Source organism: Arenimonas oryziterrae DSM 21050 = YC6267 (genome assembly GCF_000420545.1).
GTDB classification, from domain to species: Bacteria; Pseudomonadota; Gammaproteobacteria; order Xanthomonadales; family Xanthomonadaceae; genus Arenimonas; species Arenimonas oryziterrae.
Genome location: NZ_ATVD01000001.1, coordinates 229,033 through 284,129 on the forward strand (window position 1 = coordinate 229,033; position 55,097 = coordinate 284,129).

Annotated in this window: 59 protein-coding genes (2 of these 59 only partly in view); 23 read left to right on the plus strand and 36 right to left on the minus strand. The window is 66.5% G+C overall.

The window, feature by feature from the left end:
- The 4 genes from ppk1 to G467_RS0101070 form a co-directional block, all read left to right on the plus strand.
- Positions 1–1,352: the 3' portion of a polyphosphate kinase 1 gene (ppk1, locus tag G467_RS0101055; RefSeq protein WP_022967883.1), read on the plus strand. It extends 724 nt beyond the left edge of the window; 1,352 of the gene's 2,076 nt are visible here — the last part of the coding sequence; its start codon lies off the left edge, out of view; it ends in the stop codon at positions 1,350–1,352.
- 3 nt (positions 1,353–1,355) lie between these two features.
- Entirely contained in the window at positions 1,356–2,873 is a 1,518-nt protein-coding gene (gene ppx / locus G467_RS0101060; protein ID WP_026802237.1) for an exopolyphosphatase, read from the plus strand.
- A gap of 96 nt (positions 2,874–2,969) precedes the next feature.
- Entirely contained in the window at positions 2,970–4,100 is a 1,131-nt protein-coding gene (locus tag G467_RS0101065) for a glycosyltransferase family 4 protein (protein WP_155844828.1), read from the plus strand.
- Positions 4,097–4,642 carry a phosphatase PAP2 family protein gene (locus G467_RS0101070; RefSeq protein WP_022967885.1) on the plus strand — a complete coding sequence of 182 codons (546 nt, stop codon included), beginning with the start codon at positions 4,097–4,099 and terminating at the stop codon, positions 4,640–4,642. The genes G467_RS0101065 and G467_RS0101070 overlap by 4 nt, the downstream gene beginning before the upstream one ends.
- Before the next feature lie 376 nt (positions 4,643–5,018).
- Here the strand turns inward: G467_RS0101070 and G467_RS0101075 are convergent, their stop codons facing one another.
- The 7 genes from G467_RS0101075 to G467_RS0101105 form a co-directional block, all read right to left on the minus strand.
- Positions 5,019–5,360 (minus strand): hypothetical protein, encoded by a 342-nt coding sequence (locus G467_RS0101075; protein ID WP_022967886.1) that lies wholly within the window; start codon positions 5,358–5,360, stop codon positions 5,019–5,021.
- On the minus strand, positions 5,357–6,718 hold the full coding sequence (gene creD, locus G467_RS14935; RefSeq protein WP_022967887.1) for a cell envelope integrity protein CreD: 1,362 nt from the start codon (positions 6,716–6,718) through the stop codon (positions 5,357–5,359). The genes G467_RS0101075 and creD overlap by 4 nt, the downstream gene beginning before the upstream one ends.
- A 241-nt stretch (positions 6,719–6,959) precedes the next feature.
- On the minus strand, positions 6,960–8,384 hold the full coding sequence (gene creC, locus G467_RS0101085; protein ID WP_022967888.1) for a two-component system sensor histidine kinase CreC: 1,425 nt from the start codon (positions 8,382–8,384) through the stop codon (positions 6,960–6,962).
- Positions 8,385–8,388: 4 nt separating this feature from the next.
- On the minus strand, positions 8,389–9,069 hold the full coding sequence (gene creB, locus G467_RS0101090; protein ID WP_022967889.1) for a two-component system response regulator CreB: 681 nt from the start codon (positions 9,067–9,069) through the stop codon (positions 8,389–8,391).
- Positions 9,070–9,073: 4 nt separating this feature from the next.
- Positions 9,074–9,958: a carbon-nitrogen hydrolase family protein gene (locus G467_RS0101095; protein WP_022967890.1), complete on the minus strand. Its 885-nt coding sequence runs from the start codon at positions 9,956–9,958 to the stop codon at positions 9,074–9,076.
- The gene (locus G467_RS0101100; protein WP_022967891.1) at positions 9,958–10,569 is read right to left on the minus strand and encodes a GNAT family N-acetyltransferase; all 612 of its coding nucleotides are present in this window, start codon (positions 10,567–10,569) and stop codon (positions 9,958–9,960) included. The genes G467_RS0101095 and G467_RS0101100 overlap by 1 nt, the downstream gene beginning before the upstream one ends.
- A gap of 10 nt (positions 10,570–10,579) precedes the next feature.
- A complete protein-coding gene (locus G467_RS0101105; RefSeq protein WP_022967892.1) occupies positions 10,580–10,984 on the minus strand; it encodes a ketosteroid isomerase-related protein in 405 nt (134 codons plus the stop codon).
- Positions 10,985–11,062: 78 nt separating this feature from the next.
- On the opposite strand from G467_RS0101105, the gene G467_RS0101110 reads away from it, so the two are divergent.
- Positions 11,063–11,908, plus strand: a complete 846-nt coding sequence (locus G467_RS0101110; protein WP_022967893.1) for a 23S rRNA (adenine(2030)-N(6))-methyltransferase RlmJ — start codon at positions 11,063–11,065, stop codon at positions 11,906–11,908.
- A gap of 3 nt (positions 11,909–11,911) precedes the next feature.
- Positions 11,912–12,310 (plus strand): VOC family protein, encoded by a 399-nt coding sequence (locus G467_RS0101115; RefSeq protein ID WP_022967894.1) that lies wholly within the window; start codon positions 11,912–11,914, stop codon positions 12,308–12,310.
- Between the two features lie 62 nt (positions 12,311–12,372).
- Here G467_RS0101115 and G467_RS0101120 read toward each other — a convergent pair whose 3' ends face one another.
- Positions 12,373–13,104, minus strand: coding sequence for a hypothetical protein (locus G467_RS0101120; protein WP_022967895.1), 732 nt, complete (start codon positions 13,102–13,104; stop codon positions 12,373–12,375).
- 218 nt (positions 13,105–13,322) lie between these two features.
- Between G467_RS0101120 and G467_RS0101125 the strand changes: the two genes are divergently transcribed.
- Together G467_RS0101125 and G467_RS14940 are read left to right on the plus strand one after the other, a co-directional pair.
- On the plus strand, positions 13,323–14,381 hold the full coding sequence (locus G467_RS0101125; protein WP_022967896.1) for a polysaccharide deacetylase family protein: 1,059 nt from the start codon (positions 13,323–13,325) through the stop codon (positions 14,379–14,381).
- 65 nt (positions 14,382–14,446) lie between these two features.
- Positions 14,447–15,382, plus strand: a complete 936-nt coding sequence (locus G467_RS14940; RefSeq protein WP_022967897.1) for an alpha/beta hydrolase fold domain-containing protein — start codon at positions 14,447–14,449, stop codon at positions 15,380–15,382.
- Between the two features lie 6 nt (positions 15,383–15,388).
- Here the strand turns inward: G467_RS14940 and G467_RS0101135 are convergent, their stop codons facing one another.
- Both G467_RS0101135 and G467_RS0101140 read right to left on the minus strand, forming a co-directional pair.
- The gene (locus G467_RS0101135) at positions 15,389–16,573 is read right to left on the minus strand and encodes a benzoate/H(+) symporter BenE family transporter (protein WP_022967898.1); all 1,185 of its coding nucleotides are present in this window, start codon (positions 16,571–16,573) and stop codon (positions 15,389–15,391) included.
- 11 nt (positions 16,574–16,584) lie between these two features.
- Positions 16,585–18,096, minus strand: a complete 1,512-nt coding sequence (locus G467_RS0101140; protein WP_022967899.1) for a M14 family metallopeptidase — start codon at positions 18,094–18,096, stop codon at positions 16,585–16,587.
- A gap of 103 nt (positions 18,097–18,199) precedes the next feature.
- On the opposite strand from G467_RS0101140, the gene G467_RS0101145 reads away from it, so the two are divergent.
- Positions 18,200–18,919 (plus strand): 2OG-Fe dioxygenase family protein, encoded by a 720-nt coding sequence (locus G467_RS0101145; RefSeq protein ID WP_022967900.1) that lies wholly within the window; start codon positions 18,200–18,202, stop codon positions 18,917–18,919.
- Here the strand turns inward: G467_RS0101145 and fdhD are convergent.
- The 6 genes from fdhD to G467_RS0101170 form a co-directional block, all read right to left on the minus strand.
- Positions 18,916–19,707 carry a formate dehydrogenase accessory sulfurtransferase FdhD gene (fdhD, locus tag G467_RS0101150; protein ID WP_022967901.1) on the minus strand — a complete coding sequence of 264 codons (792 nt, stop codon included), beginning with the start codon at positions 19,705–19,707 and terminating at the stop codon, positions 18,916–18,918. The genes G467_RS0101145 and fdhD overlap by 4 nt on opposite strands.
- Positions 19,704–19,943: a hypothetical protein gene (locus G467_RS14945; protein ID WP_022967902.1), complete on the minus strand. Its 240-nt coding sequence runs from the start codon at positions 19,941–19,943 to the stop codon at positions 19,704–19,706. The genes fdhD and G467_RS14945 overlap by 4 nt, the downstream gene beginning before the upstream one ends.
- Positions 19,940–22,198 (minus strand): FdhF/YdeP family oxidoreductase, encoded by a 2,259-nt coding sequence (locus G467_RS0101155; RefSeq protein ID WP_022967903.1) that lies wholly within the window; start codon positions 22,196–22,198, stop codon positions 19,940–19,942. Before G467_RS0101155 ends, G467_RS14945 begins: the two co-directional genes overlap by 4 nt.
- An 82-nt stretch (positions 22,199–22,280) precedes the next feature.
- Positions 22,281–23,927, minus strand: a complete 1,647-nt coding sequence (locus G467_RS0101160; protein WP_022967904.1) for an isovaleryl-CoA dehydrogenase — start codon at positions 23,925–23,927, stop codon at positions 22,281–22,283.
- Between the two features lie 37 nt (positions 23,928–23,964).
- Positions 23,965–26,517, minus strand: a complete 2,553-nt coding sequence (locus tag G467_RS17250) for a diguanylate cyclase domain-containing protein (RefSeq protein WP_022967905.1) — start codon at positions 26,515–26,517, stop codon at positions 23,965–23,967.
- Positions 26,518–26,601: 84 nt separating this feature from the next.
- Complete coding sequence (locus G467_RS0101170; protein WP_022967906.1) at positions 26,602–27,513, minus strand: cation diffusion facilitator family transporter; 912 nt, start codon at positions 27,511–27,513, stop codon at positions 26,602–26,604.
- Between the two features lie 83 nt (positions 27,514–27,596).
- On the opposite strand from G467_RS0101170, the gene G467_RS0101175 reads away from it, so the two are divergent.
- The 5 genes from G467_RS0101175 (at position 27,597) to G467_RS0101195 (ending at position 33,693) form a co-directional block, all read left to right on the plus strand.
- Positions 27,597–27,998, plus strand: coding sequence for a VOC family protein (locus G467_RS0101175; RefSeq protein ID WP_022967907.1), 402 nt, complete (start codon positions 27,597–27,599; stop codon positions 27,996–27,998).
- A 70-nt stretch (positions 27,999–28,068) separates the two neighbouring features.
- A complete protein-coding gene (locus G467_RS0101180) occupies positions 28,069–28,632 on the plus strand; it encodes a GNAT family N-acetyltransferase (RefSeq protein WP_022967908.1) in 564 nt (187 codons plus the stop codon).
- Positions 28,633–28,675: 43 nt separating this feature from the next.
- Positions 28,676–32,179 carry a transcription-repair coupling factor gene (gene mfd, locus G467_RS0101185; RefSeq protein WP_022967909.1) on the plus strand — a complete coding sequence of 1,168 codons (3,504 nt, stop codon included), beginning with the start codon at positions 28,676–28,678 and terminating at the stop codon, positions 32,177–32,179.
- A 36-nt stretch (positions 32,180–32,215) separates the two neighbouring features.
- Positions 32,216–32,731: a histidine phosphatase family protein gene (locus tag G467_RS14955; protein ID WP_022967910.1), complete on the plus strand. Its 516-nt coding sequence runs from the start codon at positions 32,216–32,218 to the stop codon at positions 32,729–32,731.
- 101 nt (positions 32,732–32,832) lie between these two features.
- Complete coding sequence (locus G467_RS0101195; protein WP_022967911.1) at positions 32,833–33,693, plus strand: pirin family protein; 861 nt, start codon at positions 32,833–32,835, stop codon at positions 33,691–33,693.
- Between the two features lie 10 nt (positions 33,694–33,703).
- Here the strand turns inward: G467_RS0101195 and G467_RS0101200 are convergent, their stop codons facing one another.
- Positions 33,704–34,105: an OsmC family protein gene (locus tag G467_RS0101200; protein WP_022967912.1), complete on the minus strand. Its 402-nt coding sequence runs from the start codon at positions 34,103–34,105 to the stop codon at positions 33,704–33,706.
- 59 nt (positions 34,106–34,164) lie between these two features.
- On the minus strand, positions 34,165–35,007 hold the full coding sequence (locus G467_RS0101205) for a pirin family protein (protein ID WP_022967913.1): 843 nt from the start codon (positions 35,005–35,007) through the stop codon (positions 34,165–34,167).
- 163 nt (positions 35,008–35,170) lie between these two features.
- Here G467_RS0101205 and G467_RS0101210 point away from each other — a divergent pair, with 163 nt between their 5' ends.
- Entirely contained in the window at positions 35,171–35,782 is a 612-nt protein-coding gene (locus G467_RS0101210) for a GNAT family N-acetyltransferase (RefSeq protein WP_022967914.1), read from the plus strand.
- Between the two features lie 3 nt (positions 35,783–35,785).
- On the opposite strand, the gene G467_RS14960 is transcribed toward G467_RS0101210, so the two are convergent.
- Positions 35,786–36,421, minus strand: a complete 636-nt coding sequence (locus tag G467_RS14960; protein ID WP_022967915.1) for a class I SAM-dependent methyltransferase — start codon at positions 36,419–36,421, stop codon at positions 35,786–35,788.
- Positions 36,422–36,511: 90 nt separating this feature from the next.
- On the opposite strand from G467_RS14960, the gene G467_RS0101220 reads away from it, so the two are divergent.
- A complete protein-coding gene (locus G467_RS0101220) occupies positions 36,512–36,946 on the plus strand; it encodes a DUF6491 family protein (protein WP_022967916.1) in 435 nt (144 codons plus the stop codon).
- Here the strand turns inward: G467_RS0101220 and rlmKL are convergent.
- Genes rlmKL through G467_RS0101235 form a run of 3 tightly spaced genes read right to left on the minus strand, consistent with a single transcriptional unit; the run spans position 36,929 to position 40,103 of the window.
- The gene (gene rlmKL / locus G467_RS0101225; protein ID WP_022967917.1) at positions 36,929–39,067 is read right to left on the minus strand and encodes a bifunctional 23S rRNA (guanine(2069)-N(7))-methyltransferase RlmK/23S rRNA (guanine(2445)-N(2))-methyltransferase RlmL; all 2,139 of its coding nucleotides are present in this window, start codon (positions 39,065–39,067) and stop codon (positions 36,929–36,931) included. The genes G467_RS0101220 and rlmKL overlap by 18 nt on opposite strands.
- The gene (locus tag G467_RS0101230) at positions 39,064–39,588 is read right to left on the minus strand and encodes an alpha/beta hydrolase (RefSeq protein ID WP_022967918.1); all 525 of its coding nucleotides are present in this window, start codon (positions 39,586–39,588) and stop codon (positions 39,064–39,066) included. Before G467_RS0101230 ends, rlmKL begins: the two co-directional genes overlap by 4 nt.
- Complete coding sequence (locus G467_RS0101235) at positions 39,585–40,103, minus strand: MOSC domain-containing protein (RefSeq protein WP_022967919.1); 519 nt, start codon at positions 40,101–40,103, stop codon at positions 39,585–39,587. The genes G467_RS0101230 and G467_RS0101235 overlap by 4 nt, the downstream gene beginning before the upstream one ends.
- 37 nt (positions 40,104–40,140) lie before the next feature.
- Between G467_RS0101235 and G467_RS0101240 the strand changes: the two genes are divergently transcribed.
- From G467_RS0101240 to G467_RS14970, 5 genes are all read left to right on the plus strand, one after another.
- A complete protein-coding gene (locus G467_RS0101240) occupies positions 40,141–40,716 on the plus strand; it encodes an N-acetylmuramoyl-L-alanine amidase (protein ID WP_022967920.1) in 576 nt (191 codons plus the stop codon).
- Between the two features lie 68 nt (positions 40,717–40,784).
- Positions 40,785–41,666 carry an acyl-CoA thioesterase II gene (gene tesB, locus G467_RS0101245; RefSeq protein ID WP_022967921.1) on the plus strand — a complete coding sequence of 294 codons (882 nt, stop codon included), beginning with the start codon at positions 40,785–40,787 and terminating at the stop codon, positions 41,664–41,666.
- The gene (locus G467_RS14965; RefSeq protein WP_022967922.1) at positions 41,666–42,070 is read left to right on the plus strand and encodes a pathogenicity-like protein; all 405 of its coding nucleotides are present in this window, start codon (positions 41,666–41,668) and stop codon (positions 42,068–42,070) included. The genes tesB and G467_RS14965 overlap by 1 nt, the downstream gene beginning before the upstream one ends.
- A 70-nt stretch (positions 42,071–42,140) precedes the next feature.
- Positions 42,141–42,356: a hypothetical protein gene (locus G467_RS0101255; RefSeq protein WP_022967923.1), complete on the plus strand. Its 216-nt coding sequence runs from the start codon at positions 42,141–42,143 to the stop codon at positions 42,354–42,356.
- The gene (locus tag G467_RS14970) at positions 42,353–43,492 is read left to right on the plus strand and encodes an RNA polymerase sigma factor (protein WP_022967924.1); all 1,140 of its coding nucleotides are present in this window, start codon (positions 42,353–42,355) and stop codon (positions 43,490–43,492) included. The genes G467_RS0101255 and G467_RS14970 overlap by 4 nt, the downstream gene beginning before the upstream one ends.
- A 14-nt stretch (positions 43,493–43,506) precedes the next feature.
- Here the strand turns inward: G467_RS14970 and G467_RS0101265 are convergent, their stop codons facing one another.
- The 14 genes from G467_RS0101265 to G467_RS0101330 form a co-directional block, all read right to left on the minus strand.
- Entirely contained in the window at positions 43,507–43,845 is a 339-nt protein-coding gene (locus G467_RS0101265) for a hypothetical protein (protein ID WP_022967925.1), read from the minus strand.
- Positions 43,845–44,201, minus strand: a complete 357-nt coding sequence (locus tag G467_RS0101270) for a PilZ domain-containing protein (protein WP_022967926.1) — start codon at positions 44,199–44,201, stop codon at positions 43,845–43,847. Before G467_RS0101270 ends, G467_RS0101265 begins: the two co-directional genes overlap by 1 nt.
- Before the next feature lie 37 nt (positions 44,202–44,238).
- Positions 44,239–45,210, minus strand: a complete 972-nt coding sequence (gene holB / locus G467_RS0101275; protein ID WP_022967927.1) for a DNA polymerase III subunit delta' — start codon at positions 45,208–45,210, stop codon at positions 44,239–44,241.
- Positions 45,207–45,830 (minus strand): dTMP kinase, encoded by a 624-nt coding sequence (tmk, locus tag G467_RS0101280; RefSeq protein ID WP_022967928.1) that lies wholly within the window; start codon positions 45,828–45,830, stop codon positions 45,207–45,209. Before tmk ends, holB begins: the two co-directional genes overlap by 4 nt.
- A complete protein-coding gene (gene mltG, locus G467_RS0101285) occupies positions 45,830–46,852 on the minus strand; it encodes an endolytic transglycosylase MltG (protein WP_022967929.1) in 1,023 nt (340 codons plus the stop codon). Before mltG ends, tmk begins: the two co-directional genes overlap by 1 nt.
- Positions 46,853–46,855: 3 nt before the next feature.
- Positions 46,856–47,671, minus strand: coding sequence for an aminodeoxychorismate lyase (gene pabC, locus G467_RS0101290; protein ID WP_022967930.1), 816 nt, complete (start codon positions 47,669–47,671; stop codon positions 46,856–46,858).
- Positions 47,668–49,023 (minus strand): aminodeoxychorismate synthase component I, encoded by a 1,356-nt coding sequence (locus tag G467_RS0101295; RefSeq protein WP_022967931.1) that lies wholly within the window; start codon positions 49,021–49,023, stop codon positions 47,668–47,670. Before G467_RS0101295 ends, pabC begins: the two co-directional genes overlap by 4 nt.
- Positions 49,024–49,048: 25 nt before the next feature.
- Positions 49,049–50,287, minus strand: coding sequence for a beta-ketoacyl-ACP synthase II (fabF, locus tag G467_RS0101300; protein WP_022967932.1), 1,239 nt, complete (start codon positions 50,285–50,287; stop codon positions 49,049–49,051).
- A 163-nt stretch (positions 50,288–50,450) separates the two neighbouring features.
- Positions 50,451–50,690 (minus strand): acyl carrier protein, encoded by a 240-nt coding sequence (gene acpP / locus G467_RS0101305; protein ID WP_022967933.1) that lies wholly within the window; start codon positions 50,688–50,690, stop codon positions 50,451–50,453.
- Between the two features lie 132 nt (positions 50,691–50,822).
- Positions 50,823–51,566 (minus strand): 3-oxoacyl-ACP reductase FabG, encoded by a 744-nt coding sequence (gene fabG, locus G467_RS0101310; RefSeq protein WP_022967934.1) that lies wholly within the window; start codon positions 51,564–51,566, stop codon positions 50,823–50,825.
- A gap of 54 nt (positions 51,567–51,620) precedes the next feature.
- A complete protein-coding gene (gene fabD, locus G467_RS0101315) occupies positions 51,621–52,565 on the minus strand; it encodes an ACP S-malonyltransferase (RefSeq protein WP_022967935.1) in 945 nt (314 codons plus the stop codon).
- A gap of 94 nt (positions 52,566–52,659) precedes the next feature.
- Positions 52,660–53,640, minus strand: coding sequence for a beta-ketoacyl-ACP synthase III (locus G467_RS0101320; RefSeq protein WP_155844805.1), 981 nt, complete (start codon positions 53,638–53,640; stop codon positions 52,660–52,662).
- Between the two features lie 103 nt (positions 53,641–53,743).
- On the minus strand, positions 53,744–53,938 hold the full coding sequence (gene rpmF / locus G467_RS0101325) for a 50S ribosomal protein L32 (RefSeq protein ID WP_022967937.1): 195 nt from the start codon (positions 53,936–53,938) through the stop codon (positions 53,744–53,746).
- A 13-nt stretch (positions 53,939–53,951) separates the two neighbouring features.
- Positions 53,952–54,467, minus strand: coding sequence for a YceD family protein (locus G467_RS0101330; protein WP_026802252.1), 516 nt, complete (start codon positions 54,465–54,467; stop codon positions 53,952–53,954).
- Between the two features lie 131 nt (positions 54,468–54,598).
- On the opposite strand from G467_RS0101330, the gene G467_RS0101335 reads away from it, so the two are divergent.
- On the plus strand, positions 54,599–55,081 hold the full coding sequence (locus G467_RS0101335) for a hypothetical protein (protein ID WP_022967939.1): 483 nt from the start codon (positions 54,599–54,601) through the stop codon (positions 55,079–55,081).
- Positions 55,082–55,097: the 5' end (the start) of a Maf family protein gene (locus tag G467_RS0101340; protein WP_022967940.1), read on the plus strand. It continues 557 nt past the right edge of the window; 16 of the gene's 573 nt are visible here — the first part of the coding sequence; it begins with the start codon at positions 55,082–55,084; its stop codon lies beyond the right edge, outside the window. It begins immediately after the preceding gene.

The window sequence follows — 55,097 nt, forward strand, 5'->3', positions numbered from 1 at the left end:
AGCTGTTCGTCGACGAGGAAGAAGTGGAGAACCTCGCCAGCGCGCTCAAGGACGAACTGGTGAGCCGCGGCTTCCGGCCCGCCGTGCGCCTGGAAATCGCCGAGGACTGCCCGCCGGCGATCCTCAAGACCTTGCTGGCGAACTTCGATCTCGGAGAAAACGCCGTCTATCGCATCAATGGTCCGGTCAATCTCAGCCGCGTGCAGCAGGTCTATGACCTCGCCAACCGTCCAGAGCTGAAATTCCCGCCGTTCAAGTCGCGCAAGGGCCAGCTCGACGAGGATTCGCCGTTCGACACGATCCGCGAAGGCGATGTGCTGCTGCACCATCCCTACGAAAGCTTCTCGCCCGTGCTCGACCTGCTCGCGTTCGCCGCAAGCGATCCCAACGTGCTGGCGATCAAGCAGACGGTGTACCGCACCGGCAAGGACTCGAAGATCATCGAGCACCTGGTCACTGCCGCGCGCAACGGCAAGGACGTCACCGTCGTCGTCGAGTTGCGTGCGCGTTTCGACGAGGAAGCCAATCTCAAGCTCGCCGACCGTCTGCAGGAGGCCGGCGTGCAGGTCATGTACGGCGTGGTCGGTTACAAGACGCACGCGAAGATGCAGCTGATCGTTCGCCGCGAAGGCAAGGTGTTGCGCCGCTACGTGCACCTGGGCACCGGCAATTACCATTCGGGCACGGCGCGCACCTACACCGACATCGGCCTGATGACCTGCAATCCGGAGATCGCCGCGGACGTGCACGGCATGTTCCAGCAACTGTCGGGACTGGCGCCGGCGATCAAGCTCAAGCGGCTGCTCGCGTCGCCGTTCACCCTGCACAAGAACATCCTGAAAAAGATCGAACGCGAGATCAAGCACGCGCGCGCCGGTCGCCCGGGTCACATCATCGCCAAGATGAATGCGATCAACGAGGCGACCGTGATCCGTGCGCTTTACGAGGCCTCGCAGGCCGGCGTGAAGATCGAACTGATCGTGCGCGGCGCCTGCTGCCTGCGCCCGGGCGTGCCGGGCATCTCGGAGAACATCACGGTGCGCTCGGTGGTCGGCCGCTTCCTGGAACACAGCCGCGTGTACTGGTTCGGCAACGACGGCGAGCCGGAAATCTTCTGCTCGAGCGCAGACTGGATGGAGCGCAACCTGCTGCGCCGCGTCGAAACCTGCTTCCCGATCCTGGACCCCGCGCTGGCCAAGCGCGTGTTCGACGAGGAACTCGCTAACTACCTCACCGACAATACGCAAGCCTGGCAGCTCGATGCCAAGGGCAATTACACTCGCGTGCCGCCGCAGCCCGAGGTGGCGCCGTACTCGGCCCAAGGCGCCCTGCTCGCCCGACTTTGTGGATGATCGATGACGCCTGTTGCCACCCAGCCGCTGCAAGACGGTGACCTGCTCGCCGCCGTCGACCTGGGTTCGAACAGTTTCCACATGGTGGTGGCGCGTTACGTGCTGGGACAGCTGCGCATCGTCGATCGCATCAAGGAACACGTGCGACTGGCCGAAGGCCTCGACGGCCACGGCGGGCTGAGCGACGACGCGCTGATGCGCGCGCTCGACTGCCTGTCGCGTTTCGGCCAGCGGCTGGCGACGATTCCGTCGCAGCACGTGCGCGCGATCGCGACCAATACCGTGCGCCAGCTGCGCGCGCCGCACAACTTCCTCATGCCGGCCGAATCCGCGCTCGGCCATGACATCGAGATCGTCGCCGGTCGCGAGGAAGCGCGCCTGATCTACCTCGGCGTCGCCCACGGACATCCGCCACGCGGCAAGCGTCGCCTGGTCATGGATATCGGCGGCGGCTCCACGGAATTCATCATCGGCGAAGGCTTCGAGGCGATAGAGCGCGAAAGCCTGCAGATGGGCTGCATCGCGACCACGCGACGCTTTTTCGCCGACGGCAAGCTGTCGCGCAAACGCTGGAAAGAGGCGCAGACGGAAATCACCGCCGAGTTCCAGCAGTTCGCCGCGACCTACCGCAGCCTTGGCTGGCAGGAAATCTTCGGATCCTCCGGCACGATCAAGGCTATCGGCGAGATGGCGACCAGCATGAAACTCACGCGTGGCGCGATCACCGACGGCGCGCTCGCCACGATTCGCGACAAGCTGCTCGACTTCGATCGCATCGAAGACATCCGCTTGCCCGGTCTGCCCGGCGACCGACGCCCGGTCATCGCCGGCGGCCTGCTGATCCTCGACGCCGCCTTCGCCGAACTCGGACTCAAGCGCATGCTGGTCAGCGAAAACGCCCTGCGCGAAGGTGTGCTGTACGACATCGTCGGCCGCGGCGGCGAACGCGATCCGCGCGATGCCTCCATCCTGGCCCTGTGCGAACGCTACGGCGTGGACCGGGAGCAGTCCGCACGCGTCGAGCACACCGTGCTGGAATTGTTCGACCAGGTCGCCGAACACTGGCAGCTCGATGCCGAAGATCGCCGCCTGCTCGCCTGGGCCGCGCGCATCCATGAGATCGGCCTGGTCATCGCGCACAGCCAGTACCACCAGCATGGCGCTTATCTCGTCGAGCACTCGGACATCGCCGGTTTCTCCAAGACCGAGCAGCAGTTCATCGCCGCTCTCGTGCGCAACCAGCGGCGCGGCCTGCATCTGCCCAGCGTCGAATCCCTGCCCGACCGCCTGGCCAAGGCGGCCCTGCGCTGCGCCTTGCTGCTGCGCCTGTCGGTGCTGCTGCATCGTAGCCATGGCCGCGAAGAAATCCCCCTGCACGCGCTCAGCGCGCGCTCCAGCGGCCTGGCCCTGCGCCTGTCGCCGCAATGGCTCGCCCAGCATCCGCTGACCGAAGCCGATCTCGACAGCGAACGCGACTACCTCAAGGATATCGGCCACAGCCTCGAGGTCGAAGCCGGCTGAGCTTCGTCACCGGCTGACCGATGGTCATGCCCGCGTCATCGCAACGTCATCGCCCGTGCATACCGCCGCGCCAAGCTGCGCGGCATGAACGCCAAACTGCACATCGAACTGGTCACCGAAACCTACCCGCCGGAAATCAATGGCGTGGCCTTGACGGTGCAATCGCTGGAACAGGGCCTGCGCGGCCTGGGCCATCGCGTCGCACTGATCCGCACCGAACAGGCGGAAGAAAGCACGCAATCGCTGCCGGACCTGATGCTGGTCGACGGCGCGCCGATTCCGCGCTATCCCGGACTGCGTTTCGGCCTGCCGGCCGGCCGGCGACTGCAATCGCGCTGGAACGCGCAACGGCCTGACGCGATCTACATCGCAACTGAAGGCCCGCTGGGCTGGTCGGCGCTGCGCGCGGCGCGGCGACTGGGCATTCCGGTGGCGACCGGCTTCCACACCCGCTTTGACGACTATGTCGGTCGCTACGGCGCCGGTTTCCTCGCGCCCTGGGTCTTCGCCTGGCTGCGCCGCTTCCACAACCGCGGCGACGCAACCCTGGTGCCGACCTTGGAGTTGCAACAGCAATTGCAGGATCAGGGCTTCCGCCATGTGCAGCGCCTGGGCCGCGCAGTCGACACGCGTCAGTTCCATCCCGGCTGGCGCGATGCTGCCTTGCGCGCGTCCTGGGGACTGGCCGACGACGACATCGCGGTGCTCAGCGTCGGCCGACTCGCACCGGAAAAGAATCTCGACCTGCTCGTACGCGCCTTCCGCGCGCTGCAGGCGCAGCGTCCGAACGCGAAGCTGATCTTCGTCGGCGACGGCCCGGGGCGCGCGGCCTTGCAGGCGGCCAATCCTGACGCGCTGTTCTGCGGCATCCAGCGCGGCGACGAACTCGCCCGCCATTACGCCAGCGCCGACCTGTTCCTGTTCCCTAGCCTGTCGGAGACCTTCGGCAATGTCACCCTCGAGTCGATGTCGAGCGGACTGGCGACGGTGGCCTTCGACTACGGCGCAACGCGCGAACATCTGCGCGACGGCGAACACGGCGCGGCCGTACCCTTCGGCGACGAAGCCGCCTTCATCGCCGCAACCGTGCAAGTCGGCACCCAGGCCTCGTTGTTCCGCCAGGGCGAAGCCGCGCGCCTGGCGGTGCAAAGTCTGCATCCCGAGGAAGTCGCACGCGCCTTCGCGCACTTGCTCGCCACCCTCGCGCCGACGCGCAAGGTCGCATGACACCCGTCGCGCCGCGCCTGCATCATCGCGAACAGGCCTGGTGCCTGGCCGCAAATCGCTGGGGCGGTCGGCAGGTCGTGCGCGCGTATTTCCGCGCGGTCAGCCGTCTTGGCGACGGCCTGTTCTGGTACGCGCTGATGGCCTTTTTCGCGCTGTTCGATGGCTGGCGCGGCCTGTCAGCCTCGGGACACATGCTCGCGACCGGTGCGATCGCCGCCTTGCTGTATCGCAAGCTCAAGCGCTGGACGAAGCGACCGCGTCCGTTCGCCGCCGATGCGCGCATCCAGGCCTGGGTCGCGCCGCTGGACGAATACAGTTTTCCGTCCGGCCACACCCTGCACGCGGTCTCGTTCACCCTCGTCGCGCTGGCGTATTACCCGATGCTGGGCATGCTGCTGGTGCCGTTCACGCTGAGCGTGGCGCTGTCGCGCGTGGTGCTGGGCATGCACTATCCGAGCGACGTGCTCGCGGCCACCGTCATCGGCGGCACCCTCGCGTCGGTGTCCCTGTGGCTGGTGCCGGGTGTCAGTCTGTTCTTCTGATCCGGTCCTGAAATGATCCGGTCCTGAAACGAAAAAACCCGGGCCGGGAAAACCCAGGCCCGGGTCCGCTCTCCCCGTAGGATGCGGATCAAATCGATTCAAGGTGCGATGCCGCCGTCCGTGGCGGTATGGCTTGGGGCCGGGTCCGCGGCCGTTCCATATCGCTGCTTGCGACAATGCAAGGCGAGGCTAGCCGCTGTTTCCAGGCATGGGAAGGCGCGAAAACCGCGCGCAATGCAGCATTTGTGTTAGCGATGATCACGATAAAATCAGCGCGCTTGTCGGGCGGCGCTGGGCCATTCGCCGGTTAGTGATTCTAACCATTGTTAAGTGAATATTACTCACCTAGTTATCGAATATCACCCAGCCGATCGACTCAGGCGGCGATCGCTTCGAGCAATCGGCTATCCAGGCCCTGTTGTCGCTGCCGGGGCATCACATACGGCCCGAAAGCCGGCAGATCGCCCTGGACCACCAGCCCGGTGCCTAGCGGGCGCCAGCAGGCGCCCACCAGGGTGTAGCCCTCGAACGCGAGCGCGGCTTTCGCTTCCTGCGAGCGCAGCGCGAGACCGATGGCGTTCGCATGCTTGGCCAGTTCGGCGGTGTCGGGCAGGCGCCAGCCGTTGCAGCATCCGATTTCCAGCAGGGCCATTTCCCAACGCCAGGGCCAAGCCTGGCGAAGGGAGAGCACGCAGATGCGCGAGGGCAGCTGGCTCACGGCTTTCCTGCGCCGGCGGACGCGGCCGGCAGCGGCGGCGGTTCCGTGCCGTTGTTGCCCAGCGCGTACCAGTCGATGCGGCGGGTCACCAGCATGATCGCGGCGAGGATCACGAACAGCATCAGCGAGCCGAGCACGAGCGCGTTGTCTTCCGACACCAGCAATCCGTACAGAGCCGCGTACAGCAGCGTCAGCATCGACGCGAAACTCGCGCCGCGCACCGCACTGTGCAACACCGCCGACAGGTAGACGCCGAGCAATCCGATGCAGGCGATGCTGGCCGCGAGATAGGCGATCCAGAACTCCATATGCTCGGACAGGCTGATCAGCAGCAGGAAGAAGATCGCCAAAGCCAGGCCGACCAGACCGTACTGGATCGGGTGGATCGCCAGGCGCTTGATCAGTTCGAACATGAAGAAGCCGACGAAGGTCAGCATCACGAACAGGAATCCGTATTTGCTCGCACGATCGGCCTGCGTGTAGATGTTGACCGGGTCGACCAGGCTGATGCGCAGCCGGTCCATGCTGTCGCCGGTTTTGTCATGCAGATATTGCGCCTGCGTGCTGGCCGCGAGCGAGGAAATCTCCCAGAGCGCATCGAAGCCCTTTTCGCTGACATGGCGGCTGCGCGGCGAAAAACTGCCGCCGAACTGCGGATGCGGCCAGGCCGAATCGATCGTGATGCGGTTGCTGTCGGCGATCGGGACGATGTTCAGCGCCTCGGTTCCCTTCAGCACCAGGTCCAGTTGCACGCCCAGATCGAGCTTGTCGCCCGGACGCGCCGCCGCCAGCGGCGCATGCAGCCCGGTGTCCTCGCGATACGCGCCCGCGCCCTGCAGCAGCGCCGTGCGTGCGCCATTGACGGTCAGCACGGGCGTGCCGACCACGCCGCGCACGTCGGCCACCGAGAGGCTCAGGTAGGGCCGGCCGACGGTGCGCGTCGCACCATCGGTCGCGACCGGCAGTTCCTGCAGGAAGCGCGCCTGCAGCTGCGAGCGCAACTCGTAGACGCGGACGCGGTGCAGCCCGAGCTTGAGCTCGTCGGGCTGCATGCGGCCGGTCATCGCCAGGGTTTTCGGGAAGAAGGTCCAGTGTTGTTCGACCTTGTTCCGGGTGAGCGTCTGGCGGCCTTTTTCGTCGGTGACCACACTGGTGTATTCGTCGGTGTAAGGCACGATGAGCACGGGTCCGGCCAGCGACTGCGCGCGTGCCGTGGACTGTGCGATCGTTTCGATCGCTTCCTCACGATAGTTCTGACGCTCGGCGATCGTGCCGTTGATCATCGCCAGCGGAATCATCAGCAGCAGGGTCAGGAAGCCGACCGCGAGTGCTTTCAGGAAAAAAGTCATGCGGCTCATCGGCAGGTCTCCTTGCCGATCCGCAACCCGTCCGTGCGTTGAAACCTTTGCAAGCTCATGCCCTGTCTCCCGCCGGGAACCGCCCGGCTGATGGATGCAGGCTAGGTGCGCGGCGTGAAGGGTCGAGGGAGGGATTGTGTGGTGGGAGTGAACTGCGCCCTCCCCTCATCCGGCCTGCGGCCACCTTCTCCCCAAGGGGAGAAGGGAATCGGTGCGAGGGCCAGGGTGAGGGCGCCTTTGACTACGCCAAAACCGGCACCCGCAACTCCGCCACCGCCCCACCGCCCTCGCGATTGCGCAAGGCGATCGTGCCGCCGTGCAGCGTGGCCACTTCGCGCACGAAGCTCAGACCCAGGCCGCTGCTGCGCGCGCCGTCGGGTCGCGGCAAGGAATAGAAACGCTCGAATACCCGGTCGGCCGCGAAATCGGGCACGCCCGGACCGGCGTCGGCCACCGAGAGGCAGACCTCGCCGTCCTCGCGCCGCAGTCCGACCTCGATGGTCGAACCGGCCGGCGCGAAATCGATCGCGTTATCGAGCAGATTGGCCAGCGCCTGCCCCAGCAGGAACCGATCGCCGGAGACCGTCTGCGTCGCGCCCGTCGGTGCCATCACGAGCGATTTTTTCGCCAGGCGCGGTTCGGCCGCCACACGCGCGTCCTCGATGAGCACCGCCAGATCGACGGCCTCGCGCTGCTCCAGTCGCTGCCGGTATTCCACCGATGCCAACGCGAGCATCTTGTCGATCATCTGCGCCAGGCGCTGCGATTGCCCGTCGATGTTGCGGATGAAACGCAGGCGGTCGGCTTCGGGCGGATCGCCCTCGAGAATTTCCGCAGCGCCACGGATCGCCGCCAGCGGACTTTTCATTTCGTGCGCGAGCGTGTGCACATAGCTTTCGACGTATTGCTTGCCGTCGAGCTTTTCGCGCATCGTCTCCAGCGCGCGACCGAGTTCGCCGAGCTCGCCGCCACCGACCGAGGGCAGACTGGTTCGTTCGCCGCTGGCGACCGCGTGCGCATAACGGTTCAGGCGCTCGACGCTGCGTGCCAGCCACCAGGTCACGCCCAGGCCGATCAGGAACGACAGGCCGAGCAGGATCCAGCCCTGGCGCAGGATCGCGCGCTGGCTGGCGACGATGAACGGCTCGGTCTTCTTGTTGGCTTTCGCCACGGTCAGCACGCCGATGATGCGCCCGTTGTCGCGAATCGCCGCAGCGACGTGCATCACGCTGCTGGTGTCGTCGGCAGGATTGCTGCGCGTGGACCGGGCGCCGTACTGGCCACGCAAGGTCAGATAGACATCGTTCCAGCGCGAGAAGTCGCGGCCGACATCCTGTTGCTCCGAATCGTAGACGACAATGCCGCGCGCGTCGGTGACGTAGATGCGGTAGTCGAAATCGGTCTTCGGCACGCCGGCGATGTTGGCGTCGAGCGCCTCGCGGCGCAGCCCGTTCACCGCCTGCGCGAATCGGCCGTCGGCGATCGTGCCCGCGCGCAGTTCCGGCGCCGCCAATGCCGCCAGCGCCGACGAGGTATCGACCAGGGTCGCTTCCATCGCCTGGCGCACGCCGGGTTTGACCTCGTTGACGAAAACGCGCATGACAAAAAAGCCCGCGAGTCCGACGATGAGGAAATAACCGAGGAAGATCCGGAGGCCGATGCGCATGCGATCAGGCCTTCAGGCTGTAGCCCAGACTGCGATGGGTCTGGATCGGATCGCGGCTGGCATCGGCCGCACGCAGTTTGCCGCGCAAGGTCTTGATGTGGGTGTCGACGGTGCGGTCGACGGTGTCCGGTGCGTCCTGCCAGACATCGGACATCAGCCGTTCGCGACTAAGGATCGCGCCGGGGCGTGCGAGCAAGGCGGCGAGCAGCAGGTATTCGTAGCGCGTCAGCGCCAGTTCCTGACCCGCGAAACGAATGCGCTGGCCCGCGACGTCATGCGCGAACGCACCGATCTCGCGCCAGCGGCCTGCATCGCCGCCGGGAGCGCTCACGCGGCGCAGGCGCGCGCGCACGCGGGCGACCAGTTCGCGCGGCGAAAACGGTTTGACCATGTAGTCGTCCGCACCCAGCTCCAGACCGAGCACCTTGTCGATCTCGCTGCCGCGCGCGGTCAGGAAGATCACCGGCAAGGCCGAGAACTCCCGGATCGAACGGCACAGGTCGAAGCCGGTCATGTCGGGCAGACCGACGTCAAGAATCGCCAGATCGATATCGCCGGCGCGCAGCCGCGCCAGTCCCTCGCGCCCGAGCAGGCAGTGCTCGGCAACGTGACCTTCGGCGCGCAGGGCGTAGAGCACGGCATCGGCGATCGCCGCCTCGTCTTCGATGATGAGTATCGTCGCCATAAGATCAGTCCAGAGGTTCGACGCGGGCGCGCGCAAACGCCGCCGCGCGCTGGCCGGGCCAGTCGCGATCGTTGGCGACCTGGGCCTGCAAACGACTGGCATCGAGCGCGTCGAAATCCAGGTGCGCCAGCGCCCAGACCTGGTCGCCCTGCGTCTGCGCAAGGACGCCGTCGTCGGGCAGGCCGCGGTCCATCGGCGCATAGATCGCCGCCTCGCCGGTGTTCAGGTCCAAGGCCGGACTCCATTCGACGCCGCCCGTCGTCACCGACTGCGCGACGAAGCAGCGGTTTTCCAGCGCACGCGCCAGACAGCCCACCCGCACGCGCGTCGCACCGGCGGCGGTGTCGGTGCAGCTGGGCACGACCAGCAGCCGTGCACCGGCTTCGGCCTGCGCCCGCACCGGCAGCGGAAACTCGCTGTCGTAGCACACGGCGATCGCCGTCCGCCGCCCGCCCAGTGCGAACACTTTCAGTGTGTCGCCGCCATCGATGACCCCGGTCTGTTTTTCGAAGCCGGTGAGCTGAAGTTTTTCCTGGAACCCGGTCCGACCTTCGGGCGTGAACCAGTACGACCGGTTGCGATAGCGTCCCTCGCCGTGCTCGATCAGGAAACTGCCCGCGACCACGTGCAACTGCAGACGCTGCGCGAGATTGCCGAACAGTTCGCACCAGGCCGCGTGCAAGGGCTGCAGGGCCGCCAGCGAGGCATGCAGGTCGGCGCGTACGGCCGGCCCGAAACCTGCGGCGAGTTCCAGCGCCAGGTATTCGGGCAAGACGGCCAGTTGTGCGCCCTGGGCTTTCGCATCGCCGAGCAGACGGGTCTGCTTCTCGGCGAAGGCGCGGAAGTCGGCGGGTGCCTCGATCGGATATTTCGCAACGGCGACGTCCATCAGGTCTGCTCCAGCGCACGCAGCCAGAACGTCAGCGGCTTCTCGGTCTCTTCGCTCTCGCCGACTTCGCGCCAGGCCAGGTGCATCGTCATGCCCGGTTGCCGGACATAACCGCGCTTGTGCCAGAACGCGTCGTTGCCGCGATAGTCGGCTGGCTGCCGCGGGTCGCTCGGCAGGCGGTCGACGGCGGCGAATCCGGTCCACAGGAACCGTCCCAGCGCCCGTGCATGTGCTTCGCGTTCGTCGAAGAAGCGGTGGCCCAGACCCAGGCCGCGATAAGCCGGCAGCAGCACCGACTCGCCGAAATAGAACACGTCCGACACCGGAATGCCGCGCGCCTGTACCGGCGCCTGGAACACCTCGCTGTCCTGCGCGAGTGGAATGCCCGTCGCGGCACCGATCACGCGATCGCCATCACGCGCCAGCACGAAGACGCTTTCGGGCGAATCGGCGTACGCCGCGAGGTATTTTTCCTCGAACTGTGCGTCGCCGTCGTAAAGATAGGGAAAATCGCGGAATACCGCGATGCGCAACGCCGCCACCTCGTGCAGGTGCGCGACGACCTCCTGACCGCGCAGGACGAGGATCTTCGGGGACGGTGCGGTCGTCATGGCGTGCCGGTCAGGCCGAGACCTGATCGATCCAGTCCTGCAGGTTGTAGTAATTGCTGACGCGCGCGATGCGCCCGTCGACGAGGTCGAAGAATGCACCGCCGGGCAGCACGTATTCCTGGCCGCGTGCCGGCGGCAGGCCGTCGTCGTCGAACTTGTAGTTGCCGTGCACGACGTATTCCGCGGCAGCGCGGCGACCATCGGCGGTCGCCATCACGACGATCTGGCGGAGCTGTTCGCCATAGCAGCGATCCATGCGCGCGAGGAACGCGCGGAACGCATCGCGACCGACTTCGCGCTCGCCCTGGTTGAGGTCGTGCGCGACGTCCTCCGACAGGCAGGCCAACATGGCCTCCCAGTCGCCGCGATTGAACGCGGCGTAGTAGCGCTGGATGAGTTCGATGGCTTCCTGCATGGCTCTCCTGCCGGCCGGCGCGGGTCGAGGGATGGCAGAACTTTGGCGCTGCCTGCGGCAAGTCTATATCCTGACCCGATGAACTACCGCCACGCCTTCCATGCCGGCAACCACGCCGATGTCCTCAAGCATATCGTGCTGATCGCCCTGCTCGAGGCCCTCAAACGCAAGGACACGCCTTTTTTCGTCCTCGACACCCATGCCGGTCGCGGCCAGTACCTGCTGCAGGGCGAGCATGCAGACAAGACCGGCGAGGCCCGCGGCGGCATCTTCCGCCTGTTCGTGCTGCACGGCCTGCCGGCCCTGGTGCAGCGCTATCTCAAGCGCGTGCAGGCCGACAACCCGGTCGGTGCCCTGGTCAACTATCCCGGCTCGCCCCTGCTCGCGGCGCAAATGATGCGCGACGGCGACCGCCTGGCCGCCTGCGAGCTGCAGCCCGAGGAAGCGCGCGCACTCGCGGCTCTGTTCAAGACCGACAGCCGCGTCGGCGTGCACGCACGCGACGGCTACGGCGCAGTGAAGGCGATGCTGCCGCCGAAGGAAAAACGCGGCCTGGTGCTGATCGACCCGCCCTACGAGGCCCAGGAAGCGGAGTTCGGCACGATCTTGACCGCGCTCAAGGAAGGTCTGGCGCGCTGGCCGACCGGCATGTTCGCGGTGTGGTATCCGATCAAACAGCGACGGACGCTCAATCCGTTCTTCCGTAAAGTCGCCCACCTGCCCTGCAAGTCCGCGTTCACGGTCGAACTGCTGGTGCGTGCCGACGACTCGCCCCTGCGCCTGAATGGCAGCGGCATGTTGATCGTCAATCCGCCCTACCAGCTCGACAGCGAACTGGCGCCGGTGCTGCCCGTGCTCTCGCGCCTGCTCGGCGAGGCGCATGCGAACGCGCGCCTGGACTGGATCATTCGCGAAGGAACCTGAGCCATGGCCCGGAACATCGCGGCGCTAAGCCTGCTCGTGCGTGACTACGATGAAGCGATCGCCTGGTACACGACGGTGCTCGGCTTCGATCTGATCGAGGACACGCGGCTGGGCGAGGACAAACGCTGGGTACTGGTCGCGCCGAAAGGCTCGGGACAGACGCGATTGCTGCTGGCGAAGGCCGTGGGCCCGGAACAAACCGCCGCGATCGGGCATCAAGCCGGCGGTCGCGTGTTCCTGTTCCTGCATACCGATGATTTCGCCGGCGACTACGCGCGCATGCAATCGCTGGGCGCGCATTTCCGCGAAGCCCCGCGCACCGAGGCCTACGGCACCGTCGCCGTTTTCGAGGATCTCTACGGCAACGCCTGGGATCTTCTGCGACTCGCTTCCGACCCTTAAAAACAGCGAGGCCGCGACCACCCAAGGGGCGGCCGCGGCCTGCGCCACGCCAGCTCAGGCGATCAATCGCCCTGGAAGCGCGTACCGAAGATGATGCTCGCGTTCGACACCATGTTCGTCTGACCGGTCAGGCCGGCTCGGATGGTGATCTTGCGGTTGAAGAAGTTGTTCGCCTGCGCCGGCGTCAGACCATAGGTCTCGATGAGCGAGCGCTTGCTGACCAGACCCGAGATGCAATCGCGCGAGTACTGGATGGTGTGCGTCGCATTCTGGCCCGGCTCGATCGAACGGTAGTCGCGATAGGTCGGAAGCAGGACGTCGAAGCCGCCATTGAACGGAAGCTCGGTGGTCGGATCGATCAGGGCCGGGTTGTTCAGCACCGGGCTCTCGATGCGGAACTTGCCGCGCACCAGGAAACGCGCGTTCTGGCGCACGCCGGTCGGATTGTTGAACGTGTAGGTCATGATCGGCGTCGCCCAATGGCAGAGCATGCTGTTGCTGCTGTTCGCCGGCAGGGTGATGCGGCCCAGATCGGGATAGTCGAACGAAGTGACGACGGCGTCGGGATTAACCACGAGGCAGCGATCGTCCACGCCCAGCGGGAAATCCGGGTCCGGCGTGCAGTCGCTGGTCAGCAGGACGCTGCCGGTCGACACCACGCCGATCCAATGCACGACACGGCCGAAGGAATCGGCATCGCCGACGGATTCGTCGGTGACAGCGGCGTAACCAAGCCCCACGACGCCAAGGCTGGCGGCGGTTGCCAAAAGAAGGGTGGCAAGATTGCGTTTCATCGAGAGTTCCTCTGGGTCATGAGGCGCGCCACCATAGGCGCGCGACGTGGCCTTCAGGGCGGCCACGAATGCAGCGAACGTGCCGATGTCGTCCCGGCGGACACGGACGGCCCCGACAAATGTTTTCTTAACGCCTTTCACGGTCGGCGAAGCCTGCTAGGCTGATCCCGCCGCAGGGGTGCGGCCCCCAGCCCGATGATCGCGGAGACCGCCGACGCATGTTCCTGTCCTCTCGCCCTGCCGGAAAACGTCTGCTCGCCTGCGCGGGCCTGCTGCTCCTCCTGCTGACGCCACTCGCGTCTGCCACGGGCACCACCGCGACCAAGCCGGCGACAGCGGCGGCGGTGGATCGCCGCATCAGCATCACCATCGACGACCTGCCCTGGGCCACGATCAACGACGGCAGCTGGCCCGTCGCGGAAGGCAAGTCCATTTCCGCGGAATTGTCGGCGCATCACGACCGACTGATGGCCGCGCTCGCACAGGCGAAGGTGCCGGTCGTCGGATTCGTCAACGAAGGCAAGCTCGTCGCCGGCACGCGCGTGGACACCGCGCGCGTGCACATGCTGCGCGACTGGCTGGACGCGGGCGCGGACCTGGGCAACCACACCTACGGTCACGACGATCTGCACGCGGTCGGGCTGGAAGCGTTCGAAGGCGAAATCCTGCACGGCGAAATCTTCCTGCGCCCGCTGCTCGCCGAACGCGACAAGACGCCGCGCTGGTTCCGTCATCCGTATCTGCGTGCCGGCCGCACGCCCGAGGACAAGGCCGCGCTGGAGGCTTTCCTCGCCGAGCACGGCTATCGCATCGCACCGGTGACCGTCGACACCTCCGACTGGGTCTGGGCGGCCGCGTATCGCAAGACGCTGGCGAATCCCGGCATCCAGGACGGTCTGCGCGAAGAGACGCTGGCGCGGCTTCGCCACGACTATGTGCCGTACATGATCGCCAAGATCGACTATTTCGAGCAGCAATCGATTGGCCTGCTCGGCTACAACCTGCCGCAGATCCTGCTCATGCATGCCAATGAGCTCAATGCCGATACCTATGCCGAGCTGATCGCCGCGATCCGCGCGCGCGGCTACCGTTTCGTCACGCTGGAGGAAGCCGTCGCCGATCCGGCCTACCGGCGCGCCGATGCCTACACCGGCAAATGGGGCCCTAGCTGGATCCACCGGTGGGCGATCGGCGAGAAGAAGCCGAAGGAATTTTTCGCCGGCGAGCCGAAAGTCGCCCCCTGGGTCATGGAACTGGCGGGCGTGGATTCGGAATAGGTTTTGCTGTCAACGGAACCGGCGATCGGGCGTTGAAGGGACCAATGCCCGATGAGAGAGACCCCATGCGCTTTCCGCCCCCGCTGCTGACCGGCTTGCTGTTGTCGCTGATCGTTCTTGGCGCGACGGCGCGTCCCTTGGGCGCGCGTCTGGGCCAGGCACGTGGCAACACGGGCAGTGAAACAACCATCGAGCTACCCGCTGGCGCCCGCATCCAGCGCAACCTCGCCTATGGCAGCGATCCGGCCCAGGTCATGGACGTCTATCTGCCCGCCGGTGCGAAGAACGCGCCGGTCATTTTCATGGTGCATGGCGGTGCCTGGCGCGTGGGCGACAAAGGCGCGGCGAACGTCGTGCAGAACAAGGTCGCGCGCTGGCTGCCGCGCGGTTTCATTTTCGTGTCGATCAACTACCGCATGCTGCCTGCGCAGGATGCCTTGCAGCAGGCCGACGACGTCGCCCGCGCGCTCGCTTTCGCGCAGGCGCAGGCGGCGTCCTGGGGCGGCGATCGCGACCAGTTCGTGCTGATGGGACATTCGGCCGGCGCGCATCTCGTCGCCCTGCTCGCTGCCGCGCCGGCAAGAGCAAGCGCCCTGGGCGCGCGCCGATGGCTGGGCACCGTGTCGCTCGACAGCGCGGCGATCGACATCGTCGCTGTGATGAACCGGCGTCACCTGCCGTTCTACGACCAGGCCTTCGGCGCGGATCCGGCGCGTTGGCAACAGGCCTCGCCGATGCAAATGCTCGCGCGCGGCGCCACGCCGCTGCTGGCCGTGTGTTCGAGCCAGCGCCGCGACCAGCCCTGCACGCAGGCGCAGGCCTATGTCGACAAATCGAACGGCCTGGGCGCCCGCGCCGCCCTGCTACCGCAGGACCGCACGCATGCTCAGATCAATGCCGACCTCGGCGAGCCGGGCGGCTACACCGATGCGGTGGAAAACTTCATGGCCTCGCTCGATCCCGGGCTCGCCCAACGACTGGGCGATCGCGCGTCCCGCTAGGCGCCGCTAATTCGGCGCCTGCGCCGTTGGCGGGCGCGGTCGAAGCACGAGCAAGGCCAGAATGCCGGCGACCAACCCCCAAAACGCCGAGCCGATGCCGAACAGACTCACACCCGAGGCCGTCACCAGGAAGGTGATGATCGCCGACTCGCGTTCGGATTCGCGCGCCAGCGCCGTCGCCAGTCCGTTGCCGATCGTGCCCAGCAAGGCCAGACCGGCGATGACGGCGATCAACTCTTTCGGAAAGGCCGCGAACACCGCCGCGACGGTAGCGCCGAATACGCCGACCAGGCAGTAGAAAACCCCGGCGAACACCGCCGCGACGTAGCGCTTGCCCGGATCCTCGTGCGCTTCCCGGCCCGTGCAGATCGCGGCGGTGATCGCCGCGAGATTCAGCGCGTATGCGCCGAACGGTGCCAGCAGCAAGGTCGCGACCCCGGTCCAGCCAATGGTCGGCGAAATCGGCACGGCAAACCCGGAGGCACGTTGCACCGTCACGCCCGGTACGTTCTGCGACGCCATCGTCACGACGAACAGCGGCACCGCGATGCCGATGATCGTCGACACGGAGAACGCCGGCGTCGTCCAGATCGGTCGCGCGAAATCCAGGGTCAACCCTTCGAAACGCAGCAAGCCCTGCGCGGCGGCGATCGTCATGCCAAGCGCCAGCGTCAGCAGCACCGCGTAACGCGGCGACAGGCGTCGCATCAGCAGATAGGCCACGAACATCGGCAAGGCCATGCCGAACTGCGTCTTCATCGCGACGAAGGCGTCCATGCCGAAACGCAACAGCACCCCCGCGAGCATGCCGGCGCCGATCGCAGCGGGAATGCGATCGATGAGCCGCTCGAACAGGCCGCTGAAGCCCGCGATCGTGATAAGCACGGCGGAAACCACGAAGGCGCCGATCGCCTCGGGCAGCGAGGCGCCGGCCGCGCCGGTGATCAGCATCGCCGCACCGGGTGTCGACCAGGCCGTGACCACCGGCATGCGATAGCGCAGGGACAGACCGATGCAGGTCAGCCCCATGCCCCAGCCCAGCGCCCACATCCACGAGGCGATCTCGGCTGGGTTCGCGCCGACTGCCTGCGCACCCTGGAAAACGATGACCGCCGAACTGGTGAAACCGACGAGCACCGTGACGAAGCCGGCGACGAGAGCCGACACGGAAAAATCCTTGCGCAGCGACATGCCTCGTTCCTTCATCCGATACCGTGCACCCGCCACGCCGGGAATTCGCTGCCCGGCGCCGGATCGGACACGAGCCCGCAAGCCAGCAAGCCATCATCGCTGCCGGCCTCGCACAGGTAGACCGCGATCGCGCCGTATTGCTGGTCGGTGCGCACCAGGGACCAGCCTGGCGGCAAGGGACGACGCTCGGCGCGATAGTCAGCCTCGAGGTTCGTCGCCGCATCGGCTTCGAGAATGTCGCGACCGGCGATGCTCGCCACGCCGCGCACGATCGCGATCTCGGCATCGAGGGCCGGTGCGACCGTCGGCGTTTCCACACGCAGCCCATGCCGCGCGAGATGCGCGGCAATCGCCGGCGGCACCGCATAGGCCAAAGGGCGCCGCACGATCTGCTCGCCGACGAAATTCCCGATGTACGGCACCTTCACGCTGATCGGACCGCCCTGCAGCGTGTACGGCTCGCGCGTGAGCACTTCGATCTCGCGATCGGCGAACGCTTCCAGCCGGTAACGCACGGCGATGTCTTCGCGCGGCTGCGTGCAGGTCGCCAGCAAGGCGACGATCTGCTGGCCGTGCGCGGCGACATGGGCCAAGGTCTCGCGCAGGAAGGCATAGGTCACCAGTACACGCTCGGCGAAGCTGATGTAGGCATAGGTCTCCAGCAGCAGGTCGAGTCGGTTGGTCAGGCCGCGATAGTTGCCGCCGAAACGCGGATGGTGCGTGTAGGTGATCCAGCCGGTGCCCTGCCCGCCTTCGTCGCGCTGGAAGTTGCCGTAGTAGGACGTGTCCAGACCTTCGCGCGATTTGACCGCGGCCGTCACCGCCGGCAGGAGGGTCTCGCGCATGTACGCGATCGGCTCGGGGCGGCCGCTGAGCACCGTATGCGGAATGTCGTAGGTCAGCGCGAAACGGTGGATCGAACCATTGGTCGCGTGGCAGTCGATCACCAGGTGCGCGTTCCAGACGTGGCAGACGCCGGTCTGCAGCAGGCGCATCTCCGCGCCTTCGTGACGCATGTAGTCGCGATTGAGATTGATGCCCGCGGCATTCACGCGCGTGCCCACGCCGGAATCCGGGCCGAGCTGGCCGCTGAACTTGGTGATGTCCAGACGACGGTTCTCGGGGCTGATGCGGTCGTTGCCGTCAGCATTGAACAGCGGAACGACGACCAGGGTCATGCGCTCGAGCAGGTCGCCGTGGTGGCCGGCGAGGATGTCGCGCACCAGCATCAGGCTCGCTTCCTTGCCTTCGACTTCGCCGGCATGGATGCCGTTGATCACCAACACCACGGGCAAGCCCGAGGCGTGCGCGGCGGCCGGCGTGAAATGTCCGTGCGCCGACAGCACCAGCAAGGGCAGCGATCGACCTTCGGGTGTCGTGCCGAAATCGGCGATATGCAGACGCGGATCGCCCAGTGCGCGCAAGGCCTCGACGAAGGCGACGACATCGGCATGGCGCGAGGTATAGGTGTAGTCGCTGCTTTCGGCGCGGGTCAGCGGTGGCGTGGCGGCAGGCAGGGGCATCGGCGGTCTCCGGGGTGACCTGCGGATTCTAGCGGACTGGACTGCCTGCCCCGACAGCACGGGCGACCGTGCGTGGACGTCCGCGCTCCCGCTAAAATGAGCCATGACGACTTCCGACACGTCCATTGCTGCGCAGCTTGCCCACGAAGGCCACGCCTTCGTGCCCGCGACGACGATGCGCGAACGGCTTGCCGCGACCGGCGCCCTGTCCGACTGGAGCGCGTTCACCGCGAGCTGGAATGACCTGGGTCTCGACGAATACATGGCCGACCACGGCCGCTACCGTCGTCGACGCCACGCCGTTTTCGTTGCCGGCGCCGATGGCACCGTCCGGCGCGCAGCGCATCAGCCGCATTACCAGGGTCTGGACTACAACCCGCTCAACGGCGGCATCGAGCGCTGGTTCGAACCCATCGCGGACGCCATCGGGGACGGCGCCAGCCTGAGAACCATCCTCGCGTATTGCCATGCCTTGTTCGGCGGCCTCGCACCGGCCGTTGCCCGTTGGCAGGTCGAAGTGCATCAGTTCCGCATCGAAGCGCGTCCCGGCGAGCCCGGCCAGCCGACACCGGAAGGCATGCACCGCGACGGCGTCGACTATGTGCTCGTCCTGCTCGTCCAGCGCATCAACATCGCCAGCGGTACGACCCTGATCGGCACGAAACAAGGCGGCTTCACGCACAGCTTCACCTTGACTGCGCCTTTCGATGCCGCGCTGGTCGACGATAATCGCGTGCATCACGGCGTCACGCCGGTCGAGCCGCTCGATCCCGCCCTGCCCGCGTATCGCGATGTCCTGGTCGTGACCTTCCGTCGCGCCTAGGCCGGCGCGACATCGGTGCCGGTGTAGCGCGTCAGTCGCTGGTCGCGCGCAAATCCGATCAGGCTCACGCCGGCCTCCGTCGCCAGGCGCACGGCCAGCGCGGTCGGCGCCGAAATCGCCGCGACCAGCGGGCAATCGATCTGCGCCGCCTTGTGCACGATTTCGTAGCTCGCGCGAGAGGTCACCAGCAGCGCCCGTGCCGACAACCCTTGCCGGAGCACGTGCCCCGCGACCTTGTCGAGCGCATTGTGGCGACCGACGTCCTCGCGCACATGCAACTGCCCGTGTTGGTCGAGAATCGCGGCCGCATGCACTGCGCCGGTTTCGCGATTGAGTGGCTGCCGGGTTTCGAGTTCCGCGAATGCGGCCAGCAATCGCGAAGGATCCAGCTGCGCTGTCGCAGACACCTGCCGCACCGGCCGGATCGCCGCCGCCAGCGTGCCGGCTCCGCACAGTCCGCAGCCGGTGCGTCCGGTCAGATTGCGGCTGCGCGCCTCCAGGGCCTCGAAGCGCGCCTGCGGAATCAGCATCTCCAGCGACAACCCTTGAGGCGTTTCGATGCGCTCGATCAGGCGGATTTCGTCGGCGCCGCCGACGATGTCCTCGGTCACCGAAAAGCCGACCGCGAAATCCTCGAGATCCGCCGGCGTCGCCATCATGACCGCGTGCGAGAGGCCGTTGTAGACGAGCGCGACCGGCACTTCCTCGGCCAGCACTTCGGTCTGGCGCGACAGGGTCTCGCCGTCGAGGCGAAGCGCGGACACGCGATGGCTGATCTCGATGCTCATGCGTGTTCCGCCAGCCAGGCACGGCCGCGTGGGCTGGGTCGCAGCAAGCGGCGCGAACCCGCGTCCTCGATCTCGACCAGTCCCAAGCCCCCGACGGCGACGTCGTCGCCAAGGATTGCCAGCAGGCGCAGCAGCTCGCTTTGCGACAGCGTCAGTTGCCGGGCGACTTTCGCCAGCGACGCCGGTTCGTGCTCGGCGACGAAGCGCAGCACCGCGGCAAGCCGGGCTTCGATCACGGCGACTGCAACCGCAGGTCGATGTTTCGCGACGCCTGCAAGCGCACGGGAATCGACTTCGATGCCGGTGTGCCGGCGCGCTCGGCGACGCTGTCGAGCGGCACGAGGGGATTGGTTTCGGGGTAGTAGGCCGCGAGACAGCCGGGCGGAATATCGTATTCCACCAGCAGGAAACGCTTGGCGACGCGCTCGCCGTCATGCCAGACCGAAATCAGATCGACCCAGTCGCCGGCCGCGAAGCCCAGTCGCTGCAGATCCATCCGGCTGATGAAGCAGACCCGCCGCTCGCCGGACACGCCGCGATAACGATCCTCGAGCCCATAGATCGTCGTGTTGTATTGATCGTGGCTGCGGATGGTCATGAGCGTGAGCAGCGCCGAGTCGTCATGGCGACGCGGCACCGGATGCGCGAAGAAACGCGCGCGCCCGCCGGCCTGCGTCCAGCGCCGCTCGCGCGCGGCGTTGCCCAGATAGAACCCGCCCGGACGATGCACCCGCGCATTGAAATCCGCGAAGCCCTCGATGACCTCTGCGATCTTGTCGCGAATGCGGTCGTAGTCCTCGACCAGCCAGCGCCAGCGCGTCTTGCTCTGGCGCAGGGTCGCTTCGGCCAAGCGCGCGACGATCGCCGGTTCGCTGAGCAGGTGCTCGGAGGCGGGCGGATTCATGCCTGCCGAGACATGCACCTGGCTCATCGAATCCTCGACCGTCACACCCTGCGGACCTGCGGCCTGCAGATCGATCTCGGTGCGCCCCAGGCACGGCAGGATCAGGGCCTGGCGCCCGTGCACGAGATGCGAGCGGTTGAGCTTGGTGGCGACATGCGCCGTCAGTGCACAGCGGCGCAAGGCCTGGGCCGTACGCTCGGTGTCGGGCGAAGCGGCGGCGAAGTTGCCGCCCATCGCGAAAAAGACCTGGCACTGCCCGCGCAGCATCGCGTCGATCGCGCCGACCACGTCGTGGCCGGGTTTGCGCGGCGGCGAAAAATCGAAGGCCGCGCCCAGCCGGTCCAGAAACGCCGCCGACGGCTGCTCGTAGATGCCCATCGTGCGGTCGCCCTGCACATTGGAATGCCCGCGCACCGGACACGCGCCGGCGCCGGGCTTGCCGAGATTGCCGCGCAGCAGGAGAAAATTCATCAAGGTCTGGATCGTCGCCACGGCATGGCGATGCTGGGTGATGCCCATCGCCCAGCACAGGATCGTGGCCTTCGATGCGGCATAGACCCCGGCGGCTTCTTCGATCTGCGCGCGCGACAAACCCGACTCGGTTTCGATCAGCGACCAGTCCTCGGCGAGCGCATCGGCCCGCACCGCCTCGAATCCCTCGGTGTGTTCGGCGATGAAATCGCTGTCCAGCGCGCCGGACGCGATCACTGCCTTGATCATGCCCTTGACGGCCGCGAGATCGCCGCCGGTGCGCAACTGGTAGTAATGCGTAGCGATCGGCGTGCCGCCGCCGGTGAGCATGTCGCCCGGATTCTTGGGGTCGGCGAAGCGTTCGAGCCCGCGTTCGCGCAAGGGATTGAACACGACGATCCGGCAACCGCGCCGCGCCGCCTCGCGCAGTTCGCCGAGCATGCGCGGATGATTGGTGCCGGGGTTCTGTCCGAACACGAAGATCGCTTCCGCCTGCTCGAAATCCTCCAGCACCACCGTGCCCTTGCCGACGCCGATCTGTTCGGTCATCGCCACACCCGAGGGCTCGTGGCACATGTTCGAACAATCGGGCAGGTTGTTGGTGCCGAACTCGCGCACGAACAACTGATACAGGAAGGCCGCTTCGTTCGAGGTACGGCCCGAGGTGTAGAACAAGGCCTGATCGGGATCGGGCAAGGCCTGCAGATGGCGGGCGACGATCGCGAAAGCCTCGTCCCAGCTCACGGGCCGGTAGTGGTCGTCCTCGCCTTCGTAAAACATCGGCTCGGTGAGACGGCCCTGCCCTTCGAGAAAATAATCATCCTGGCGCGCCAGCGCGGACACCGAATGCTCGGCGAAAAATTCGCGCGTGACCCGACGCCGCGTGCCCTCGGCCGCCACGGCCTTGACGCCGTTTTCGCAGAATTCGAAGGTCGAGTGCGGGTTCTTGTCGGGCCAGGCGCAGCCGGGGCAGTCGAACCCTTGCGGCTGATTGGCCTGCAGCATCGTCGCTGCGCCGCGACCGACGATGCCCTGCTCGCGCAGATGCCGGAACGAACTCGTCAGCGCATCCCAACCACCCGCCGGTCCCGTGTACTTGCTGATGCGTTTGGACATGCGCGCAGGCTAAGACTTCGGCGCAGGCGTGGCAAGCCGCGATGCGCGCCTGATGCCGCACGCGCCGCGACCGACGCTGCGTCTACATCGCGAGCGCGCGATCGAGTAGGTACTGCACCGGCGCGCCGGCCGGCAGCGTGCCGAAAGCCAGACCATGTGCCGGACCCAGTCGGGTTTCGCAGAAACACGCCGCGATCGCCTCCTGGCCGGCGCGCAGCAGGATCGATGCCTGCAGCGCCAGGGCCATGCGCTCGACCAGCCAGCGCGATTGCGCTTCCAATCCGGCCGGATCGCCGGCGAGCCAGGTGCGCAATCGCGATACTTCGGCGTCAAGGAGCGCGTGCGCACCGCGCGCGGCGTCGAGTTCGGCGAAGAACGCCTCGCAACTCGCCGGCTCGCGTTGTAGAGCGCGCAGCACGTCCAGACACTGGATATTGCCGCTGCCTTCCCAGATCGAATTCAACGGCGCCTGCCGATAGAGCCGAGGCAGGTTCGACTCTTCGACATAGCCGGCCCCGCCCAGACACTCCTGGGCTTCGTTGACGAAGACCGGCGCACGCTTGCAGACCCAGTATTTTCCCAGCGCCGTGACGATGCGCGCGAGCGCGGCTTCCTGCGGATCGCGCGCGCTCGCATCGACGGCGCGCGCGACCCGGAAGGTCAACGCAGTCGCCGCTTCCGATTCCAGGGCCAGATCGGCGAGCACTTGCCGCATCAGCGGTTGCTCGGACAGGGGCTTGCCGAACGCGCGCCGATGCCGCGCATGATGCACGGCCTGCACCAAGGCCTGACGCATCAGGCTGGCGGAGCCGATCAGGCAATCCTGGCGCGTCAACGCCACCATCTGCAGGATCGTGGCGACTCCGCGTCCCTCCTCGCCCACCAGGAAGGCCTGCGCGCCGTGGAATTCGACCTCCGCACTGGCATTGCTGTGATCGCCCAGCTTGTCCTTCAAACGCTGGATACGGATGGCGTTGCGGCTGCCGTCGGTGGAAAAACGCGGCAACAGGAAACACGAGAGGCCCGCCTGGGTCTGCGCGAGCACGAGGAAGGCGTCGCACATCGGCGCGGAGAAAAACCATTTGTGCCCGACCAGTTCGTACTGCCCGGTGCCCGCCGACAGCGCCTGCGTGCGGTTGCTGCGCACATCAGAGCCACCCTGCTTCTCGGTCATGCCCATGCCGACGGTATTGCCGGCCTTTTCGCCCGCGGACACGTGACGCGCGTCGTAGTCGCGTGCGGTGATGCGCGGCAACCAGTCCGCCGCGAGCGCCGGCGCGTGGTTCAGCGCCGGCACGCAGGCATAGGTCATCGTCAGCGGGCAGCTCGTGCCCTGGTCGGCCTGGTTGTGCAGGAACATCAGCGCCGCGCGTGCGACATGCGCGCCGGGCGACTCGGCGTGACGCCAGGCGAAGTTGGGCACGCCGTGACCGACGCCCAGGCTCATCAGGCGATGGTAGGCCGGATGAAATTCCACTTCGTCGAGACGATGGCCGTAGCGGTCGAAGGGCTTGAAGACCGGTCGGTTCGCATTCGCCAGGCGGCCGAGCTCCATCATCTCGCCGCCGACGAGGGGGCCGTAGGCCGCGACCTCCGGTTCGGCCCAGCCGCCGCCTTCGCGTGCCAGCGCCTCGCGCAAGGGCAGATCGGTCGCATAGGCGTCGTAAGGCGTCAGCGCAGGCGGCTGGTTGTCGACCTCGTGGGTGCGGAAGCGATCGCTGACGGTCACGGCCTGGCTCCGGAAAATCGTGTAGCAGCCGCCGGCGTCAGTCGCGCTCGACCAGGCGGAAAGTACGGCGTCCTGCGGCTTTCGCCGAATACAGGGCTTCGTCGGCGGCGGCCATCAGGGATTCGGCGTCCGGTGTATCCCAGTAGAACGCGATGCCGACGCTGGCGCCGACATCCAGCGACACGCCTTCGACACGCATCGGCGCCTGCATCGCCAGCATCAGCTTGCTCGCGATCACGTCGCCGACTTCCGGCGAGGGCGCGTCGTCGATGAGCACGGCGAATTCGTCGCCGCCCAGTCGCGCCACCAGGTCGCCGTCGCGCACGCAAGCTTTCAGTCGTGTCGCGAACTGGCGCATGACGCCGTCGCCGACGGAATGGCCGTAGCTGTCGTTGATGCTCTTGAAATGATCGATGTCGACGTACAACAGCACCACCGGCGTGTGATGACGCTGGCTGCGTGCGAGCACGCTGGACAGGCGCTCGTCGAACTGGCGGCGGTTCGCGATGCCGGTGAGGCTGTCGAAGCGCGCGAGCTTCTCCAGCTCGATCTCCGCGAGCTTGAGCTTGGTGATGTCGAAGGTCAGCGCGAAGAATCCGTGCACCTTGCCGTCGGCGTCGATGTCGGGAACGTAGTTGGCCTGGTAGTGATACTGCTGGCCGCCGACCAGGCCGTGGCCCTCGAAGGTCTCGCGTTCGCCGCGCAAGGCGGCGGCCGCGTGCTTGCGCACGCCGGAATACAGGGCATCGCCGACCGTCTCGCGCACCGTGTGCCCGATCATGTCCTCGGGTTTCATGCCGAACACGTTGGCATATAGGGCATTGGCGAAGCCGTAGCGCTCATCGGTGTCGATATAGGCGATCAGGGCCGGAATATTGTCGGTGATCGCACGCAGCATCTTCTGGTTTGCGGCCAGGGCCTGCTCGGTGCGCACGCGCGCACTGATGTTGCGCCCCGAATAGATGATTTCAGGCGCGCCGCCGGTCACGGCGGCCGGCACGGACCGGGCCAGCGCCTCGATCCAGACATAGTGGCCATCGGCATGCTGGGCGCGATAGGTCACCGAGCGCGTGCCGCCCTGCTCGGTCAGCTGACGGATCGCGTCCACCAGCGTGGCGCGATCATCCGGATGCACGAGATCCCAGCGCGGCTCCATGAGCTCCGCCGGCTCGCGTCCGAGCATGGTCTTAGCCGAGGGCGAGACGTACAGGCGGCGACCATCGGGCCGCATGCGCACGACCATGTCGCTGGAATTGTCGGCAAGCACGCGATAGCGCTGCTCGCTTTCGCCCAGGCGCCGGTTGGAGCGCCGCTGCAACACCAGGAACACGGCGAGCACCACGACCATCGCGGCACCGAGCATGATCAGCCACCAGGTCAACTGGTTGCCGCGCGTCAGCGCTTTCGCGCGCTCCTGCGCCAGCAGCGCCTCGCCTTTCAAGCGCACGAGTTCGACCTCGCGCTCGGCATACTTGAGGCGGGCATCGAAATCGTCCGAGGCCTGCGCACGTTCGGCCTGGTCGAGTTGCTGTTCGAGTTCGAGGAAACGCTGCACCATCGCCGGATCGATTTCGCGACGGCCACTGCCATTGCCGAGCATCGTGCCGACGAGCTCGCGCAGCACGCGCAATTCGTCGCGGCCCTGGTTCAGCGAGCGGAAGGAACGTTGCGCGATGCGCAGTTCGCGTTCGGCCTCGGCCAGGTCGCCGGCGTCGCCGGCCGCCACGCCCAGCACCTCGTGCCCCAGACCCACGAGCTGCGAATTCTTCAGTCGGTCGGCCATTTTCAGGATTTTCTCGCCGCTGGCCTTCTGCCCGGCCACGTCGCCGTTCAGGTGCGCCTGACGCGCCCATTCCAAATACAGCTCGGCACTGAGCTTGGGGTCGTCGACGCGCTCGGCGAGCGTCTGCGCCTGCGCCAGCGTGCGCTTGCCGACATCGGTCAGGCCCAATTGGGACTCCGCGCGCGATCGATTGCGCAGCAGACGCACCTGCATCGGCAGCGCCTGCCCGGGCTTGAGCACGGCCAGGCCGCGGTCGGCGTATTGCGCGGCCAGCGCATGCTTGCCCAGCGAATAGCTCAACGAGGAATAGGCCAGGTACACATCGGACGACAGTTCCGGCGACGGCGTCGTCTTCAGCACGACCTGCGCATCGCCGAGCAGCTGTTCGCCGCGCGTGAAGTCCTGCATCGCAATGCTCGCGCGGCTTTCGGCGATGAGCCCGCGCACGACCAGAATCGGCTGCCGTGCAATCAGGGCCACGCGATGGGCTTCGGCGCCGGCATCGCGTTGGCAGCTCCAGTTGGCGACGACGCGACAGGCGTTGGCCTGGGCCAGGTAGAGCAAGGCCAGCTCGCGCGAATCGTTTCGTTCCTTCGCCTGGGCGATTTCCGCCGGCAGCTCCTGCAGCACGGCTTCGGGCTCGATGAGCGCGCGCGCCTCGAGCGCATGTCGGGGCACGTCCGAACCCTCGGCCAGGCGTGTCGCGGTTTCGGGACTGGCTGCCAGCGTGAGGGGAGCGAGCGCCCCGCCCAGTCCGAAGACCAGAACCCAGCATGCGACGCGGCAGGACCGGAGCGGTCGGGGCATTGCCATCCTCGAAACGACCCTACGGGGGCGGTGCCAGCCTAGCGAATGCAGGCCGTGAATGTCACCCGTTGCGGCGGGTTCGACTCAATCGGAGTCGTCAGGCTCAAAGAAGCACCACTTCACGTCGGGGAATTGCGCCTTGAGCGCGGCCTCGGTGGCATTCATCAGGGCGATCGTCTCGGCCGTGCTCAGGTCGGGATTGGCCATCTCGGCCTGCACGGCGACCATGATGTCGTTGCCCATCTGCAGGGTGATCAGGCTGAAGAGGCTCTTGACCTCCGGCCGTTGCTGCAGGAAGGCGCGAATGGCCTCCCGAGTGACGGGCTCGACGCTCTGGCCGATCAGCATCGCCTTGACTTCGACGGCGACGAACACCGCCACCACCACCAGCAGGATGCCGATGCCCAGGGTGCCGATCGCATCGAAGACCGGGTTGCCCGTGATCATGGTCAGCACAACGGCGGCCAGCGCGAACACCAGGCCGAACAAGGCGGCCAGATCCTCGCCGAAAATCACCACCAGCTCGGCCTGCCGGCTTTCCCGGAACCAGCGCCACAGGCTCTGCGTGCCGCGCGCCTTGTTCACTTCCACCAGGCAGGCGCGCATGGACACGGCCTCGGCGATGATGCCGAACGTCAGCACGCCGACCGCGATCCAGGGGTAGCTCAGCGGCTCGCTCGAATGCAGTTTGTGCCAGCCCTCGTACAGCGAGAACACGCCGCCGACCGAAAACAGCATCAGCGCAACGAGGAAGGACCAGAAATAGATCTCCTTGCCGTAACCCAGCGGATAGTCGGGTGAGGGCGGACGTTTCGCGCGCTTGATGCCGAGCAACAGCAGGCCCTGATTGCCGCAGTCGGCGAGCGAGTGCACCGCCTCGGCAAGCATCGCGCTGGAGCCGGTGATCCACGCGGCCACCGCCTTGGCGACGAAAATGGCGAAATTCGCGCCCAGGGCGTAGAAGATGGTCTTGACGGAGTCGCCTTTGCCGGCCATTCGAAGCTACCTGGGTCGCGTTGTTTCTGGACCGCCAGTTTATCATTGCCCCGTTGCCAACCCGCATCGCCAAGGACCGGACCATGAGCACCCTCGTCAACAAGGCCACCAGCGTGTTGTTCGTCGAGCACATCGTGCCGTCACTGGCGCTGTGGGAGAACAAACTCGGCTTCAAGCGTGTCGCCGAAGTACCCGAAGGCGATGAACTCGGCTTCGTCCTGCTGGTGCGCGACGGTGTCGAGATCATGCTGCAGTCCCGCGCCAGCCTCGCCGCCGACCTGCCTGCCGTGGCCGCCCAGCATCGCGATTCGGCCAGTTTCGTGTTCATCGAAGTGCCCGATCTCGACGCGATCCTGGCAAGACTGGGCGACAGCGAGGTCGTCAATCCCGTGCGCGATACGTTCTACGGCTCGCGCGAGATCACCATCCGCGAGCCGGGGGGCCATTTTGTGACGTTTGCGCATTTCACCCCGCCGCCGGGCTGAGGGCGCGCCTTCGGTCCGGCGAAATCGGGTTTAGAGCACCCCGCCGGGCCAGTCGTGGCAGTCTAGGCCCGTGACCGCCGTCTTCCGCACCCGCCGCTCCGACCTTGCGGACCTGTACCGCATCGAGACGCTTGGCCTGGCCAATGGCCGCCGCGTGCAGATCCGGCCGATTGCGCCGCTGGATGCGGTGCCGATCGCGTCCTCGTTCCACCTGCTGAACGAGGATGAAGTGCGCAAGCGCTTCCTGCATCCGATCAAGGCGCTGAGCGAAGAGCATCTGTATCAGCTCACGCATCCCGATCCCGATCGCGCCTTCGTCGTGGTTGCTTCCGAGCCGCTGCCGCCGGGCGACGCGATGATCGGCGCGGTCGCACGGCTGGCGCGTGACGACGACAACCGCAGCCGCGCGGAATTCGGACTGCTGGTCACGCACTTCGTCGCCGGTATGGGCCTGGGCCGCGTGCTGATGCAACGCCTGATCGAATGGTGTGCACGCCACGGCGTGCGCGAGCTGTGGGGCGACGTCATGGACGACAACGAGCCGATGCTGCGCCTCGCCGCCTCGCTGGGCTTCCATCGCGAAGCGATCCTGGGCTCGCCGGGACTGTTCCGGATCACGCTCGCCATCGCCTGATCGTCGCGGCCTGCCTGTCGCGGCCTGATAAACTGCGCGGCCGATGACCTCCCGCCCCTCCCTTCCCGCCCCGCCCCGGCCGCGTGCCGGCCAGCAGCGCGCCTATTGGCGCGCGCCGTCCAGTGCGAGCGCGATGGCCCTCGGCCTGGCCGAAGCTGCACGCCGCCACGACGGTCTGGTACTCGCTGTCGTGCGCGACACGCACACCGCGCAGTCACTGGAAAACGATCTGCGAGTATTTCTCGCCGGCGACGCCGGTGGTGATCTGCCCGTGCTGCATTTTCCCGATTGGGAAACCCTGCCCTACGACTTGTTCAGCCCGCACCCCGACATCGTTTCGCAACGCGTCGCGGCCTTGTACCGCCTGCCCGGCACGCGACGTGGCGTCCTGGTCGTGCCGGTGTCTTCGCTCATGCAGCGCCTGCCGCCGCCCGCCTGGATCGCCGGCAATGCGCTCGACCTGAAGAAGGGACAGAAACTCGACCTCGACAGCGAAAAACGCCGTCTCGAAGCCGCCGGCTACCGCAACGTGCCGCAGGTGCTAGATCCGGGCGACTTCGCCGTGCGCGGCGCCTTGCTGGACCTGTTCCCGATGGGTTCGGATGTGCCCTACCGCATCGAGCTGTTCGACGACGAGATCGATTCCCTGCGCAGTTTCGATCCGGAAACGCAGCGCTCCGAACATCCCGTCGCGTTGGTCAAGCTGCTGCCCGCGCGCGAGTTCCCGCTCGACGCCGCGAGCACCAAGCGCGTGCGCGAAAAACTCAGCGAACGCTTCGATTTCGATCCGCGACGTTTCCCCGTCTACCAGGATCTCAAGGAAGGCGGATCGCCGGCCGGCATCGAGTACTACCTACCGCTGTTCTTCGAGCACACGGCGTCCTTGTTCGAACACCTCGACCGCAACGCGCTGGTCGTGCTTGGCGAAGGCGTCGATGCGGCGGCCGTGGCGTTCTGGGCGCAGACCCAGGATCGCTGGGAACAGCGCCGACACGATGTCGAACGCCCGATCCTGGCACCGGACGAGATCTTCCTGCCGCCGGACGCGTTGCGTGCGGAGCTCAATCGCATCGATCGCATCGAGATCTGCGGACCGGAGCATCCGCATCTCGACAAGGCCGTCGCGATGGCCGAACAGCCGGCGCCGCGACTGGCCTGGAACGTGAAGGGCGAGGAACCCGGCGCGGCGATGCGCTCGTTCCTGGACCACTATCCCGGCCGCATCCTGATCGCCGCCGATTCGGCTGGACGTCGCGAGGCGCTCATCGAGGTGCTGGCCGCCGGCGCCCTGAAGCCGGCGACCGTCTCGGGCTGGAACGAATTCCTCGTCGGCAAGGCTTCGCCGAGTTCGGACGCGTCGGCCGAAGGTCTGGCGCGCTTCGCGATCACCATCGCCGCGCTGGAAGACGGCTTCGCGCTGACCGAGCCGGCGCTGACGGTCCTCACCGAGCGCCAGCTGTTTCCCGATCGCACCGATCAGAGCCAGCGTCGCAAGCGCGCGGCACGCGATCCCGACCAGGTGCTGCGCGACCTCAGCGAGATCACGATCGGTTCGCCGATCGTGCACGAGGATCACGGCGTCGGTCGCTACCAAGGCCTGATCACGCTCGAGTCCGGCGGCGTGCACGGCGAATACCTGTGCATCGAATACGCCAAGGGCGACAAGCTGTACGTGCCGGTGGCGCAGTTGCAGCTGGTCAGTCGCTATTCGGGCACCTCGCCGGAATTCGCGCCGCTGCATTCGCTCGGCGGCGACGCCTGGGAAAAGGCGAGAAAGAAAGCCGCCGAAAAGGTACGCGACGTCGCCGCCGAAATGCTCGAGATCCAGGCGCGCCGGCATGCGCGCGTCGGGCTGGCACTCACGGTGGACCGGGCGATGTACGAGCCGTTCGCGGCGACCTTCCCGTTCGAAGAAACCCCCGACCAGCTCGCCGCGATCGATGCGGTCATCAAGGACCTCGGGCATCCGCAGCCGATGGACCGCGTGGTCTGCGGCGATGTCGGCTTCGGCAAGACCGAGGTTGCGGTGCGCGCCGCGTTCGTCGCTGCGGTCGCCGGCAAGCAGGTCGCGGTGCTCGTGCCCACGACCCTGCTCGCCGAACAGCACTACCGTAATTTTCGCGACCGCTACGCCGACTCGCCGATTCGCGTCGAGGTGCTGTCGCGTTTCAAGACCGCGAAAGAGATCAAGGCCGCGCTCGCCCTGCTCGCCGAGGGCAAGATCGACGTGATCGTCGGCACCCACCGCCTGCTGCAGGGCGACGTGATGTTCAGCGACCTCGGTTTGGTCATCGTCGACGAGGAGCAGCGTTTTGGCGTGCGCCAGAAAGAGGCGCTGAAAGCGCTGCGCGCCGAAGTCCATCTGCTCACGCTGACCGCCACGCCGATCCCGCGCACGCTGAACATGGCCATGAGCGGCCTGCGCGAGCTGTCGATCATCGGCACGCCGCCCGCGCACCGCCTGGCGGTCAAGACCTTCGTCACGCAATGGGACAACGCACTGCTGCGCGAGGCTTTCCAGCGCGAACTCGCACGCGGCGGCCAGATTTATTTCCTGCACAACGAAGTCGACACGATCGAGAAGATGGCGCGCGAGCTGGCCGAACTCGTGCCCGAGGCGCGCATCCGCGTCGCCCACGGCCAGATGCCCGAACGCGAGCTCGAGCAGGTCATGCTCGACTTCCATCGCCAGCGCTTCAACGTGCTGGTGTGCACGACGATCATCGAATCGGGTATCGACATCCCGAGCGCGAACACGATCATCGTCAATCGCGCCGACCGCTTCGGCCTGGCGCAGCTGCATCAGCTGCGCGGCCGCGTCGGCCGCTCGCATCACCGCGCCTATGCCTACCTGGTCGTGCCGAACAAGAAGGCGATGACCGGCGATGCGGAGAAACGCCTGGAAGCGCTCGCGTCGCTGGAAGAACTCGGCGCGGGGTTCACGCTCGCCACCCACGACCTGGAAATCCGCGGCGCCGGCGAACTGCTCGGCGAAGGCCAGTCGGGACAGATCGCCGAGATCGGCTTCTCGCTGTACATAGAACTGCTCGAGCGCGCGGTCAAGTCGATCAAATCCGGAAAGATTCCCGACCTCGATCCCAGCGTGCGCCACGGCGCCGACGTCGAGCTGCATATCCCCGCGCTGATTCCGGAAGACTATCTGCCGGACGTGCATGCCCGCCTGACCCTGTACAAGCGCATCGCCTCGGCACGCGACGAAGACGCGCTGCGCGACCTGCAGATCGAGATGGTCGACCGCTTCGGCGTGCTGCCCGATCCGAGCAAGCAGTTGTTCGCTGTCGCCGAACTGAAACTCGAAGCGACCCGACTGGGCCTGCGCAAGCTCGAACTCGGCGACAAGGGCGGTCGACTGCATTTCATCCCGCAGCCGAAGGTCGACCCGATGTCGATCATCCGACTGATCCAGTCGCAGCCGAAGATCTATTCGATGGACGGCCCCGACAAGCTGCGCGTGCGCATGGACCTGCCCGATGCCGCCTCGCGTCTGCGCACCGCACGCGGCCTGCTGACCTTGCTCAAGTCGTGACGCGCTAGACTCGCGCTTTCCGCTCCGGATCACGCCATGCGTTTCTTCCTGCCCATCCTGCTGCTGATCGCGTTTGCCTCAGCCGCCGCGGTCGCGGCCACGCCCGATACGGTGGTCATCGTCGTGCGTCACGCCGAAAAGGCCAAGAGCGACAGCACCGACCCGGGGCTGAGCGAAGTCGGCGTGCTGCGTGCGCATGCACTAGCCGCACGTCTGGCCGAACATCCGGTCAACGCGGCCTACGTGACGCAGTACCGTCGCACGCAGCTCACCGCTGAACCCACCGCCCGTGCCAATCATCTACAGGCTGAAGAGCTTGCGGTCGATGCCGACAACGCGGCGACGTATGGCCCGACGCTGGCGGGCCTGATCCGGAAGAAACATCGCGGCCAGACGGTGCTTGTCGTCGGGCACAGCAACACAGTGCCGGATCTGGTGAAGGCGCTGGCCGGCGTGGATATCGCGCCGATCGAAGAGAACGAGTTCGATCGTCTGTATGTGATCACCCTGCCCACCAAGGGCGACGCCAAGGTCCTCGCCCTGCGCTATTGAGCTTGGGCGGCGAGGCGAGCAAACGCAGCGTTGCGCTGGCCCTGACTGCAGGCGTCCGCTTGCCGTGGCATGCTTCGCTTCTCTTTCACGGAACCGCCGCCATGACCGTCATCATCGCGCCCCGCATGCACGACCTCGGCGGATTCACCGTCGGACGCGTGCTTCCGAGCATCGAGCGCCGCAGCGTCGGTCCGTTCGTGTTCTTCGACCATATCGGTCCGGCCGTGCTCGCCGGCGAGCAGCCCGTGGCCGTGCGTCCGCATCCGCATATCGGCCTGGCCACGGTCACGTATTTGTGGGACGGCGCGATGATGCATCGCGACAGTCTGGGATCGGTACAGGAAATCCAGCCCGGCGATGTCAACTGGATGACCGCCGGTCGCGGCATCGTGCACTCCGAGCGCACACCGGAGCGCCTGCGCAATGTCGATCATGCTTTTCACGGCTTGCAGACCTGGGTGGCGCTGCCGAAAGAGCACGAAGACACCGAGCCGAGTTTCGCCCACCATCCCAAAGCCACGTTGCCGACGATCGTCGGCGACGGCGTGCACATGACGGTCGTCGCCGGCCATGCCTTCGGCGAACGTTCGCCGGTGCGCGTGCTCAGCGAAACCCTGTACGTCTCGATCGACCTGGAAGACGGCGCGGAAATGGTGATCCCGGCCGAACATGCCGAGCGCGCACTGTTCCCGGTGGCCGGCGAACTGTGGCTGGACGATCAGCACCTGCCGAACCAGCATCTGGCCGTGATCGACACCGACGCCCTGCCGCTGCTGCGTTCGGTCGGTCATTCGCGGGTGATGCTGCTCGGCGGCGAACCGCTCGACGGCCCACGCCATATCTGGTGGAACTTCGTCAGCAGCTCGAAGGAGCGCATCGAACAGGCCAAGACCGACTGGCGCGAATCGCGCATCGGCCAGGTCCCCGGCGAAACCGAATTCATTCCCCTGCCCGACAAGTAGCGCGACGTCCTCAGCTCAGCGTGGTCGGTATCTCGACGGTGCCGGTGAGAATCTTGTGCACCGGGCAGGCGTTGGCGACCTGCAGCAGACGTTCGCGCTGCGTGGCGTCGAGCGCGCCTTCGATGCGCACGTCGCGCAGGATGACGGTCTTGTTCTTGTCGTCTTCGCCGTAGGACACCGCGACCTCGATGCCGGTGAGCGGCCATTGCTTACGCTGCGCGTACATGCGCAGCGTGATCGCCGTGCAGCTGCCGAGCGCGGACAGCAGCAGTTCGCCGGGCGTCGGGCCGGTATCGCCCCCGCCGACGGCAGCGGGCTCGTCCGCCGTCAGGACATGCGCACCCACTTCGATGCGGGTCGCATACGCCGCACTGGCGGCATCGAAACGGACGCTGACGGAACGGTCGCTCATGTCTCACTCCCTCTCTGGGTTTGCGAGGCGCGACCTGCATCGCGCCCCGCAGACGTGGCTCAGAACCGGCCTTCCTGGTAATCGACGAAGGCCTGCATGATCTGCTCTTTCGTGTTCATCACGAACGGACCATAGCGCGCGACCGGCTCGTTCAGCGGCCGACCCGCAACCAGGATCAGGCGCGTCGGCGCACCGCCGGCGCGCACCCGCACGCCGTCGCCAGCGCCGAAGACGAGCAGGTCGCCCTTGGGCACAACATCCTCGCCGTCGACCTGCGCCGCGCCTTCGTAGACGTAGGCGAACACATTGTGTCCCGCTGGCAAGGCGTGTTCGAAGGCCGCACCGGCATCGAGCGCGATGTCCAGATAGGTCGGATCCGTCGCGGGCTGGCTGACCGGACCGACGACATCGCCAACCTGTCCGGCGATGACCTTGACCCGCACACCCTCGCCCGGCTGCGCTTCGGGAATACGTTCGGCGCCGAACTCCTGGTACTGCGGCGCCGACATCTTGTCCTTCGCCGGCAGGTTCACCCACAACTGGAAGCCGCGCATCAGTCCCTGTTCCTGCTCGGGCATTTCCGAATGCACGATGCCGCGACCGGCGGTCATCCACTGCACCGAGCCCGGGGTCAGCAGGCCTTCGTTGCCGTGGTTGTCCTTGTGGCGCATGCGGCCGTCGAGCATGTAGGTCACCGTCTCGAAGCCGCGATGCGGATGCGAGGGAAATCCTGCGAGGTAGTCGCCGGGTTTGTCGGATCCGAACTCGTCGAGCATCAGGAACGGATCGAGATCGGGCAGTTGGTTCGTGCCGATGACCCGGGTCAGGCGCACGCCGGCGCCGTCCGAAGCCGGCTGGCCGCGAAGGCGACGGGCGATGGGGCGTGGGGTAACGAGACTCATGCGGGATCTCCTGTGATGTGACTGTCCCAACAAGGTAAGGGCGCCGACGAGTGTCTCAAACGGCACGGGCGCAACCCAGCGTTGCCTCCATGAGCTGGCGCACTGACCGGATTCCGTGAAATTTGCCGTAAACCTTCTAGTCGACCCCGGACACGCGAGCGCCATGACCCTCGGATTGTCCCGTCCCGCCCTGCACGATCCGCTTACCGCCTCGCTCCAGGCCCAGGTCGGCCTGCCCAGCCTCGCGGCCGGACGTCTGTGCCTGCGCTGGCTCGACCAGGACGATACCGAAGCACTGTATCGAATCTTTTCCGACCAGGACGCCCTGCGCTTCTGGTCGCACCCGCCTTTCGACAGCCGGGACGACGCCAGCATCTACCTGGAGACCATCCACCGCGGCTACGAACGCGGCACCCTGTTCCAATGGGGCGCGGTCGTCGCGGGCGACAACGAGGTCATCGGGACGTGCACGCTGGCGCAGATCGACCCGATCCAGGGCCGGGCCGACGTCGGCTTCATGCTGGGGCGGCCGCACTGGGGCCATGGCTACGGTCGGGAAATGGTCGGCGCCCTGCTGCTGCACGCCTTCGCCGATCTCGGTCTGCGTCGCCTGGAGGCGGATGTCGACCCGCGTAACCTGCCGTCCCTGGCCTTGCTCGAACGCCTGGGGTTCAAGCGCGAGGGCTACCTGCGCCAGCGCTGGCTGGTCAATGGCGAACTGCAAGACAGCGTGGTGCTCGGCTTGCTCGCCGGGGACTTTCCCCCGGCCGACTAGGCCTCAGCGCATCGAACGCGGCGTCATCGCCCGCGATACCCGGCGCGTGTAGACATACACCGTTGCCGGCGGCACGTTCCACCAGGTGAAGCTGGCGCGGCGCGCGGTGAGCTCCAGCGCGTCGATGACCTCGCGCGTGACCGGATTCGCCGGACCGTAGGTGAACTGCACGAAACGGCCGTCCGGCTGCAGGCTGTCGAACGCTGCCGACATGATGGTCTGCTGCAGCTGCCGCGGCATCGACAACAGCCCCAGTCCCGAAATGATCGCATCGGCGCGGGTGTCGTCCGCGAAACCGTTGTCGGCCGCGATCGCCCGCAGGTTGCCCGCATCGCCGCAAACGATCGCGATGCCGGGGAAGCGCCGCTGCAGGTGCTGATGCAATTCCTCGTTCAGTTCCAGCACGAGCATGTCGGCCGGGGCGATGCCATGGTCGAGCAGGGCCTGGGTAAACACCCCGGTGCCGCCGCCGAGCTCGATCACGCGCCGGCAGGACTTGGGCAGCTGCGACATCATCTGGCGCGCCAGCTGCGGACTGGACGGGGAAATGGCGGCGACGCCGAGCGGATCCTTCAACCACTGCCGAAAAAAAGTCCAGCCTACGGGCAGGGTGCGGGTCGGGTCGTCGGGAGATTTCATGTGGCCAGCATAATGCCTGTGGCGATATTTCGCCCGCGTTAAGCCGCCCGGACATAATGATGAAGCCCCGCCCCCGCCCGGAGATTCGCCATGCGACCCCTACCCCTCGTCCTGCTGGCTTTGGGCCTGACCGTCGCCGGTCCCCTGGCGATCGCCGAGGATGTCGTCATCAAACCCCGCGAGCCGCTCAAGGGCAGCGAGTGCCTCGACCCCGGCCAGTCGCGCAGCTGGACCCAAGTCGATGACACCCACATCCTCGTCGACGGCGGCCGGCATAAGTACCGCATCGAATTCGACGCGAGCTGCGCTTCGCTGCGCAACGACAACGGCGTGAGCTTCCGCGGCGACCCGATGTCGGGCAAGTTGTGCGGCGCCATCAACGATGCGGTGATCGCCCGCGACTACAGCTGCCGCGTGGCGCGCATCGACCTGCTCGACACCGAGCAGTACAAGAACGCGATGCACGAACACGAAGCCGCCCTCAAGGCCGAACGCGCCGCGAAGCGCTCATCGTCCTCGCCGTAATTCCCAGGCGCGATGGATGCGCGGATTGCGTTCGAAGTCCGGATCCAGGGTCTTCGGACTGATCTCGCGGATGGTCGCGAATTCCGACACCGCCGCTTCGTCCAGACGGAAGCGGCGGTAGTTGTTCGAGAACAGCAGCAGCCCATTCGGCGCGAGCCGGTCGACACAGGCACGCAATAAACGGACGTGGTCGCGCTGGGTGTCGAAATCCTCGGCGCGCGCGGAGTTGGAGAACGTCGGCGGATCGCAGAAGATCAGGTCGTAGGTGCCGCGATCGGCCTCCAGCCATTTCATCGCATCAGCCTGCACCAGACGGTGCTTTGGCCCGGATACGCCATTGAGCGCAAGGTTTTGCGCCGCCCAATCCAGATAGGTCGCCGACAGATCCACGCTGGTGGTCTGGATCGCGCCGCCGACAGCCGCCTGCACGCTGGCGACGCCGGTGTAACTGAACAGGTTCAGGAAACGCCCGCCCTGCGCCTCGTCCGCGATGCGCAGTCGGATCGGCCGGTGGTCGAGGAACAGGCCGGTATCGAGATAGTCGAACAGGTTCACGCGTAATTTCGCGGCGCCCTCGCGCACGACGAAAAACTGCCCGGCCTGATCCATGCGTCCGTACTTGCTGCCGCCCTTGCCGCGCGCGCGCGTCTTGGTCGCGACCTGCTCGCGCGGAAGCGGGAACACCTCGCGCAAGGCCGCCAGCAATTCGCCGAAGCGACGCTTGGTATCGGCTTCGGGAATCGTCGCGGGCGCTTCGTATTCCTGCACGTGCAGGAACTGCCGGCGCTCGCCCTCGTCTTCCTGATAGATGTCGACGGCGGCGGAGTATTCCGGCAGATCCGCATCGTAGACGCGATAGCAGCCGATCTGCTGACGCTCGCGCCAGGACTTGAATTTCTTCAGGTTCTTGCGAAGTCGGTTCGCGACCATCTGCGCGCCTTCGGTGAGCGGTGCCGGCGCGCGCGCTTCGCGCACGGGCGGCAAGATCGGATCGCAAAGGATCAGCGCGCATTCGAGCGCACCGTTGAACAGGGCGTATTTCTTGGTGGCGCGCAGACCGGTCGCGAAAGCCAATTCGGCGTCGCCGCACAACAGGCTGGCGCGCCATTCCGGCACGGCCTTGCGCAGGGCGTCGCCGAGCTCGCGATACAGGGCCTCGTCGGCGGCCAAGCGCTGGTTGTAGGGCGGATTGCAGACCACCAGACCCCGCGCAGCACCCGGCGCCTGCAAGGCGGCAATCGCCTTGCGATCGAAACGGATGAGCTCGGCGAGGCCGGCGCGATCGGCATTCGCCATCGCGGCATGCAAGGCCGTCGGATCGTTGTCGGCACCGAAGAACACCGGCTTGAGAGCGGCGCGTCCGGCGTCGGCACGTTGTCGGGCGTCGGCGACCAGCGTCTGCCAGAGCGCGACATCGAAACCGAGCCAGCGACTCGGCCGCACGCCGCGCCAGCGCAGCAGACCCGGCGCCTCGTCGGCAGCCATGAGCGCGCCTTCGATCAACAGCGTACCGCTACCGCACATCGGATCGAGCAAGGCGCCGCCTTCGGCATGGATCTTCGGCCAGCCGCCGCGAATCAGCATCGCCGCCGCCAGGTTCTCCTTCAGCGGCGCATCGCCCTGCGATTGCCGCCAGCCGCGCCGGTGCAGCGGTCCGCCGCCCAGGTCGATCGACACCAGGGCGCGGCCCTTGCGTACGACTACGTTGATGCGCAGATCCGGGTCGTCGACATCGACCGAGGGCCGCGTGCCGTGTTCGGCGCGGATGCGATCGACGATCGCATCCTTGCTGCGTTGCGCGGCGTAGCGTTCGTGCGTGATCGCAGGACCGGAGACATGCGCGTCGACGGCGAGCGTGCCTTCGGCGGCGACATGCGCGGACCAGTCGATCGCGTGCACGCCCTGGTACAGGTCCTGCTCGTTCTCGCAGGGGAAATCCGCGAGCGGCCACAACACGCGACTGGCCAGGCGCGAATGCAGGATCGCGCGATAGGCCAGCGCGGGCTCGGCTTCGACATTCACGCCCGCCGTGGCGGCCGTGGCTTTTCCCGCGCCGAGCGCGAGCAGTTCGTCGGCCAGAAGGTATTCCAGACTTTTCGCGCAGGCGACGAAGAATTTCATGCGAGCGTCTTCAGCAGGCGACCGAATTCTTCGGCGCAGAACTCCACATGCGCGGCGAGACGGTGGCTGTCGTTGACGAAGACCGTCGTATCGCGGCGCTCTGCAGCCCAGCGCGCGACTTCCATCGCGGGAATCAGTTCGTCGTCCCAGCCATGCACGATGCGTGTCGGCACGCGGGCGGCCTCGAGACGGATGTCGAAGCCTTCCAACTGCGTGGGCGGCGCCATGAGGAACAGACCGATCACCGGCAGCACCAGCGACACGCGCGCGGACACGAAGGCACCCATGCTCGATCCCGCGAGCACCAACGGCCCGCGCACCTGGCTGGCGAGATCGTGCAGGCGGGCGATACGCCCATGCACGTCACCCAGGCGGCTACGCGAAAAATCGTTATCCCACACGCGGTAGTCCGGCCGCTCCTGCGACCAGCCCAGCGATTCCGCGATTTTCGACAAGGCTGTGGCCTTGGTGGCATCGGGACTGCTCTCCAGCCCGTGCGAAATGATGACGTGACCCTTCAAACCCGACTCTCCGTAGTCTCGGCGAGGGCGACGACGGCGTCGCCAATGCGCAGGCGTCCGCCTTCGAGGATGCGTGCACACAAACCACCGTGGTTGCGCATCGCGTTGTAGCCGCCCGGGCCCAGGGCCGCTTCCATACGCGAACACGGATCGCAGTCTTCGGTGCCTTCGAGCACGACCTCGCCGATCCGGAACCGCCGCCCCTTGAGCGCGACCAGCGGCAACCCGGATACCACCAGATTGCGGCGCAGCCAGGCGGGATTCACCGACGCATGACCGGCCAAGGCCGCGATCACGGGCAGATGCTCGGCCTGGATCAGGGTGATGCCGCGCTTGCCGCTGCCGCTGGCGTAGCGATCGCCGACCAGGCCAACGCCGGTCCGGGCCTCGGCCTCGTCGACCTCGTGCATGAGCACGTCGCGTTTGGGTCGCAAGCCGATCCATTCCACGCGGCCGGCGCGCGGCAAGGTGGCCATCAGCTGGCCGAGTGCGGAGTCGGCGGGAGGCAGGGTCATGACGGGCTCCGGAAGGCGCGAATGTTAGCATGCGGCCATGAGCCCCGATCTTCCGCCCGACCTGCCCCTGCACTCCTGGCCGCTGCCCTACGAGGAGCGCCTGGACGAGCGTCCGCCGACGCAGATCGACCTGGTGGTGATCCACTGCACCGAACTGCCGGACATGGCAATGGCGCGCGAGTACGGCGAGCGCCAGCTGTACGACGCCGGCACCGGCAACAGCGGTCATTTCTACATCGATCGCGACGGCACCGTGCACGTGTTCGTGTCGCCGACGCGCGTGGCCAACCACACCCGCGGCTACAACCCGCGCTCGATCGGCATCGAGCTGGTCAATACCGGCCGCTATCCCGACTGGTACGACTCGCGCCGGCAGACGATGGCCGAGCCCTATACCGAAGCGCAGATCCGCTCGCTGTCGACCCTGTTGCTGACGCTCAAGCGCGACCTGCCGCAACTGGCCCTGATCGCCGGTCACGAGGACCTCGATACCGCCAAGGTCAACGCCAGCGACGATCCGAACCAGCAGGTCTGGCGCAAGCGCGATCCGGGTCCGCAGTTCCCGTGGCCGCGGGTACTCGAAGAAAGCGGCCTGCAACGCCTCAAGCCCTGAAAACAGATGCCGGCGAAGCCGGCAACGGGGCGGGGCTCGGTATAATCGCGGCCTGTCCCGGAGTGCCCATGACCCAGCCCGTCGTTTCCGAACTCGTCACCCTGCTCACGCTCGAGCGACTTGAGGACAACCTGTTCCGCGGCCAGAGTCGCGACATCGGTACCAAATACGTGTTCGGCGGCCAGGTGCTCGGACAGGCCCTGTCGGCCGCGCAACAAACCGTCGACGACGAGCGCAGCGTGCATTCGGTGCACGCGTATTTCCTGCGCGCCGGCGACATCACCGCGCCAATCATCTTCGATGTCGATCGTGCGCGCGACGGCCACAGTTTTTCGGTACGCCGCGTCACGGCGATCCAGCACGGCCAGCCGATCCTGGTGTTCGCGTCCTCGTTCCAGAAATCCGAACCGGGCGTCGAGCATCAGTTCCACATGCCGGAAGTGCCCAAGCCCGAAGACGTCGAACCGACGGTCGCGCCCTCGGCCGAAATCATGGAAAAACTGCCGGCGAAAATGCAGCGCTGGCTTTCGCGCATGGGGCCGTTCGAAATGCGCCCGATCTATCCGCGCGACGAGGTCAAACCGCCCAAGCGTCCGCCCTATCAGCAGGTATGGCTGCGTCTGACCGACAAGGTCGGCGACTCGCCCGACCTGCATCGCGCCCTGCTCGCCTACGCGTCCGATTTCTATCTGCTGGGCACGACGACCTTCCCGCACGGCATCAGCTACTACCAGCCGAACGTTCAGATGGCCTCGCTCGATCACGCGATGTGGTTCCACCGGCCGTTCCGCGTCGACGACTGGCTGCTGTACTCGCTCGACAGCCCGACCGCCGGCAATGCGCGCGGCCTGGCGCGCGGCCAGATCTTCACGCGCGACGGCGTGCTTGTCGCATCGGTCGCGCAGGAAGGCCTGATCCGCGTCCTGCCCGAGACGCCGGAGGCGGTGTAATGCGCCAGATGTTCACCTCGGCGCGTTTCGAGAACGTGCAACGGGTCGCCGACATGCTCAGCGAAGCGGGCATCGAGAACCGCATCATGGGTGGCCCCGGCTACAAGGGGTACAGCCGCCGCCAGTTCAGCTACGCCGACAAGAAGGCGCAGGCGCAGGAAACACAGGCCTCGGTCTGGGTCATCAAGTCCGACGACTACAAGCAGGCGCGCGAGCTGATGCAGGACCTGGGCCTGCTCGACAAGACCGATGTTCCGGCCAGCTATGTGCCCGCGCCGATGCAATTCGCCGACAAACCGGGCGCCGATCCGGCCAAGCGTCTGATGCGGATCAAGGTGACGATGCTGTTCGCGATGGTCGTCATCGTCGGCGGCATGATGGCGCGGGCGTACCTGGCCCGCTGACCGGTCACATTCGCCGCACCGGGTCGTCTTGATTTGTGCATCAAGCAACGATGCTCAACTGGAGCCCGTCATGACCCGCATTACCTTCCATCGCCGTGCTGCGCTCGCCCTGGCCCTGGTCTGCGGATTGCTTGGCCTCGCCATCGCCGCGGCGGCAGCCATGAGTCAGGCCTCGCCGGTGGCGATCGGCCAGAGCTTCGGGCTCCTCGGCGCGATCGCCGGCCTGACCGCCGCCACGCTCGGCATTGCCTGGAACCATGTCTCGCGGCAGTCTGTCGCCCCATGAGCGCCGACGTCCTCGATTCGATCATCCAGACCCATCTGCCCGCAGCGTCGCGCGGCGACCACGTCGCCTACGGACGCATCGTCAGCAGTTGCCAGGGCATGGTGACCTCGATCGCGCTGTCGATCGTGCGCGACGTGCCCGCCAGCGAAGACATCGCCCAGGACGCCTTCATCAACGCCTGGCAGAACCTGCGCAAACTCGGCAATCCGTCCAGCTTCCTGCCCTGGCTGCGCCAGATCACCCGCAACCTGGCGCGCGACCATCTGCGCGCACAGGTTTATCGCGCCAATCCGGCCGGCGACATCGAAGCGGTCATCGCGGCGGTCGCCGACCCCGGACTGGATCCGGAAGAATCGCTGGCCGAATCGCAGGAGGCGATCATCGCCGCGGAAGTCATCGATGCGCTGCCTGAAGAATCGCGCGAAGTGCTGTTGCTGTACTACCGCGAAGGCCAGAGTTCGCGTCAGGTCGCGGCCTTGCTGGGCATGCAGGACGCCGCCGTGCGCAAACGCCTGTCGCGTGCGCGCACCAGCATTCGCGAAGAACTGCTGCAGCGCCTGGGCGAGTTCGCGCGCGCGAGCGCGCCGGGGACCGCCTTCACGGCGGTCGTGTTGAGCACCTTGACGCTGGCGAGCCCACCGGCCGCCGCCGCCGCGCTGACCGTGACCGGCGGTGCGCTCGCCGGCAAGGGCCTGCTGAAAGTGCTGATCGGCTCGCTGGGCGGCATCGGCCTGGGCCTGGCCGGCGCGCTGGGCGGCGTCTGGTTCGGCATCCGCAAATATCTGAGGAATCCGCTGGACGCGAGCGAGCGCCGCAGCCTGCTGCGCTACGGCACGAGCATGAGCCTGCTGGTCATCGTGTTCATGGGTGCGTTCGTGGTCATCCACGATGTGCCGGGCTGGATCGCGCCGGTGGCGGTCACCCTGGTCTATGCCATCGGCATCATGACCATGTCGACCGTCTGGCTGCCGCGCATTCTCGCGCGACGGCGGGCGCTGGAAGCGCGTGCGGATCCGGTCAAGGCGGCGGCGGCGCGCCGCAAGGAACGCATCCGCGCGTGGATCGGCTGCGTTGTCGGTCTGTCCTTGGCGACGGGGGCACTGGTGTACGCGCTGATCGTCACGGGGCGGATGTAAGCGCGGATCCGGACTTACTGACTCGGACGGATGTAGTACACCGCACTGCCGGCCAGCCAGCAGTCGCCTTCGCGGCGTTTGCAAAAGACATCGACGCGTTTGCCGACGTAATTCTCAATCGGCTCGAGCGGTGCGACCTGGCCCCAGGTTTCCCGCGACCAGCCCATGCCGAACACGACGCGACGGCCGTCGATCTGCATGTAGCACATGCCGTCGGCAAAACACCCGGTGTCGACCTTCTCGACGACGCCGGAGAATTTTTCCTCGCCGCGCGTCATGCCCGCGGGACGATGCGCGCAGGCCGTGGTCAGCGCGAGCAGGGACAGGAACAGGCCGAACTTGTGCATCGCCATCACATCGTATGCGTGTGCTTGTCGGCGTCGAGCGAGCCGGCGAGCAGGGTTTCGATCTTGCCCTTGACGGTTTCGGCCTCGGCCGAATCGGCGAACTGCACGCCGATGCCGGCGGTGCGATTGCCCTGCGCGCCCGGTGGCGTGACCCAGATGACCTTGCCGGCCACGGGCAGACGCTCCTTGTCTTCGAGCAGGGACAGCAGCAGGAACACTTCGTCGCCGAGCGAATAGCGTTTCGTCGTGGGGATGAAGATGCCGCCGGCGCGCACGAAGGGCATGTAGGCGCTGTAGAGCTGCGCCTTGTCCTTGATCGCGAGCGAGAGAATGCCCTGCCTTGCGCCTGCGCCACCGATCATCGTCGTGCTCCTTGGCTCCGGCCGCGTGCCGCCTGCCTCATGGGAACATGGTACGCCATTCCCGCAACAGCCCGGCCAGGACCAGGTCGTTGCGGATCGGCGCCTTCAATTGCTCGCGCGTCCGGTTGATCGCGTCGAACCACGCGGAGAGCTTCGGGAAATCCGCCGGGACCGTCAAGCCACCGCGCTCGGCCGGCGCCGCACCGACCCGACGCGATGCGGCATCGAGGGCGAGATCAGCGGCGAATCGCAGGCGCAACTCCCCCTGTTCGTCGCCCAGCCAGCGCTGGGCCAGTTCGATCGGGCTGAGCTTGCCGGTGCCGACGGCATTGAGTTCGGTGATGACCTCGCGGCGTAACGACAGCCCGCCCTGCCCCAGCCATTCGGCGGCCAGGCCCGGCTGACCGCGCGCGGCGTCGAGCGCGGAATCGATATCGGCGTCCTTGAAGCCCTGCGTCACGAGCCAGGCGCGGGCATCGCTGCGCGCTGGAATACGGAACTCCAGACGCTGGCAACGACTGCGGATCGTCGCCGGCAAGCGGCCAGGACGCGAGGTGACGATCAACAGGAAGCGGTTGGCCGACGGCTCCTCGAGCGTCTTGAGCAGGGCATTGCTGGCGGCGACGTTCATCGCGTCGGCCGGCGCGATGACCGCGACCTGCGCGCCGCCGAGCTGCGGGGTCAGCGAAAACCACTGCCCCAGGCGGCGGATCTGGTCGACGGTGATCTCCGTGCGCAGCTTGTCGCCCTTTTCGTTGGGTTCGAGCGTGACGCGCTGGATATCGCCGTTCGTGCCGGCGGCATAGAGCGTGCAACTGCGGCAGCGCCCACAGGCGAGGTTGTCGGTCGTGGGTGCCGAACACAGCAACCGTTGCGCGAGCACATCCGCGACCGCGGTCTTGCCCATATGCGCGGGACCGACAAGCAGCAAGGCATGCGCCAGCCGGCCTTCGGTCAAGGCGGCGAGTGCGTTGTCGAGAACCGAACGCTGCCAGGGCGAGTAGCTCATTCGCGATCCAACCAGTCGTTGAGCGCAGCGCGCACGGCCGTCACGACGGCATCGGCGGACTGACTGGCGTCGATCACGCGAAAACGCGCCGGCTCGGCGGCCGCGCGGGCCAGATAGGTGCCGCGCACGCGTTCGAAGAAATCGCCACGCTCGCGCTCGATGCGGTCGGGCTCGCCGCCGCGCGAGCGCGCGCGCGCCAGGCCTTCGTCGACGCCGACATCGAGCAGGAAGGTCAGATCGGGCTTGATGCCCGCAGCCCAGCGTTCAAGCTCGGCGATGCGCCCGGCGTCGATGCCGCGACCGCCGCCCTGATAGGCGAAGCTGGCATCGGTGAAACGATCTGTCACCACCGCCGCACCCCGATCAAGTGCCGGCAAGATCACCTCGCGTACCAACTGCGCGCGGGCGGCAAACATCAGCAGCAATTCGGTTTCCGGCGCGAGCGTGCGCGCCGGGTCGAGCAACAAGGCACGGATCGCCTCGCCCGCCGCCGTGCCGCCCGGTTCGCGCGTGGCCACGACGTCCCGGCCGCGATCCGACAAGGCCTGCACGATCGCGGCGATGACCGTGGACTTGCCGGCGCCTTCGCCGCCCTCGATAGACAGGAAGGTCCGGCGCATCAGCGACCCAGCTGGTATTTGCGAACGGCGGCGTTGTGCTCGGCCAGCGTCGCGGAAAAATAGTGGGCGCCGTTGCCGCGGGCCACGAAATACAGGGCGTCGCCGTCATCGGGCTGCGCGGCGGCGGTCAAGGCCGCTTTGCCGGGCATCGCGATCGGTGTCGGCGGCAGGCCGTCGCGTGTGTAGGTGTTGTACGGCGTGTCGGTGGTCAGGTCGGTTTTGCGGATATTGCCGGCGTAGCGACTACCCATGCCGTAGATCACGGTCGGGTCGGTTTGCAGACGCATGCCGGTCTTCATGCGGCGCACGAACACACCGGCGATCTGCGGCCGCTCGCGGGGCTGCCCGGTTTCCTTCTCCACGATCGATGCCAGCGTCAGAAGTTCCTCGGGCGTGGTGAGCGGCGAATCCTTCTTGCGCGATTCCCAGGCAGCGGCGAGTGCCTCGTCCATGGCCTTTGCCGCACGATCGAGAATCGCCAGGTCGCTGGTGCCGCGCGTGTAGACATAGGTCTCGGGCAGGAAGCGGCCCTCGGGGAACACCCCCTTGCGATCGAGTTTGGCCATGACCTCCTCGTCGCTGAGCGCATCCATCTCGTGCGTGAGCAGCGCGTCCTTGGCCAGGCCTGCGCGCAGATCGCGCATGCTCCAGCCTTCGATGATCGTGAACTTGCGCTGCAGGACCTCACCGTTTTCCAGGCGCTGCAGCAAGGTGCGCGGCGTCATGCCGGAGGTGATCAGATAGTCGCCGACCTGCAGGCGCTGGGCGACCTTCATGCTGGTCGCAAGCGTCTTCCATTCCAGATCGGTGCCCTGCGTAACGTTCAGCGCGCGGATCTTGTCCAGCACGCGATTGAATCCGTCGCCGCGCTCGATCACCAGCACGCGTTCGGCATCGTCCAGCACCATCGGCCGGTCGGCGAATTCCTGCGTACGCAACCAGAACAGTCCGGCAAAAGCGACTGCGGCCACGAACAGGACCGAGAACAGCAATTTGATTCGTCCGATGCGCTTGCGGGGCACGTGCTACTCCTGGAAAGCAAAAGCCGGCTGCGCGGCGGCCAGGCGGCGGCGCAGGTCGGTGGTCACCGGATCGACGGGCCAATGCCGCGCCCCGAGCCGAGCCACGGGCAGGATACCGCGCACGGCATTGCAGAGAAAAACCGCATCGGCGCTTTCCACGGTTTCCCGGCCCATGACCGTGACTTCCATACGGTCCTCGTGCGCGAGCAACCAGTCGCGGGCGATGCCGGCGACGCCGGCCAAAGCCAGATCCGGCGTGCGCCAGATGCCGTCGATACGCGCGAACACATTGGCCGCCGTGGCGCAGACCACCCGTCCGGCGGTGTCGCACAGCAGCCCCTCGAAAATATCCGGATCCGACCACTCGGACCGTGCCAGCACATTTTCGAGGCGATTGAGATGCTTGATGCCCGCCAGTGCCGGCTGCACTGCCATCGGCGTGTCGCACCAGCGCAGCGCGATGTGCGCAGGCGCGGGCGGCGGTAACGGATGCAGGGACAGCACGCAGGTCGGTCGCGGATCGGCGGGCGGCGCATACCCTCGCCCGCCGCTGCCGCGGGTGAGCACGAGCTTGAGCACGGCGCGATCCTGCCCGGCGCAAAGCGACCGCGCCTCCGCCAGGAGCGGCGCTTCTTCCGGCAGAGGAATGCCGAGTCGCTGCGCGCCATAGGCCAAACGCCGCCAATGCTCGGGCCACCACACCGGCTCGCCGGCATGCACAAGGATCGTTTCGAACAGGCCGTCGCCATAGTTCAGGCCACGATCATCGGCGGCGATCGCGTCCACGCGCTCGTGACCACGGAAAATACGCACGCTCATTCGCCGACTCCCAGCGCGCGCAACAGCCCGCGGGCCTTCGCACGCGTTTCCAGCAATTCCGATTCCGCCACCGAATCCACGACCAGGCCCGCGCCGGCACGCAGTTGCAGATGCACGCCCGACAACCAGGCGCTGCGGATGAGGATGTTCAGGTCCAGGTCGCCATCGCGATTGAGATAGCCCAGCGCACCGGTGTAGGGGCCGCGGCCTTCGTCCTCGAGCTCGGCAATGATCTGCATGCAACGCACTTTCGGACAGCCGGTGATCGTGCCGCCCGGGAACACCGCGCGAATCACCTCGCCGGGCGTGACCTCGTCGCGCAGATCGCCGCTGACGTTGGACACGATGTGGTGGACATGCGTGTAGCTCTCGACGGTCATGAGCTCGTCGACATGCACGCTGCCTGCCGTGCAGACGCGACCGAGATCGTTGCGTTCGAGATCGATCAGCATCACGTGTTCGGCACGCTCCTTGGGATGGCCGACCAGTTCGCGGATGCGCGCCTGGTCGTCGTCGCCGGGAAAACGCGGTCGGGTGCCGGCGATCGGGCGCGTCTGCGCGACGCGGCCGCGTACCGACACCAGGCGCTCGGGCGAGGAACTCGCCAACGCCCAGTCGTCGAAAGAGAGCAAGCCGGCGAACGGCGCGGGATTGGCTTCGCGCAGTCTCGCGTACCAGGCGGCGGCTTCCGGCGCTTCGGCGAACTCCGCGCGCCAGGCACGGGAAAGATTGACCTGGAAAACATCGCCGGCGCGCAGGTACGCGTGCACGCGCGCGACGCCATCGAGGAAGGCGCTGTCGGCATCCTCGCGAATGCGGACCGGCGGCTGCCAGGGCGCCATCGGCGGCAATTGTCGGGCGGCGGCCATATCCTCGAGCAAATCATCGAGCAGAGATTCGAAGCCCGTTTCCGCGACCGCGAAACACTCGCCATTGGTGCGATCGCGCAACAGCGCGCCGGGGCATCGCAGGGCCAGAGCGACCGGCAAAGGTCCGGGCGCGACCGGCAGGCGCAACACCGGCTCGACCTGCGCGGCCAGCTCGTAGGAAAGATAGAGCGCCCAGCCGCCGCGGAACGGCGCGGAGCCGTCGCCGTGCGCAATGCGCTGACCACGCCAATCGGCATCGAGCGCATCGAGGAAATCCCCCGCCACGGCGCTGCCGTCCAGACGACGCACCTGGGCGTCGCCGTCCAGGCGCAGTCCCTCGCCGTTGGCGATGAGCAACAGATCCCAGCGCGACAACGCGTTGCCGCCCGCGACGCTTTCCAGCAGCAAGGGGTAACGCTCGCGGCGTGCGCGATGCAGGGAGAGAAAGTCGACCTGCGCGGGCAGCGCGCGCCGGATCATCATCGCGGGCCGCCCGGATTCCTGACGGTCAGACGCGCTTGAATACCAGCGTGCCGTTGGTGCCGCCGAAACCGAAGCCGTTGGACATGGCGACGTCAATCTTCTTTTCGCGCGCGATGTTCGGCACGTAGTCCAGGTCGCAACCTTCGCCGGGATTGTCGAGATTGATCGTCGGCGGAATCACGCCGGTGTGCAGGGCCATGATCGAGAACACCGCCTCCACGCCGCCCGCGGCGCCGAGCAGATGGCCGGTCATGGATTTGGTCGAGCTGACCATGGTCTTGTAGGCGTGATCGCCGAGCGCGCGCTTCATCGCCAGCGTTTCGGCCAGATCGCCGAGCGGCGTGGACGTGCCGTGGGCGTTGAGGTATTCGACCTGATCGGGATTGATGCCGGCGTCGCGCATCGCCATCGCCATGCAGCGCGCCGGACCGTCGCCGTTTTCGCTGGGCGCGGTCATGTGGAACGCGTCCGAACTGGCGCCGAAGCCGGCCAATTCGCAATAGATGCGGGCACCGCGCGCTTTCGCCGATTCGTATTCCTCGAGCACGAGGATGCCGGCGCCGTCACCGAGCACGAAACCGTCGCGGTCCTTGTCCCAGGGGCGGCTGGCGCGCGTGGGATCGTCGTTGCGCGTGGACATCGCCTTCATCGAGCAGAAGCCCGCGACCGAGGTCGGCGTGCAGCCATGTTCGGCGCCGCCGGCGATCATGATGTCGGCGTCGCCGTACTGGATCATGCGCATGGCCATGCCGATCGAGTGGTTCGACGTGGCGCAGGCCGATACGGCGGAAAAATTCGGGCCCTTGATGCCCTTGATGATGCACAACTGGCCGGAGACCATGTTGATGATCGTGCTCGGCACGTAGAACGGCGAGACCTTACGCGGGCCGCCCAGGTGCAGGTCGACCGCCGTCTCTTCGATGCCGCGGATGCCGCCGATACCCGAGCCGATGAGCACGCCGGTGCGCTCGGCATTGTCTTCGGTGATCGTCAGGCCGGCGTCTTCCATCGCCATCAACGAGGCGGCCAGGCCGTAGTGGATGAACGTGTCCATCTTCTTGACGTCTTTCGGACTCAGCCAGGCTTTCGGATCGAAATCCTGGACCTCACCGGCGATGCGCGTGTTGTAGGCGCTGGCGTCGAAATGGGTGAGCGGACCGATGCCCGAGCGGCCGTTGACGATGCCGTCCCAGGCGCTGGCGAGGGTATTGCCGACCGGAGAGACGATGCCCATTCCGGTGACGACGACGCGACGTTTGCTCATGGCTTGGCTCCGCTGGGATAGTCGCGCGGCACGCCGCGCGTTCGACGCAAAGTACAGACGGACGGTGCCGACTGCAGGGCATACGCACCGGCACGGTCGCCGGATGCCGGAAATACGCAGGGCCGCGCATGCGCGGCCCCGGGTATTCGACGCTGCTCGGCGATCAGGCCTTGACGTGCGCCTTGATGTAATCGATCGCCTGCTGCACGGACGTGATCTTCTCGGCTTCTTCGTCCGGGATCTCGCACTCGAACTCTTCTTCGAGGGCCATCACCAGCTCGACGGTATCGAGCGAGTCGGCGCCCAGATCGTCGACGAACGAGGCGTTATTGGTGACTTCGTCTTCCTTGACGCCAAGCTGTTCAATGACGATCTTCTTGACGCGTTCTTCGATGGTGCTCATGGATCAATCTCCTCCCGGAGGGATACGAACGGGCGCATTGTAATCATATGCCGGCCCCGGCGAGCGCCTTTTGCCGCCGGGCCCCTGATACTAGGGCGGTTATTTTACCTTAATTCGTTCGCATGCAATGGCTTAGGCCATGTACATGCCACCGTTGACGTGCAGGGTCTCGCCGGTGATGTAGGCCGCGGCCGGGCTGGCCAGGAAAGCCACCGCTTCGGCGATGTCGGACGGGGCACCGAAGCGGCCCAGCGCGATCTGGCCCTGCATGGCGTCCTTCTGGGCTTCGGGCAGTCCCTGGGTCATGTCGGTTTCGATAAATCCGGGTGCGACCACGTTGACGGTGATGCCGCGGCTGCCGATTTCCTTGGCCAGCGATTTGGAGAACGCGATGATGCCGGCCTTGGCCGCCGCGTAGTTCGCCTGGCCGGCATTGCCGGTCAGCCCGATCACCGACGCGATGGAAATGATGCGGCCCTTGCGCGCCTTCATCATGCCGCGCATGACCGCCTTGGACGTGCGGTAGACCGAGCTGAGATTGGTGTCGAGGATCGCGTTCCAGTCCTCGTCCTTCATGCGCATCAGCAGCTGGTCGCGCGTGATGCCGGCATTGTTGACGAGGATGGAGACCGGCCCGAACTCACTGCCGATCGCGTCGACGAGGGCTTCGACGGCCGCGCCATCGGTGACATTGAGCACGCGCCCGGCGCCGCCGGACGCCGAGAGGCGCTCGTCGATCGCTTTCGCGCCAGCGTCGGTGGTCGCAGTCCCGATGACTTTCGCGCCGCGCGCCGCCAACAGATTGGCGATCGCGGCGCCGATGCCGCGGCTCGCGCCGGTGACCAGGACGATTTCGCCGGAGAGTGAATTGCTCATTGGATTGCTTCCTTCTTGATGCCGTCGCGACCTGGATCGCTCTTGCTTACCTTCTTAAGGGGCTGCGAATGCGGCGAGTGCCGCATCGAATTCCGCCGGCGTGCCGATCGCGCGGGCATCGAGCGACTTGTCGATGCGCTTGGCCAAACCGGCGAGCACCTTGCCCGGACCACATTCGACCAAGTGTGTCGCACCGCCTGCGACCAGCGTCTGCACGCATTCGGTCCAGCGCACCGGAAGATAGAGCTGGCGGACCAGCGCATCGCGAATCGCCTCGACCGAGTCATGCGCACGGGCATCGGCATTCTGCACCACCGGTCGGTCCGGACGCTGCCACGACATCGAGGCCATGACCTCGCCCAACTGCTGCGCCGCTTCGCGCATCAGCGGCGTATGCGACGGCACGCTGACGGCCAGCTTGACGATCTTGCGCACGCCACGCGCACCGAGTTCGGCGATCGCACGGTCGACCGCGCCGGCGCTGCCGCCGATGACGACCTGACCGGGCGAATTGAAGTTGGCAGGCACCACGACGCCGTCGCCGGAGACCTGCGCGCAGACTTCCGCGACCAGTGCATCTTCGGTGCCGAGTACGGCCGCCATCGCGCCCGTCCCTGCCGGCACCGCGGCCTGCATGAGGCGGCCGCGTTCGCGCACGAGCTTGGCGCCGTCGGCCAGCGAAATAGAACCGGCGGCGACCAGCGCGGCGTACTCGCCGAGGCTGTGCCCGGCGAACTGTGCCGGCGATGCACCGCCCTGAGCCGACCACAGGCGCCACACGGCGATACTCGCGGCGAGCAAGGCGGGCTGGGTGAATTCGGTCTGGTTGAGCTGTTCTTCCGGCCCCTGCTGCGACAACGCCCACAGGTCGACGTCGCAACCGCGCGACGCTTCATCGAAGGTTTCGCGGATCGAAGCATGCGCGGTGGCAAGCTCGGACAGCATGCCCAGGCTCTGCGAGCCCTGGCCGGGGAAAACGAACGCGAGGGTCGGAATCATCGGAAACTTCGCCGTGGAAGATCGCGAATGATACGGGTCAAAACGGGAGATCGTCTGTACCGGGGCGTAGGGCGGCCCCGGTGCGAGGGCGGGCTCAGTAGCGCAGCAGCGCCGAGCCCCAGGTGAAGCCGCCGCCGAAGGCCTCGAGCAGCAACAGCTCACCGCGCTTGATCTTGCCCGAACGCACGGCTTCGTCCAGCGCCAACGGCACCGAACCGGCCGAGGTATTGCCGGTGCGATCGACGGTGACGATCACGCGATCCATCGACATCTGCAAGCGCTTGGCGGTCGCTTCGATGATGCGCAGATTGGCCTGGTGCGGAATCAGCCAGTCGAGATCGGACTTGTCGAGACCGTTGGCATCGAGCGTTTCGTCGACGACCGAGTCCAACGCCTTGACGGCGTACTTGAATACGTCGCTGCCGCTCATCATGACCTTGACGCCGCAGTTGGGCAGCGAGGCATCGAAACCGACCGAGACGCCGACCGGGTTGTACAGCAGATGCTTCTTGCCGCCGTCCGCATGCAGGTGCGTGGACAGAATGCCCGCTTCGCTGTCGGCCTTGAGCACGACGGCGCCGGCGGCATCGCCGAACAGCACGCAGGTGGCGCGATCGGTCCAGTCGACCATGCGCGTGAGCGTTTCTGCGCCGATGACCAGGGCGTTCTTCACCGAACCGGTCTTGATGAACTTGTCGGCGACGCTCAGCGCGAAGATGAAGCCCGAGCATGCGGCATTGACGTCGAAGGCCGCGCAGCCGTTGGCGCCGAGCCGGTGCTGGACCAGGCAGGCGGTGGACGGAAAAATGATGTCGGGCGTCGTGGTGCCGACGACGATGAGTTCGATGTCGGCGGCATCCAGGCCCGCGGCTTCCAAGGCGCGCGTGGCCGCATGGAAGGCGAGATCGCTGGTGGTTTCGCCTTCGGCAGCGACATGACGCTCGCGGATGCCGCTGCGGCTGACGATCCATTCGTCATTGGTGTCGACCATCTTTTCAAGATCGGCGTTGGTCAGCACTTTCTCCGGCAGATAGCTGCCGGTGCCCGCAATGCGCGAATAAATGGTCATCAACACCGCTCCCACGTCGTGGCCGGCTTCGGACCGGCCAAAAAGCACGCGGCGGGACTGGGCCCGCCGCGTTCAGGATACTGCCAGCCCGCCTAGGCGGACAGCGGCATCACTCTTCGACTTCAACCGCCGACTTGACGTCCACGACCTTGCGGCCGCGGTAGAAGCCGTCCTTGGTCACGTGGTGACGCAGGTGGGTCTCGCCCGTGGTCGGGTCGGTGGCCAGCTGCTTGGCGGTAAGGGCGTCGTGCGAACGGCGCATGCCGACCTTGGACGGGGTTTTGCGGGACTTTTGAACGGCCATGGGCTTTCTCCAACTACTTGTTGCGGTCTTTCAACGCGGCGAGCGCGGCGAAAGGATTGGGTTTTTCGTCTACTTCGAATTCTTCCGGCCAGTGTTCGGCCTCGATTTCGATCGAATCCGGGTTGATCGGCACCACCGGCAGCGCGAGGATCAATTCATCCTCGATCAGATCGATGGCACGCAACTCACCGTGTTCATTTACCAGCAGCGGTTCCATTTCCTCGGGCAGCGCGCTTTCCTGCGCTTCCTCGGTGATCAGTCCCAAACGCTGCACCACGCTGACCGGCTGCAGGTAGCGCTCCAGGGTGCGCTGACACAGCAGGGGCAGCTCGGCGTCGGCGCGAACCTCGACATAGGCGAGATTCAGGTCGTCACGACCGAATTCCAACTGGAAACGGCAGTTACCCTCGGTGTCCACCAGGCTCTGTTTCAGCCGGGGGAATGCAGACAGAGGAAACGTACCTTCGAAACTCCGCCGGGCCGTCACCATGCGCCAAGCGTCGAGCACAGGGGGCATGGGTGCGGACATAAGCGGCGCATTGTAGGTGCGGCCAACCGCCCTGTCAAACCAAAAACCCCAGGACTGGCGGGGGCTTGGAAGGGGTTTGCGGGGCTTGCTCGGGCTGGTGCAGACTGCCGGCAGTTCTACGGAAACCCCACATGCTCGTCCCTCTGTTGATCCTCGGCCTGGTCCTCGTGGCCGTCGCCCTGCCCCTGTGGCAGCGGCGCCGACGCCTCGTGCACCGCCAGGGCACCCTGACCCGCATCCTGGACCTCGCCGACGAGGTCGAACGCCTGCTCAACCGCAGCCAGGAACGCATGACCGCGATGCAATCCCTGCTGCATCGCGTTCCGGACGACATCGGCGCGATCGCCCAGGCCTCGCTGGAAAGCGGCCTGCCGATCCGGGAAGCCAAGCGCGACGTGCTCCAGCACCGCCTGTGGATCCAGAAACACGGCGAAACAGCGACCCAGGCCGAGCTCGACACCGCCTGCGCCGCGCTGGACCGGGCCAGGCTGCGCATCAGCGGCGAGCTCGAGGACCTTGAAAACGCTGGCGCGGAACTGGCCATCGCCACCAAGGCCGCCGAAGAAGCCGCCCAGCGCGAGCCGGCCGCCCTGCGCCGGCAACAGGAGCCCTGAGTGCTGGTTCTCGCCT

What these genes read in the sequence shown, in the direction of transcription:
- G467_RS0101330 (WP_026802252.1), bottom strand. Translation starts at nt 54,467, where the DNA reads ATGTCCGCACCCATGCCCCCTGTGCTCGACGCTTGGCGCATGGTGACG.
- G467_RS0101115 (WP_022967894.1), top strand. Translation starts at nt 11,912, where the DNA reads ATGGCCCGGAACATCGCGGCGCTAAGCCTGCTCGTGCGTGACTACGAT.
- G467_RS0101155 (WP_022967903.1), bottom strand. Translation starts at nt 22,198, where the DNA reads ATGTCCAAACGCATCAGCAAGTACACGGGACCGGCGGGTGGTTGGGAT.
- acpP (WP_022967933.1), bottom strand. Translation starts at nt 50,690, where the DNA reads ATGAGCACCATCGAAGAACGCGTCAAGAAGATCGTCATTGAACAGCTT.
- G467_RS0101095 (WP_022967890.1), bottom strand. Translation starts at nt 9,958, where the DNA reads ATGGACGTCGCCGTTGCGAAATATCCGATCGAGGCACCCGCCGACTTC.
- tesB (WP_022967921.1), top strand. Translation starts at nt 40,785, where the DNA reads ATGACCCAGCCCGTCGTTTCCGAACTCGTCACCCTGCTCACGCTCGAG.
- creB (WP_022967889.1), bottom strand. Translation starts at nt 9,069, where the DNA reads ATGGCGACGATACTCATCATCGAAGACGAGGCGGCGATCGCCGATGCC.
- G467_RS0101140 (WP_022967899.1), bottom strand. Translation starts at nt 18,096, where the DNA reads ATGCCCCTGCCTGCCGCCACGCCACCGCTGACCCGCGCCGAAAGCAGC.
- G467_RS0101145 (WP_022967900.1), top strand. Translation starts at nt 18,200, where the DNA reads ATGACGACTTCCGACACGTCCATTGCTGCGCAGCTTGCCCACGAAGGC.
- fabG (WP_022967934.1), bottom strand. Translation starts at nt 51,566, where the DNA reads ATGAGCAATTCACTCTCCGGCGAAATCGTCCTGGTCACCGGCGCGAGC.
- G467_RS0101205 (WP_022967913.1), bottom strand. Translation starts at nt 35,007, where the DNA reads ATGAGTCTCGTTACCCCACGCCCCATCGCCCGTCGCCTTCGCGGCCAG.
- G467_RS0101135 (WP_022967898.1), bottom strand. Translation starts at nt 16,573, where the DNA reads ATGTCGCTGCGCAAGGATTTTTCCGTGTCGGCTCTCGTCGCCGGCTTC.
- G467_RS0101220 (WP_022967916.1), top strand. Translation starts at nt 36,512, where the DNA reads ATGCGACCCCTACCCCTCGTCCTGCTGGCTTTGGGCCTGACCGTCGCC.
- pabC (WP_022967930.1), bottom strand. Translation starts at nt 47,671, where the DNA reads ATGAGCGTGCGTATTTTCCGTGGTCACGAGCGCGTGGACGCGATCGCC.
- rlmKL (WP_022967917.1), bottom strand. Translation starts at nt 39,067, where the DNA reads ATGAAATTCTTCGTCGCCTGCGCGAAAAGTCTGGAATACCTTCTGGCC.
- G467_RS0101100 (WP_022967891.1), bottom strand. Translation starts at nt 10,569, where the DNA reads ATGACGACCGCACCGTCCCCGAAGATCCTCGTCCTGCGCGGTCAGGAG.
- G467_RS0101210 (WP_022967914.1), top strand. Translation starts at nt 35,171, where the DNA reads ATGACCCTCGGATTGTCCCGTCCCGCCCTGCACGATCCGCTTACCGCC.
- tmk (WP_022967928.1), bottom strand. Translation starts at nt 45,830, where the DNA reads ATGCGCCGGACCTTCCTGTCTATCGAGGGCGGCGAAGGCGCCGGCAAG.
- fabF (WP_022967932.1), bottom strand. Translation starts at nt 50,287, where the DNA reads ATGAGCAAACGTCGCGTCGTCGTCACCGGAATGGGCATCGTCTCTCCG.
- holB (WP_022967927.1), bottom strand. Translation starts at nt 45,210, where the DNA reads ATGAGCTACTCGCCCTGGCAGCGTTCGGTTCTCGACAACGCACTCGCC.
- ppx (WP_026802237.1), top strand. Translation starts at nt 1,356, where the DNA reads ATGACGCCTGTTGCCACCCAGCCGCTGCAAGACGGTGACCTGCTCGCC.
- creD (WP_022967887.1), bottom strand. Translation starts at nt 6,718, where the DNA reads ATGAGCCGCATGACTTTTTTCCTGAAAGCACTCGCGGTCGGCTTCCTG.
- G467_RS0101110 (WP_022967893.1), top strand. Translation starts at nt 11,063, where the DNA reads ATGAACTACCGCCACGCCTTCCATGCCGGCAACCACGCCGATGTCCTC.
- G467_RS14960 (WP_022967915.1), bottom strand. Translation starts at nt 36,421, where the DNA reads ATGAAATCTCCCGACGACCCGACCCGCACCCTGCCCGTAGGCTGGACT.
- G467_RS0101105 (WP_022967892.1), bottom strand. Translation starts at nt 10,984, where the DNA reads ATGCAGGAAGCCATCGAACTCATCCAGCGCTACTACGCCGCGTTCAAT.
- fabD (WP_022967935.1), bottom strand. Translation starts at nt 52,565, where the DNA reads ATGATTCCGACCCTCGCGTTCGTTTTCCCCGGCCAGGGCTCGCAGAGC.
- G467_RS0101195 (WP_022967911.1), top strand. Translation starts at nt 32,833, where the DNA reads ATGACCGTCATCATCGCGCCCCGCATGCACGACCTCGGCGGATTCACC.
- G467_RS0101270 (WP_022967926.1), bottom strand. Translation starts at nt 44,201, where the DNA reads ATGATCGGTGGCGCAGGCGCAAGGCAGGGCATTCTCTCGCTCGCGATC.
- G467_RS14965 (WP_022967922.1), top strand. Translation starts at nt 41,666, where the DNA reads ATGCGCCAGATGTTCACCTCGGCGCGTTTCGAGAACGTGCAACGGGTC.
- G467_RS17250 (WP_022967905.1), bottom strand. Translation starts at nt 26,517, where the DNA reads ATGCCCCGACCGCTCCGGTCCTGCCGCGTCGCATGCTGGGTTCTGGTC.
- G467_RS0101125 (WP_022967896.1), top strand. Translation starts at nt 13,323, where the DNA reads ATGTTCCTGTCCTCTCGCCCTGCCGGAAAACGTCTGCTCGCCTGCGCG.
- G467_RS14955 (WP_022967910.1), top strand. Translation starts at nt 32,216, where the DNA reads ATGCGTTTCTTCCTGCCCATCCTGCTGCTGATCGCGTTTGCCTCAGCC.
- G467_RS0101240 (WP_022967920.1), top strand. Translation starts at nt 40,141, where the DNA reads ATGAGCCCCGATCTTCCGCCCGACCTGCCCCTGCACTCCTGGCCGCTG.
- G467_RS0101175 (WP_022967907.1), top strand. Translation starts at nt 27,597, where the DNA reads ATGAGCACCCTCGTCAACAAGGCCACCAGCGTGTTGTTCGTCGAGCAC.
- G467_RS0101255 (WP_022967923.1), top strand. Translation starts at nt 42,141, where the DNA reads ATGACCCGCATTACCTTCCATCGCCGTGCTGCGCTCGCCCTGGCCCTG.
- G467_RS0101265 (WP_022967925.1), bottom strand. Translation starts at nt 43,845, where the DNA reads ATGGCGATGCACAAGTTCGGCCTGTTCCTGTCCCTGCTCGCGCTGACC.
- G467_RS0101295 (WP_022967931.1), bottom strand. Translation starts at nt 49,023, where the DNA reads ATGATGATCCGGCGCGCGCTGCCCGCGCAGGTCGACTTTCTCTCCCTG.
- G467_RS0101170 (WP_022967906.1), bottom strand. Translation starts at nt 27,513, where the DNA reads ATGGCCGGCAAAGGCGACTCCGTCAAGACCATCTTCTACGCCCTGGGC.
- mfd (WP_022967909.1), top strand. Translation starts at nt 28,676, where the DNA reads ATGACCTCCCGCCCCTCCCTTCCCGCCCCGCCCCGGCCGCGTGCCGGC.
- G467_RS14940 (WP_022967897.1), top strand. Translation starts at nt 14,447, where the DNA reads ATGCGCTTTCCGCCCCCGCTGCTGACCGGCTTGCTGTTGTCGCTGATC.
- G467_RS0101235 (WP_022967919.1), bottom strand. Translation starts at nt 40,103, where the DNA reads ATGACCCTGCCTCCCGCCGACTCCGCACTCGGCCAGCTGATGGCCACC.
- G467_RS0101120 (WP_022967895.1), bottom strand. Translation starts at nt 13,104, where the DNA reads ATGAAACGCAATCTTGCCACCCTTCTTTTGGCAACCGCCGCCAGCCTT.
- G467_RS0101070 (WP_022967885.1), top strand. Translation starts at nt 4,097, where the DNA reads ATGACACCCGTCGCGCCGCGCCTGCATCATCGCGAACAGGCCTGGTGC.
- fdhD (WP_022967901.1), bottom strand. Translation starts at nt 19,707, where the DNA reads ATGAGCATCGAGATCAGCCATCGCGTGTCCGCGCTTCGCCTCGACGGC.
- rpmF (WP_022967937.1), bottom strand. Translation starts at nt 53,938, where the DNA reads ATGGCCGTTCAAAAGTCCCGCAAAACCCCGTCCAAGGTCGGCATGCGC.
- G467_RS0101335 (WP_022967939.1), top strand. Translation starts at nt 54,599, where the DNA reads ATGCTCGTCCCTCTGTTGATCCTCGGCCTGGTCCTCGTGGCCGTCGCC.
- G467_RS14970 (WP_022967924.1), top strand. Translation starts at nt 42,353, where the DNA reads ATGAGCGCCGACGTCCTCGATTCGATCATCCAGACCCATCTGCCCGCA.
- creC (WP_022967888.1), bottom strand. Translation starts at nt 8,384, where the DNA reads ATGCGCATCGGCCTCCGGATCTTCCTCGGTTATTTCCTCATCGTCGGA.
- G467_RS0101200 (WP_022967912.1), bottom strand. Translation starts at nt 34,105, where the DNA reads ATGAGCGACCGTTCCGTCAGCGTCCGTTTCGATGCCGCCAGTGCGGCG.